General features: G+C 72.3%; 50 protein-coding genes (1 of these 50 only partly in view). 22 read left to right on the plus strand and 28 right to left on the minus strand.

Translation table 11 applies throughout. The features are described from left to right. Positions 1–779 precede the first annotated feature (779 nt). From NYZ98_RS31455 to NYZ98_RS31465, 3 genes are all read left to right on the plus strand, one after another. Positions 780–2213, plus strand: a complete 1434-nt coding sequence (locus NYZ98_RS31455; protein WP_262847220.1) for an ice-binding family protein — start codon at positions 780–782, stop codon at positions 2211–2213. 312 nt (positions 2214–2525) lie between these two features. Continuing rightward, positions 2526–3017, plus strand: coding sequence for a molybdopterin-binding protein (locus tag NYZ98_RS31460; RefSeq protein ID WP_262847221.1), 492 nt, complete (start codon positions 2526–2528; stop codon positions 3015–3017). Positions 3018–3238: 221 nt separating this feature from the next. Next, complete coding sequence (locus tag NYZ98_RS31465; protein WP_262847222.1) at positions 3239–3667, plus strand: hypothetical protein; 429 nt, start codon at positions 3239–3241, stop codon at positions 3665–3667. Between the two features lie 337 nt (positions 3668–4004). On the opposite strand, the gene NYZ98_RS31470 is transcribed toward NYZ98_RS31465, so the two are convergent. Further along, positions 4005–4724, minus strand: a complete 720-nt coding sequence (locus NYZ98_RS31470) for a dienelactone hydrolase family protein (protein WP_262847223.1) — start codon at positions 4722–4724, stop codon at positions 4005–4007. A gap of 479 nt (positions 4725–5203) precedes the next feature. On the opposite strand from NYZ98_RS31470, the gene NYZ98_RS31475 reads away from it, so the two are divergent. Further along, complete coding sequence (locus NYZ98_RS31475; protein WP_262847224.1) at positions 5204–6553, plus strand: MFS transporter; 1350 nt, start codon at positions 5204–5206, stop codon at positions 6551–6553. On the opposite strand, the gene NYZ98_RS31480 is transcribed toward NYZ98_RS31475, so the two are convergent. Then, on the minus strand, positions 6550–7158 hold the full coding sequence (locus NYZ98_RS31480; protein WP_262847225.1) for a cadmium resistance transporter: 609 nt from the start codon (positions 7156–7158) through the stop codon (positions 6550–6552). The genes NYZ98_RS31475 and NYZ98_RS31480 overlap by 4 nt on opposite strands. 58 nt (positions 7159–7216) lie before the next feature. Here NYZ98_RS31480 and NYZ98_RS31485 point away from each other — a divergent pair, with 58 nt between their 5' ends. Beyond that, complete coding sequence (locus NYZ98_RS31485) at positions 7217–7717, plus strand: DUF2809 domain-containing protein (protein ID WP_262847226.1); 501 nt, start codon at positions 7217–7219, stop codon at positions 7715–7717. A 73-nt stretch (positions 7718–7790) separates the two neighbouring features. Continuing rightward, complete coding sequence (locus tag NYZ98_RS31490; RefSeq protein WP_262847227.1) at positions 7791–8312, plus strand: DUF1990 family protein; 522 nt, start codon at positions 7791–7793, stop codon at positions 8310–8312. A gap of 77 nt (positions 8313–8389) precedes the next feature. On the opposite strand, the gene NYZ98_RS31495 is transcribed toward NYZ98_RS31490, so the two are convergent. Next, complete coding sequence (locus NYZ98_RS31495) at positions 8390–9325, minus strand: MarR family winged helix-turn-helix transcriptional regulator (RefSeq protein ID WP_262847228.1); 936 nt, start codon at positions 9323–9325, stop codon at positions 8390–8392. 148 nt (positions 9326–9473) lie between these two features. Here NYZ98_RS31495 and nhaA point away from each other — a divergent pair, with 148 nt between their 5' ends. Then, complete coding sequence (nhaA, locus tag NYZ98_RS31500; protein ID WP_262847229.1) at positions 9474–11363, plus strand: Na+/H+ antiporter NhaA; 1890 nt, start codon at positions 9474–9476, stop codon at positions 11361–11363. A gap of 166 nt (positions 11364–11529) precedes the next feature. Here the strand turns inward: nhaA and NYZ98_RS31505 are convergent, their stop codons facing one another. Continuing rightward, positions 11530–12123, minus strand: coding sequence for an XdhC family protein (locus NYZ98_RS31505; RefSeq protein ID WP_262847230.1), 594 nt, complete (start codon positions 12121–12123; stop codon positions 11530–11532). Between the two features lie 113 nt (positions 12124–12236). Further along, positions 12237–13199 (minus strand): GlxA family transcriptional regulator, encoded by a 963-nt coding sequence (locus NYZ98_RS31510; RefSeq protein WP_262847231.1) that lies wholly within the window; start codon positions 13197–13199, stop codon positions 12237–12239. Positions 13200–13296: 97 nt separating this feature from the next. On the opposite strand from NYZ98_RS31510, the gene NYZ98_RS31515 reads away from it, so the two are divergent. Next, complete coding sequence (locus NYZ98_RS31515; RefSeq protein WP_262847232.1) at positions 13297–13704, plus strand: hypothetical protein; 408 nt, start codon at positions 13297–13299, stop codon at positions 13702–13704. 18 nt (positions 13705–13722) lie between these two features. On the opposite strand, the gene NYZ98_RS31520 is transcribed toward NYZ98_RS31515, so the two are convergent. From NYZ98_RS31520 to NYZ98_RS31535, 4 genes are all read right to left on the minus strand, one after another. Beyond that, positions 13723–15618: a zinc metalloprotease gene (locus NYZ98_RS31520; protein WP_262847233.1), complete on the minus strand. Its 1896-nt coding sequence runs from the start codon at positions 15616–15618 to the stop codon at positions 13723–13725. Between the two features lie 144 nt (positions 15619–15762). Further along, a complete protein-coding gene (locus tag NYZ98_RS31525) occupies positions 15763–16233 on the minus strand; it encodes a peptidase inhibitor family I36 protein (protein ID WP_262847234.1) in 471 nt (156 codons plus the stop codon). 136 nt (positions 16234–16369) lie between these two features. Next, complete coding sequence (locus tag NYZ98_RS31530) at positions 16370–17275, minus strand: hypothetical protein (protein ID WP_262847235.1); 906 nt, start codon at positions 17273–17275, stop codon at positions 16370–16372. Between the two features lie 32 nt (positions 17276–17307). Then, entirely contained in the window at positions 17308–18099 is a 792-nt protein-coding gene (locus NYZ98_RS31535; RefSeq protein WP_262847236.1) for a M23 family metallopeptidase, read from the minus strand. A 275-nt stretch (positions 18100–18374) separates the two neighbouring features. Between NYZ98_RS31535 and NYZ98_RS31540 the strand changes: the two genes are divergently transcribed. Then, positions 18375–19229, plus strand: a complete 855-nt coding sequence (locus NYZ98_RS31540) for a helix-turn-helix domain-containing protein (protein WP_262847277.1) — start codon at positions 18375–18377, stop codon at positions 19227–19229. A 6-nt stretch (positions 19230–19235) separates the two neighbouring features. Here NYZ98_RS31540 and NYZ98_RS31545 read toward each other — a convergent pair whose 3' ends face one another. Beyond that, the gene (locus NYZ98_RS31545) at positions 19236–20741 is read right to left on the minus strand and encodes an MFS transporter (RefSeq protein WP_262847237.1); all 1506 of its coding nucleotides are present in this window, start codon (positions 20739–20741) and stop codon (positions 19236–19238) included. A gap of 125 nt (positions 20742–20866) precedes the next feature. On the opposite strand from NYZ98_RS31545, the gene NYZ98_RS31550 reads away from it, so the two are divergent. From NYZ98_RS31550 to NYZ98_RS31560, 3 genes are all read left to right on the plus strand, one after another. Next, on the plus strand, positions 20867–21466 hold the full coding sequence (locus NYZ98_RS31550; protein WP_262847238.1) for a TetR/AcrR family transcriptional regulator: 600 nt from the start codon (positions 20867–20869) through the stop codon (positions 21464–21466). Between the two features lie 398 nt (positions 21467–21864). Next, positions 21865–23214 carry a DUF1996 domain-containing protein gene (locus tag NYZ98_RS31555; protein WP_262847239.1) on the plus strand — a complete coding sequence of 450 codons (1350 nt, stop codon included), beginning with the start codon at positions 21865–21867 and terminating at the stop codon, positions 23212–23214. 92 nt (positions 23215–23306) lie between these two features. Continuing rightward, positions 23307–23690 (plus strand): winged helix-turn-helix transcriptional regulator, encoded by a 384-nt coding sequence (locus NYZ98_RS31560; protein ID WP_316249623.1) that lies wholly within the window; start codon positions 23307–23309, stop codon positions 23688–23690. 56 nt (positions 23691–23746) lie between these two features. On the opposite strand, the gene NYZ98_RS31565 is transcribed toward NYZ98_RS31560, so the two are convergent. The 4 genes from NYZ98_RS31565 to NYZ98_RS31580 form a co-directional block, all read right to left on the minus strand. Next, a complete protein-coding gene (locus NYZ98_RS31565) occupies positions 23747–24118 on the minus strand; it encodes a hypothetical protein (RefSeq protein WP_262847240.1) in 372 nt (123 codons plus the stop codon). A gap of 141 nt (positions 24119–24259) precedes the next feature. Beyond that, a complete protein-coding gene (locus NYZ98_RS31570) occupies positions 24260–25024 on the minus strand; it encodes a YqjF family protein (protein ID WP_262847241.1) in 765 nt (254 codons plus the stop codon). Positions 25025–25112: 88 nt separating this feature from the next. Then, positions 25113–26435, minus strand: coding sequence for a M1 family metallopeptidase (locus tag NYZ98_RS31575; protein ID WP_262847242.1), 1323 nt, complete (start codon positions 26433–26435; stop codon positions 25113–25115). 109 nt (positions 26436–26544) lie between these two features. Continuing rightward, positions 26545–27696 carry an FAD-dependent monooxygenase gene (locus NYZ98_RS31580; protein WP_262847243.1) on the minus strand — a complete coding sequence of 384 codons (1152 nt, stop codon included), beginning with the start codon at positions 27694–27696 and terminating at the stop codon, positions 26545–26547. Between the two features lie 144 nt (positions 27697–27840). Here NYZ98_RS31580 and NYZ98_RS31585 point away from each other — a divergent pair, with 144 nt between their 5' ends. Next, complete coding sequence (locus tag NYZ98_RS31585) at positions 27841–28437, plus strand: TetR/AcrR family transcriptional regulator (RefSeq protein WP_262847244.1); 597 nt, start codon at positions 27841–27843, stop codon at positions 28435–28437. 503 nt (positions 28438–28940) lie between these two features. Here NYZ98_RS31585 and NYZ98_RS31590 read toward each other — a convergent pair. Next, positions 28941–29273 carry a histone-like nucleoid-structuring protein Lsr2 gene (locus tag NYZ98_RS31590; protein ID WP_262847245.1) on the minus strand — a complete coding sequence of 111 codons (333 nt, stop codon included), beginning with the start codon at positions 29271–29273 and terminating at the stop codon, positions 28941–28943. A 351-nt stretch (positions 29274–29624) separates the two neighbouring features. Continuing rightward, complete coding sequence (locus tag NYZ98_RS31595; RefSeq protein WP_262847246.1) at positions 29625–31541, minus strand: DUF2264 domain-containing protein; 1917 nt, start codon at positions 31539–31541, stop codon at positions 29625–29627. 197 nt (positions 31542–31738) lie between these two features. Between NYZ98_RS31595 and NYZ98_RS31600 the strand changes: the two genes are divergently transcribed. Continuing rightward, the gene (locus tag NYZ98_RS31600; protein WP_262847247.1) at positions 31739–32740 is read left to right on the plus strand and encodes a hydroxyacid dehydrogenase; all 1002 of its coding nucleotides are present in this window, start codon (positions 31739–31741) and stop codon (positions 32738–32740) included. A gap of 42 nt (positions 32741–32782) precedes the next feature. Here the strand turns inward: NYZ98_RS31600 and NYZ98_RS31605 are convergent, their stop codons facing one another. The 3 genes from NYZ98_RS31605 to NYZ98_RS31615 are packed head-to-tail and all read right to left on the minus strand — an operon-like array spanning position 32783 to position 35819. Further along, positions 32783–33622, minus strand: a complete 840-nt coding sequence (locus NYZ98_RS31605) for a carbohydrate ABC transporter permease (protein WP_262847248.1) — start codon at positions 33620–33622, stop codon at positions 32783–32785. Then, positions 33619–34584: a carbohydrate ABC transporter permease gene (locus NYZ98_RS31610; protein WP_262847249.1), complete on the minus strand. Its 966-nt coding sequence runs from the start codon at positions 34582–34584 to the stop codon at positions 33619–33621. The genes NYZ98_RS31605 and NYZ98_RS31610 overlap by 4 nt, the downstream gene beginning before the upstream one ends. A gap of 17 nt (positions 34585–34601) precedes the next feature. Beyond that, positions 34602–35819, minus strand: coding sequence for an ABC transporter substrate-binding protein (locus NYZ98_RS31615; protein WP_262847250.1), 1218 nt, complete (start codon positions 35817–35819; stop codon positions 34602–34604). Positions 35820–36001: 182 nt separating this feature from the next. Between NYZ98_RS31615 and NYZ98_RS31620 the strand changes: the two genes are divergently transcribed. After that, positions 36002–37189, plus strand: a complete 1188-nt coding sequence (locus NYZ98_RS31620; protein ID WP_262847251.1) for an ROK family protein — start codon at positions 36002–36004, stop codon at positions 37187–37189. 9 nt (positions 37190–37198) lie between these two features. Here the strand turns inward: NYZ98_RS31620 and NYZ98_RS31625 are convergent, their stop codons facing one another. Genes NYZ98_RS31625 through NYZ98_RS31640 form a run of 4 tightly spaced genes read right to left on the minus strand, consistent with a single transcriptional unit; the run spans position 37199 to position 40785 of the window. Then, positions 37199–37831 (minus strand): response regulator, encoded by a 633-nt coding sequence (locus tag NYZ98_RS31625; RefSeq protein ID WP_262847252.1) that lies wholly within the window; start codon positions 37829–37831, stop codon positions 37199–37201. Next, positions 37824–39107 carry a sensor histidine kinase gene (locus NYZ98_RS31630; protein WP_262847253.1) on the minus strand — a complete coding sequence of 428 codons (1284 nt, stop codon included), beginning with the start codon at positions 39105–39107 and terminating at the stop codon, positions 37824–37826. The genes NYZ98_RS31625 and NYZ98_RS31630 overlap by 8 nt, the downstream gene beginning before the upstream one ends. A gap of 21 nt (positions 39108–39128) precedes the next feature. Beyond that, complete coding sequence (locus NYZ98_RS31635; protein ID WP_262847254.1) at positions 39129–39869, minus strand: ABC transporter permease; 741 nt, start codon at positions 39867–39869, stop codon at positions 39129–39131. A 1-nt stretch (position 39870) separates the two neighbouring features. Further along, positions 39871–40785 carry an ABC transporter ATP-binding protein gene (locus NYZ98_RS31640; protein ID WP_262847255.1) on the minus strand — a complete coding sequence of 305 codons (915 nt, stop codon included), beginning with the start codon at positions 40783–40785 and terminating at the stop codon, positions 39871–39873. A 175-nt stretch (positions 40786–40960) separates the two neighbouring features. Between NYZ98_RS31640 and NYZ98_RS31645 the strand changes: the two genes are divergently transcribed. The 5 genes from NYZ98_RS31645 (at position 40961) to NYZ98_RS31665 (ending at position 46896) form a co-directional block, all read left to right on the plus strand. Then, positions 40961–41152, plus strand: a complete 192-nt coding sequence (locus NYZ98_RS31645; RefSeq protein ID WP_262847256.1) for a hypothetical protein — start codon at positions 40961–40963, stop codon at positions 41150–41152. 499 nt (positions 41153–41651) lie between these two features. After that, the gene (locus NYZ98_RS31650) at positions 41652–43232 is read left to right on the plus strand and encodes an NCS1 family nucleobase:cation symporter-1 (protein WP_262847257.1); all 1581 of its coding nucleotides are present in this window, start codon (positions 41652–41654) and stop codon (positions 43230–43232) included. Then, on the plus strand, positions 43232–43966 hold the full coding sequence (locus tag NYZ98_RS31655) for an aspartate/glutamate racemase family protein (RefSeq protein ID WP_262847258.1): 735 nt from the start codon (positions 43232–43234) through the stop codon (positions 43964–43966). Before NYZ98_RS31650 ends, NYZ98_RS31655 begins: the two co-directional genes overlap by 1 nt. Positions 43967–44134: 168 nt before the next feature. Continuing rightward, on the plus strand, positions 44135–45076 hold the full coding sequence (locus NYZ98_RS31660; protein ID WP_262847259.1) for a hypothetical protein: 942 nt from the start codon (positions 44135–44137) through the stop codon (positions 45074–45076). Positions 45077–45078: 2 nt separating this feature from the next. Beyond that, positions 45079–46896 carry a CASTOR/POLLUX-related putative ion channel gene (locus tag NYZ98_RS31665; RefSeq protein WP_262847260.1) on the plus strand — a complete coding sequence of 606 codons (1818 nt, stop codon included), beginning with the start codon at positions 45079–45081 and terminating at the stop codon, positions 46894–46896. Between the two features lie 60 nt (positions 46897–46956). On the opposite strand, the gene NYZ98_RS31670 is transcribed toward NYZ98_RS31665, so the two are convergent. Next, a complete protein-coding gene (locus tag NYZ98_RS31670; RefSeq protein ID WP_262847261.1) occupies positions 46957–48987 on the minus strand; it encodes an AfsR/SARP family transcriptional regulator in 2031 nt (676 codons plus the stop codon). Positions 48988–49275: 288 nt separating this feature from the next. Between NYZ98_RS31670 and NYZ98_RS31675 the strand changes: the two genes are divergently transcribed. Together NYZ98_RS31675 and NYZ98_RS31680 are read left to right on the plus strand one after the other, a co-directional pair. Next, positions 49276–50013: a lytic polysaccharide monooxygenase gene (locus tag NYZ98_RS31675; RefSeq protein WP_262847262.1), complete on the plus strand. Its 738-nt coding sequence runs from the start codon at positions 49276–49278 to the stop codon at positions 50011–50013. Positions 50014–50089: 76 nt separating this feature from the next. Next, positions 50090–50722: a DUF305 domain-containing protein gene (locus NYZ98_RS31680; protein ID WP_262847263.1), complete on the plus strand. Its 633-nt coding sequence runs from the start codon at positions 50090–50092 to the stop codon at positions 50720–50722. Positions 50723–50752: 30 nt separating this feature from the next. Here NYZ98_RS31680 and NYZ98_RS31685 read toward each other — a convergent pair whose 3' ends face one another. The 4 genes in view from NYZ98_RS31685 to NYZ98_RS31700 are tightly spaced (at most 60 nt apart) and all read right to left on the minus strand, a layout consistent with a single transcriptional unit that may run on beyond the window. Further along, complete coding sequence (locus tag NYZ98_RS31685) at positions 50753–53524, minus strand: discoidin domain-containing protein (protein WP_262847264.1); 2772 nt, start codon at positions 53522–53524, stop codon at positions 50753–50755. Between the two features lie 60 nt (positions 53525–53584). Further along, positions 53585–54418: a carbohydrate ABC transporter permease gene (locus tag NYZ98_RS31690; protein ID WP_262847265.1), complete on the minus strand. Its 834-nt coding sequence runs from the start codon at positions 54416–54418 to the stop codon at positions 53585–53587. Further along, positions 54415–55389 carry a carbohydrate ABC transporter permease gene (locus NYZ98_RS31695; protein WP_262847266.1) on the minus strand — a complete coding sequence of 325 codons (975 nt, stop codon included), beginning with the start codon at positions 55387–55389 and terminating at the stop codon, positions 54415–54417. The genes NYZ98_RS31690 and NYZ98_RS31695 overlap by 4 nt, the downstream gene beginning before the upstream one ends. 16 nt (positions 55390–55405) lie before the next feature. After that, positions 55406–55851 carry the final stretch of an ABC transporter substrate-binding protein gene (locus NYZ98_RS31700; protein ID WP_262847267.1) on the minus strand. Its footprint extends 841 nt past the window's final position, so the window shows 446 of its 1287 coding nt (coding positions 842–1287); the start codon falls outside the window, past its right edge; the stop codon is at positions 55406–55408.

A 55851-nucleotide genomic window follows, 5' to 3' on the forward strand; every position in this document is an offset into this window, starting at 1 on the left:
GCTGGCTGCTGCTGATGCGGGGGTGGTCAGGGCGGACATCAGTTGCGACGATGACACCGCGGCCAGGGCGGATCCCGACATGACAGAGGTCATGAACCTCCGGCGCGAAACGGCCACGCGAACTCCTTCGACTAGAGCGGGTGTCGTGCTCACCGCGTCTGCTGAAGGTGGAGCCGGCGGAGCCTTCGCGTTCGCTCGGCGGATCGTCGCTCATCGCGATCGAGGCCGGGGGCGGCCGGGGGCGGCGATGAGCGTTCACCGCGTCGCGAGGGGAGCTCGGCGGCCCGTTCCCTTGGATCAGGCCTGATGCCGACAGAACACCACCAGGAGACACGAAGCGGCAAATGTCATCGCCGACGTAACATCGGACCGCTTCTCCCATCCTGACAGGATCTGACACACGAACGCAACACTTGGCGATCAGTCCGAAATTTCCAGGTAACCCCAGGCAGGACGGGCGGCGTATCGCCCCTGCACTGGAGCGGTCCAGGGCCGCGCACCCCGTTCGCCGTCCGGACGACGCCCGCCAGTCATCGGATCTCTCTTGGGTCGCCAGGGCTCGTGAGGCGGTTCTCTCCCGGATCGGCCGGTCCGGCGGACCGTCGGCGGAGGATGCCGTCCAAAAATGTTCTCTTATGTCATGAAATAAGCGCTACCTGATTTGAAGCCCCGGCATGTTGGACAATGAGTAACACGTGCGCTCGGTTAGGGTCATAAACAATGGCGCGTCACTGTATTTGCGCTTGGATGGAGTAATACTAAAAGCAGAGGACAGTTTTATGAAATATCCCGGCCTGGCCTTCATCGGGTCACGAAATATCGCCCGCCCATGGGCGGCGGCCCTCGCCGCCGTCGTCGCCGCGGCGGTCGTCGTCGCCACTCCCCACGCCGCGGGCGCCGCCCAGGCGCCGGTGGGGCTCGGCACCGCCACCTCCTACGCGGTGCTCGCCGGGTCGGCGGTCACCAACACCGGACCCAGCGTCGTCACCGGTGACCTCGGGGTCAGCCCCGGCTCGTCGGTGACCGGCTTCCCGCCCGGCACCGTGATCGGGACGGTCCACGCCGCTGACGCCGCCGCCGTGCAGGCCCAGGTCGACCTGACCACCGCGTACAACGACGCCGCCGGCCGGACCCCGGTCACCAGCGTGCCCACCGAACTGGGCGGCACGACGCTGACGCCCGGCGTCTACACCTCGGCGGCCGGCACCCTGGGGATCACCGGGAACCTGACCCTGGACGCCCAGGGCGACCCCCAGGCGGTCTTCATCTTCCAGGCCGCCTCCACGCTGATCACCGCGTCGGCGAGCACGGTGACGCTCATCGGGGGCGCCCAGGCGTGCAACGTGTTCTGGCAGGTCGGCAGCTCCGCCACACTGGGGACCGCCTCCGGCTTCGTCGGGACGATCCTCGCGCTGACCTCGATCACCGCGACCACGGGCGCGACCGTCAACGGCCGCCTGCTGGCCCGCAACGGCGCCGTCACCCTGGACTCCAACACCATCACCCGGTCCGACTGCGCGCCGCCGCCCGTCCGGACGACCACGACCACGCTGGCCACCTCGGACGCCTCGGTTCCTGTGGGGACCCCGGTCACCTTCACCGCCACGGTGACGTCCACCGCCGGGCCCGTTCCGACCGGAGGCGTCCGCTTCACCGCCGACACCACCACCGATCTGGGCACGGTGCAACTCGACTCGGCCGGTCACGCGGCCGCGACGATCGCCAACCTGGCGCCGGGCACGCACGCGATCGTCGCCACGTATCTGGGGTCGATCTCGCTGGACACCAGCGCCTCGGCACCGCTCACCCAGGTCATCACCGCCATCGTCCCGCCCATTCCGCCTACCCCGCCCGTCCCGCCGGTTCCGCCGGTGCCCGGCGGCCGAGGCGGCAGCGGCCAGGCCGGCAGTGGCCAAGGCAACGCCCAGGTGAACGCCGCCGACCATGTGCGCGTGCGCAGGGACTCCGTCCGCGACCACCGCGGGCGGCACCACCGCAAGGGCCGCCTGATCACGATCCGCACGCTCCACACCATCGAGGGCGTGATCGGCGAGAACCGGCGCGGAGGACACCACTCCACCACCCGATCCCGGGCCGCCAACCACCCGCCACACCACCGCGCCCACCACAAGCCACCCAAACCCCCCCACGCCCACACCCGCATCTGGCGCCACCGCCCACCCATCTGGCGCCACCGCCCACCCGGCAAGTAACCTCCAACCCGACCCGGAGCCGGCCCTCTCGATCAAAGCGGGCCGACTCCGCCCCCCAACCGAACCCCTCGCCCGCCTCCGGGAATCCGCCGTCCTCCTATCTGTGACCTCAAGGCGCTGGACGGGACCGGCATCGCGGTCCGGATCGTGGGAGGGGGCGTGGCTTTCGCGAGGGGAGATGTGTGTTGGGGGTTGCATGTACTGGCTTGTGGCGGTTCTGGGTTGGCAGATGAGTTGTCATTCGGTCAAGTAGCGGGAATGCTGGATTCGCGGTCACCCGCGTCAGGCCGGGTGAGGGCGAAGGAGGACCCGATGCGGCTCACGCCGATCGACGCTCCGGCCGATGTCTCCGTTCGCGGACGGTTCCGGCTGCTGGGCGACCCGCGACGACCCGGGGGGTGGAGCGTGCCGGACCTGCGGGCGATCCCGCAGCGGGAGGCCGAGGTGACCTTCGCGTGCCGCACCTCGGGAATGCGGCGGCATCACTTCGCCGGGCCCCTGCTGGTGGACGTGGCCCGCGCGGCCGAGCCGACCTTCGACCCGTCCGAGCGCAAGGACCGGCTGCGGTTCCTGGTGTCGGTGCTGGGCGCCGACGGCCACCACGCGGTGCTGTCCTGGGGGGAGATCGACCCGGAGTTCGGCAACGTCGAGGCGCTGGTCGGCGTCCGGATGGACGGGCGGGACCTGGACGAGCAGGGCCCCCACCTGGTGGTGCCCGGCGACCGCTGCGGCGGCCGGCAGATCAGCCGCATCGTGGAAATCCGCGTCTGCGCCGACGCCCGCCTGTGGGGCGCCGGGGGCTGAGGCGCCGGTGACCGTGGCGTTCGGTGAGGGTGGGCGGGGCCGGTTGTCGGGCCGTGGGTGCCGTTCGGCGTCGGCAAAGTGGAAACAACAGACGTATCCGTGCCGTCACCGTATGCTTTGGCTTCTTCGGGATGCCCGGGCGCGGGCGGCGCGGTCTCCTCAGGGGGCTCCCGCCGGGACGTCGCCCTCCGGCTCAGGACGAACGGAACGTGGGGGACGGCATGGCCATTGAGCGGTGCGACAGCTGCCGGGGAGTGCTCACGGCGTCCGATCCTGGCCGTTACACCCTGCTCAGGGCCCGGCTGATCGTCGCCCACGGCTACTGCCGATGCACCGTGCGGCTCACCGACCCCGACCCCGACCGGTTCTCCGAGACGACCGCCGACCTCGCCCGGCCCGTCGGTACGGCCGCCGACCCCGACCGGCTGTTCGACACGGCCGCCGGCCCCGGCCGATCCTTCGACACGGCCACCGACCGATCCTTTGAGACCGCCGCCGACCGAGCCTTCGAGACGGGCCCCGTGCCCATTCCTGGGCGGACGCGGCCGTACGACAGGCCTCGCGGGGCGGGGGACTCCGCACCGCACGGCCAGGACATGGCCGGCCTGCCCGGCGAGCGCGTGGCGGAACAGGCGCGCGCCGCCCGGTGACACCGCCATCGGCCCCGCCACCGGCGGCTCCTGGCTCCTAGGGGGACGGTTCGAGGGACGCGCGAGGTTCTGAAGGGTCCCCGGTTCCAGGGACGAGGGGTTTCCAAGGACAACGGGGTCTGAGGCGCCGGGGCTTGGGACGGCGGCTTCGGGGGCCGCAGGGTTCCTGGGACGGCGGGTTCGGGGGCCGCAGGGTTCCTGGGACGGCGGGTTCGGGGGCCGCAGGGTTCCTGGGACGGCGGGTTCGGGGGCCGCAGGGTTCCTGGGACGGCGGGTTCGGGGGCCGCAGGGGTCCAGGGGCGGCGGGTTCCACGTGTGGCGCGTTCGGGGGAGTGGGTCAGTGGAGGTGTTCGGCGAAGAAGGCGTCGATGCGGTGCCAGGCGTCGGCGGCGGAGACCGGTTCCGGGCCCATGCCGGCCACCCGCAGCAGCGGGCGCAGGACGCGCGGCCCGGTCTCGGCGTCGTTGAGGAAGGCGTGGCCGGCGTCGGGGTACTTCTTCACGTCGTGCGGGACCCCGGCCCTGGTCAGGGCCGCCTCCAGCTTCGGCGCCAGGTTCCGCATCGCACGGTCGCGGCCCCCGTACGTGCCGACCACCGGGCAGGCGCCGGCCAGGACCGCGTCCAGGTCGCGGGGCAGCTGCCCGTAGTTGGCCGACGCCACGTCGAACGTGCCGGCGGTCAGCAGGGCGAAGCCGCCGCCCATGCAGAAGCCGATCACACCGACCTTCCCCGTGCACTCCGGCGAGGACGCGAGCCACGTGCGCGCCGCCTCGATGTCGGCGAGCGCCCGGCCCCGGCCCTGGACCAGGGCGCGCATCGTGGAGACCAGGCAGCGCATGGTGCCGCCCGCGCTGAACAGGTCGACCGCGAGGGTCAGGTAACCGGCGGCGGCGAGGCGCTCGGCCTGGCGGCGCATGACGTCGTCGAGCCCGAACACCTCGTGGATCATGACGACGCCGGGCCACGGGCCGGGCGTGGCCGGTGTCATGAGCAGGCCGCGCAGGGGCTGCGACCCGCCAAGCTCCTTGGCGATACCGGTAAGGTCTACTTCGGTCATTTCTCCCCCGTGGGTGAGACCTCGCGCTCGTGGTGCCCGGGGTCGTCTATTCCTCCGGCGGCGAGCCGTGGCGGGGTGGCCACGTTGCCGGTGGTAGGACAGGGGGACCTTGGTGCGGCGCCGTCCGATGGTGTGACCCCTTGAACGTTAGCCGCCCGGGAGCCCGTGTGCGGGCACCGGGCCGCCGACCGCGCGCCCTGTCCCGACGGCACCCTGACCACCGCCCAGTCCCGTGGCGGCCCAAGACACCCTGACCGCTGCCCATCTCACCGGCCCGGCGACCACGGACGCCCTGACCACCGCCCGGCACCCCGAGGCACATTGACCCACTGCCCGTCTGTCCAGGCCGGGCGGCCCGAGGCACCCTGACCACCGCTCACCACCGGCAACCCAAGGAACGCTGACCTGCTGCCCGTCTGTCCAGGCCGGGCGGCCCGAGGCACCCTGACCACCATCACCCGGCGACCCAAGGAACGGACATGGCACGACGACGCCTGATCATGGACATCGGCCCGCTGAAGGAGTCGCCGCCCTTCCGGCGCCTGTGGGCGGGGTCGGTCCTGTCGGCCGTCGGCGCTCAGATGACCTCCTTCGCGGTCGCCCTGCAGGTCTACACCCTCACGCGCTCCTCGATCGCCGTCGGCATGGTGGGGCTGGCCTCGGCCGTCCCCTCGATCGTGTTCGGGCTGGCCGGCGGGTCCGTCATCGACGCGTTCGACCGGCGCAGGCTCGTGCTGGTGACCAGCGGCGGCCTGGCCCTGGTGTCGGTCGCGTTCGCGGTGCAGGCGTTCGCCGAGTACGACCGGCTGTGGCCGCTGTACCTGCTGGTCGCGCTCCAGTCCCTGCTCGGCGCCCTCGACGGCCCGGCCCGGCGGACGTTCCTGCCCCGGCTGCTCCCGGCCGAACGGATCCCGGCGGGCGCCGCGCTCACCATGTTCATCTTCCACGCCAGCGCCACCGCCGGCCCCGGGCTCGGCGGCGTGGTGGCGAGCGCCTGGGGACTGAAGATGTGCTACCTCGTCGACGCGCTCAGCTTCGCCGCCTCCCTGTACGGGATCGTCCGCCTGCCGGCGATGCCGCCCGAGGGGGGCGCCACGCGGCCCGGACTGAGTGCGGTCGCGGACGGCTTCCGGTTCATCCGCGGCAACCGGATCATCGGCGGCGCCTTCCTCGCCGACATGAGCGCCACCTTCTTCGGGATGCCGCTCGCGCTGTTCCCCGCGATCAACGCCGAGCACTTCGGCGGGAGCGCGCAGACGCTCGGGCTGCTCACCGCGGCGCCGGCCGTCGGCGGCATCATCGGTTCGTCGCTGTCGGGATGGGTCGGCCAGGTGTCCCGCCAGGGACGCGCCATGCTGATCGCCGGTGCCATCTGGGGCGCCGGGCTCACCGGGTTCGGGCTGGCGGGCAGCCTGTGGCTCGCCCTGTCGCTGCTGGCGCTCGCGGGCGCGGCCGACGTGATCAGCGTGGTGTTCCGCACGACGGTCGTGCAGGTCGCGACCCCCGACCGCTACCTCGGCAGGGTCAGCGCCGCCGAGTACGTCGTGGGCGTGGGCTGCCCGCAGCTCGGGAACTTCAGGGCGGGTGCGGTCGGCTCGCTCACCTCGCCGGCCGCTGGCATCGTCAGCGGCGGCCTCGCCACGATCGCCGGGGCCGCCCTGATCGGCCTGACCATCCCGGCCCTGTCCCGCTACCGTGCCCACCCCGCCCCCGACGCCGCCGACCGTCCCACCCCCGACACACCCGGCCACCCCGCCCCCGCCGCCCCTGACGCCCCTGACGCCGCCGACCGGCTCGCCGAGGACGGTTCCACGAGGGGGTCGTTCTAGAGGAGCAGGCCGACCACGCCGGATTCGGTGACGATGAACGTGCCGATGGCCACGAACACCACCGGCACGATCCATCGGCCGTGGCGTTCCACGACGGCGATGACCTTCGTGTGAGATCCGAGCAGGGAGCCGGCGACGCACCACACGGCCACGCCGGCGGCGAACACGGCGATGGTCGCCGCGGTCGCGCCGGCCCCGACGGCGCGGAACACCGGCGTGTACACCGAGATGTTGTCGGCCCCGTTGGCCACGGTCACGCCCATCACCGGGAGCAGGCCGCCCGCCACCACGGGGGAGGGGTCGTCGCCGCTCCCGCGTATGGCCCGCACCAGGCCGCGTACCCCGAGCGCGAACGGGACCAGGCCCAGCAGGCCCGCCCAGGCGTCGGGCACGACCGTCAGGCCGAGCGCGGCGACCACCGACACCACGACCAGCGCCCCGACCCCCAGGTACTGCCCGGCCCAGATCTGCCACACCCTCGGCGCGCCGGCGGCCCGCGCGGACAGGAACAGCACGGTCAGCACGATGAGGTCGTCAACGTTGGTCCCGGCGAACATCCCCGCCGCCGTGGCGACCGTCCCGCCGACCCCGCCGACCCCGTCCATGACCGGAGAACCTACCGCCTCCGCGCCGGGGGCGTCGCGGGGCCGTTATCGTTTCGGGATGGTGCGTTGGAGGGTCGCCGGTGCGGTGGCCGCCGTGGTGGTCGTGGGCGCGGGGCTGGGCGTCCGGGCGGCGGTCGGCGGGCCGGCCGGAAAGTACGCGGGCGACCTGCTCTACACCCTGCTGCTGTACGCGCTCGTCATCGTGGCGGCGCCGCGCGCGCGTCCGGTCCGGGTGGCGGCCGTCGCGCTGGGCGTGAGCTGGCTGGCCGAGTTCGCCCAGCTCACCGGCGTACCGGCCGAGCTGTCCGCGCGCAGTACGCTGGCCCGCCTGGTCCTCGGTTCCACCTTCAACCCGCCGGACCTGCTCTGGTACGCCGTGGGCGCCCTCCTCGGCTGGGCCCTCCACACCGCTCCCACCCGACTCTGGCCCGCCACCGGACTCCGCCCCGAGCCGCGGGCCGCCAACGAACTCCGCCCCGAGCCGCGGCCCGCCAACGAACTTCGCCCCGAGCCGCGGCCCGCCAACGAACTCCGGCCCGAGCCGCGGCCCCCCACCTGATCCCGTTCGTGTAGCCGGCCGGCCGCCGGTTCCGCCAAGGCGCCGGCCCCTGTGACCCACCTGAGGAGATGCGATGGATCCGCGGCGGTACGAGAACGCAGAGCTGACCTACCCCGAGGCGGGGGCCACCCGGACGGGTGACCTGCCCGCCGGCTACGGGCATCTGCGGCGGCGCTTCGAGCTGGGCGACGGGGCCTCCCTCGGCCGCGCGGCCGACGCCCTGCTGACCTGGCGCGTGCACGCCGGAGTCGGGCTCTCCCCGCGGGCGACGGCGCCCCGGGCCGCGCCGGGTGTCATCGTGGTGTCGCGGCTCGGGATCGGGCCGGTGTCGCTGGCCGCGCCGTGCCGGGTGATCTGGACGGTCGAGGAGGACCGCCGCGCCGGGTTCGCCTACGGGACCCTCCAGGGCCATCCGGAGTCCGGCGAGGAGGCGTTCCTGCTGGAGGTGGCCGACGACGGGTCCCTGTCGTTCACGATCAGCGCCTTCACCCGGCCCGGCCGCTGGTACACGCGGCTGGCCTGGCCGCCGGCCGTCCTGGCGCAGCGGTTCTTCGCCGGCGCGTACGCCGGCGTGCTGCGCCACCACGCCCGCTGACCCCGGCCCGGCCACGTGGCCGGGCCGGGACAGAGGCGGGCCTGGGCACGCGCCGAAGTCAGGACGCGCCGGGGCGGTCAGAGGGTGGCGCGCAGGTGGCCGGCGCGTTCGACGACCTGGGCCAGCACCCGGTGGGCGGTCGCCAGGTCGTCCGGGTCGATGCCGGCGTACAGGCTGCGCGTGGCCGGGGCGACGGTCCCGGCCAGCCTGGCGAACAGATCGGCGCCCTCGCCGGTCAGCTCCACCGGCCCGGCGCCGTCGGGGGAGCTCCCCCTGACGAGCCCCGCCGCCTCCAGCCCGCCCAGCAGCGCGGCGACCGCCGGAGGGTCGAGGCCGAGCTGGCGCTGCCCGGCGAGGAACTCATGGAGCGCGGCGGGCGAGGCCCACGGGCCGCGCACGGACAGGACGCGCAGGACGATGAACTGTTCGGAGGTGTGGCCGCCGGCGGCCAGGACGGCGTCGAGCAGGGCGCCCACCGCCCCCTGCGCCTCGCCGATGTCCTGGCCGGTCAGCAGTGCCGGTGCCTGGGTCATGGTGGTGTTCCCTTCGTCGTCGGTGCCGCCCGCGGGGGGCGTGCCGAGCAGCGTCCGCAGGGTGCGGACGAGTTCACGGGCGCGAGGGCTCGCCGTCCCCCCGATGGGCGCGGTGACCTCCTCCTGCAGGGCATGAACGATCACCACCGCGCGTTGCGCCACGGCCGTGCCGTGGTCGGTGAGGGTCAGCCGCACCGCTCGCGGGTCGGCGGGGTGCTCGGCCCTGACCAGCAGGCCGGTCTTCTCCAGCGCCCGGGCGAGCTTGGAGACGTAGATCGCCTCAAGCCCGGCGAAGTCGGCCAGCTCCCGCTGGCTGGGCCGGGTGCCCTGCCGCGACAGGCCGTAGAGGGAGGCGAGCACGACGTACTGCGCGTGGGTCAGGCCGAGCGGCGCGACCGCGCGGTCGACCGCGGCGCGCCACTTGGTGGTCACCAGCCACAACAGGGCGCCGGTGCCGGCCTCTCCGGAAGATCGCGACATGGCCGATACCGTACATGGCAACCATGTCCATGGCAACTATAGGGAGGCGCACCTCGGATACCCGGACGGGCACGGCGCTGCCGCCGTCCCCGCGCGCGGGCGGCTCCCGGCGGGGAATGCGGCGACGCCGTGAGGTGTCTGATGTGAGGTGACCGAACCCAGGGAGACACCCGCGCACTTCTCCGGGAGGACCGCCTGGGCGCTGCGCTTCGAGACGCCGCTACGCGAGTTCCTCCGCACCGAGACCGGCAGCGCCGTGATCCTGCTGGCCGCCACCCTGGCCGCGCTCGTCTGGGCGAACACCGACCTGTCCTCGTACGAGGCGCTGTGGGGGACGCGCCTGTCGGTCAGCCTCGGCGACGCCGGGGTCGCCCAGGACCTGCGCCACTGGGTCAACAGCGGCCTGATGACGTTCTTCTTCTTCGTGGTGGGCCTTGAGGCGCGGCGCGAGTTCGACATGGGGGAGCTGCGCGACCGGCGGCGGCTGGTGCTGCCGGTGGTCGCGGGCGTCGGCGGGATGATCGTCCCGATCGCGATCTACCTGCTGGTCAACGGCGGCCGGCCGTCGGCGCACGGCTGGGGCGCCGCGATGTCGACCGACACCGCGTTCGCCATGGGGATGCTCGCCCTGGTCGCCGCCCGGTTCCCGGCCCGCGCGCGCACCTACTTCCTGACCGTCACCGTCGTCGACGACCTGGTGGCGCTCTGCGTCATCACGATCTTCTACAGCGAGCACGTCACCCCGTCGGCCCTGCTGGCCGCCGTGGCGATCTTCGCGGTGATGCTGCTGGTCAAGTCGGCCGGCGTGCGGCACGGCCTGGTCTACGCGGGCTTCGCGGCGGCGGTCTGGGTCGCGCTGTTCCGCTCCGGCGTCGAACCGGTCGTCATCGGCCTGGCCATGGGCCTGCTGACCTACGCGTCCCCGGCGGCCCGTGGCGACCTGGAACGGGCGTCGGACCTGTTCCGGCTCTTCCGCGAGCAGCCGACCCCCGAGCTGGCACGCTCGGCCAGCGCCGGCCTGGCCAAGGCCGTCTCGCCCAACCACCGGCTGCAGCAGCTCTACCACCCGTGGACCAGCTACGTGATCGTCCCGCTGTTCGCCCTGGCGAACGCCGGGATCGTCATCAACGGCGCGTTCCTGGCGCGGGCCCTCACCTCGCCGATCACGCTGGGCATCCTCGTCGCCTACGTCGTGGGCAAGCCGGTCGGCATCATCGGCTCGACCTGGCTGGTCTCCCTGCTGAGCCGGGGGCGGGTGCGCCCGCCGATCGGCTGGGCCGGGGTCGCGGGCGGCGGCACGATCGCCGGCATCGGCTTCACCGTGTCGCTGCTGATCGCCACGCTCGCGTTCGACGGGCCCCGCCTGGAGGAGGCCAAGTTCGGCATCCTCGCGGCGGCGGTCTGCGCGTCCCTGCTGACGTGGATCATCTCCCACGTGACCGTCATGCTCCCGTCGCGGCTGCGGGCCCGCGCGCTGCACGGCACGGCCGAGAGCATCATCGACCTCGGCACCCCCGTGGACCCGGACCGGGACCACGTGCGCGGCCCGCTGGACGCCCCGGTGACCGTGGTGGAGTACGGCGACTTCGAATGCCCCTACTGCGGCCAGGCCGAGCCGGTCGTGCGCGAGCTGCTCGCCGACTTCGGCGACGTCAGGTACGTCTGGCGGCACCTCCCGCTGCACGACGTGCACCCCTCCGCGCAGCTCGCGGCGGAGGCGTCCGAGGCGGCGGCCGAACAGGGCGCCTTCTGGGAGATGCACGACCTGCTCCTCGGCCACCAGGGGGACCTGCTGCTCCGCGACCTGCTGGACTACGCCGAGCGTGCCGGGCTGGACGGCGACCGGTTCCGGCGCGACCTCGCCGCCCACGCGGGCGCGTCCCGGATCGCCGAGGACGTCGACTCCGCCGACGTGAGCGGCGTGTCAGGGACCCCGACGTTCTTCGTCAACGGCCGCCGCCACCACGGCGCCTACGACATCGCGACCCTGTCGTCCGCCGTCCGCACGGCCCGCGCCCGTGCGGTGCTGCTCCCGTAGGGGCCACACGGGCCGCGGCCATGGGCTCGACCCGGCCACGGCGGGACGGTTCGGACGGCGAACCGCCGGGGCGGTCGTTTCAGAAGATGAACCCGCAGGGCGGTCGTTTCAGAAGATGAACCCGCAGGGCGGTCGTTTCAGAAGATGAACCCGCAGGGCGGTCGTTTCAGAAGATGAAGCCGCCGGGGCGGTCGTTGCGGTCGGCGAGCAGGCCGGCCAGGGTCGCGATGGCGATCTCCGGCGGGGTGCGGGAGCCGATGTTGAGCCCGACCGGGCGGTGCACGCGGGCGATGTCCTCGGCCGGCACCCCGAGCCCGGTCAGCGCGGTCACGTGCGGGCCGGGGTGGCGCGGGTTGCCGAGCACCCCGATCCAGCGGCACGGGCAGGCGAGCACCTGCCGGAGCACCGCGCCGAGCTCCTCGCGGTGGTGGTCGGTGACGACGACGTCCACGGTCCGGTCCAGCCCGTCGGGCGGGCGGGTGACCACCTCGGTCCCGGCCGGCGCCCCGTCGAGGGTACGGCCGGGGTCGGGTTCCAGCAGGATCGGCCGGAAGCCGGTGTCGGCGGCGTACCGCAGCAGGTGAGCGGCCACCGGCGAGGCGAACACGGCCATCAGGGTGCGCCCGCCCGAGGGCGCGGGCGCGGTACCGTGCGCCACCGCGCAGGCCGCGTCCGGCTCACCCGTCTCGCCCGGCGCCGGGCCGGCCTCGGTCGCGGAGGGGCCGATGGTCCGCACGCCGGTTCGCGGTGATCGCGCCATGACCCCAGTCTCCCACCGGCGGGCGCCGGCGTCCCGGCGGCTCTCCCACCGGTACGCGCCGGCGGCGCGGGCGGTGCCCGCGAAACCGTGCCGCCGGGCGGGTCCGTCCTCGGCTACGTGCGGGACTGGGTGGACCGGTAGCGGGACGGGGGGACGCCGTACCTGGCGACGAAGGCCTGGCGCAGGGTCTCGGCCGAGCCGAACCCGCAGCGGGCCGCCACCGAGGCCAGCGGCAGCGAGGTGGCCGCAAGCAGGTGCGCGGCGGCCTCGACGCGGGCCCGGCGGACGTACCGGCCGGGCGTCTGCCCGAGGTGCCGCAGGAACAGCCGGGTCAGGTGCCGCTCGCTCACCCCGGCGCCCGCCGCGAGCGCGGCCGTGGCCAGGTCGTCGCCCAGGTGGCCGTTGACGCGGTCGACGACCCGTCTGACCAGGTCGTTGTCGGGGGGCGGCGGGGCGGTGAACATGCTCATCTGCGCCTGGTTGCCCGGTCGCTGCAGGTAGGTCACCAGGCCGCGCGCGACCCGCCGCGCCAGCTCGGCGCCGTGGTCCTCCTCGATGAAGGCGAGCGTGAGGTCCAGCGCGCTGGTGACCCCGGCCGCCGTGCAGACGTTGCCGTCCCTGATGAAGATCGGGCCGGGGTCGACGGTGACGGCCGGGTGCCGGGCGGCCAGGACGGGCGCCCACTCCCAGTGCGTGGTGGCGCGCCTGCCGTCGAGCAGGCCCGCGGCGGCCAGGACGCCGGCCCCGGTGCACACCGACGCGACGCGCCGGCTCTCGCGGGCCAGGCGGCGGACGTGCCCGACGATCAGCCGGTTCGCGGCGGCCGCGTCGTGGCCGATGCCGCCGGACACGATGAGCGTGTCGAGCGGCCCGGTGAGGCGTTCGAGCGGTTCCTGCGCGCCCAGCGTCAGGCCGGTGCCGCAGACGATGGGGTGCCCGCCGGGCGTCGCCAGGCGCACCTCGTAGGGGGGACTCGCGCCCCGCAGGTTGGCGTTCTGCAGGGCGGTGGTCACGCAGGCGATGTCGAGCAGCTCGGCCGAGTCGTACCCGATGACGGCGATCCGCCGATGGCTCATGGGGTCAACGTATGTCAGAAGGACCGGGAGCCCAAGTTTACGGACCTGACCCGCCGGAGTGCTTGGCTCGCTTTGCGTGACCGGTCACAGTGAGGTCATGACTCAGACAGCATCGAGCACCCGCCGCCGGTGGTCCAGGTTCGCCCTGCATTACGTGGAGATGGTGGTCGCCATGTACGCCGGGATGGTGCTCCTCGGCCTGCTCGTCTCCGCCGTCGGGCTGGGCGTCTCCCACGCGCGGCACCCCGAGGCGGCCTACCTGGTGATGGCGGCGGAGATGTCGGCTGGCATGGCCGCGTGGATGCGCTTCCGCGGGCACCGCTGGGCGCCCACCCTGGAGATGTGCGCGGTCATGTTCGTCCCGGTCGTGCCGCTGTTCCCGCTGATGTGGCTGGGCGTCGTCGGGGACGGCTCGGTGATGACGCTCGCGCATCTGGCGATGTTCCCGCTCATGCTGGCCGCGATGCTCTGGCGCCGTGAGGAGTACGCGGCCTGCGGGGGCTGAGCGGGAACGCCGCGTGCGTCAGCCGGCCTCCCGCCGGTAGGCGGCGGCGAGCCGGACGGTGCCCTCGGCGGTGTGCCGGTCGAAGGCGCCGAGCGCCTCCTGGCCGAGGCCGCCGAGCAGGTCGGCCGCCCGCTCGGGCGAGGCGGCCCGCTCGACGAACCGTCCGTCCTGGAGGCGGACGGCGGGACGGCCCGCGTCGATGCCCTCCGCCCGGGTGATCGCCGCGGCGATCGGGTCGCCGTCGCCGCCCTCGGCCACCCGCCGGTCGCGCACCTCGGCGAGGTCGTCCCCGGCCTTGGCGAGGGCGGCGGCCCCGCCGAGCGCGAACCACGCGCCGGAGTCGGGCCGCAGCAGCACCATCGCGTCGCGCTCGTGGCCGAGGCTGTGCGGGTGGGCGACGGTGATCCGCAGCGGCCGGCCCGTGGTCACCCGGTCGACGACCTGCCCGAGCTCCGCCGACTTCGACGGCACGCTGAGGATGGGGATGATGTCGTAGGTGCCCGGTTCGGCGAACGAGAACCCGCTGGACCCGAACGTGAGGTTGACGTTGCCGCGCAGGGTCCCGCCGGCGGCCAGGGTGACCGGGGCGGACGCGGTGGAGTCGTAGCAGCGGTGCATCATCGGGGTGAACGTCATCCCGTCCTCGGGCGAGACCGGCCCCGAGGTGCGGCGGATGATGCGGAACTCCAGCCACGGCCCCTTGGGGTCCAGCAGGTCGGCGGGCACCGTGACCGGGTCGGCGAGCCGGTTGGCGAAGACGACCTCAAGGAACACCGGCTGGCCGAACAGGAACAGCGACCCGGAGGCCGGCGCGTTGAGGCCGATCCTGAAGCGCGGGTCGGGCACCTCGGGCAGGTAGGGGGAGTAGCCGCCGGTGCCGCGCGACCAGTACGTCGCCGAGGGGAACGGGGACCTGCCCGGCATCACCGCCGAGCGCGGCGCGTGCCGGAGGAACTCCAGCTCGTCGGCGTCGAAGGTGAAAGAGAAGGCGTTCCAGTACTCCTCCTCGAACGAGCCGCCCCGGTAGCGCCAGTCGTAGTTCATGAACGAGCTGGAGTCGGCCTGGCCGACCTCGCGCTCGAACCGGTGGCGCAGGTTCAGCGCGTGGCCCAGTTCGTGCGCCACCGTCTTGATCGTCTTGCGGTCGGGGTCGTCGGGGAAGATCTTCCTGATCGACCCGGCGAAGATGGCGCAGCCCTGCCGGGGCAGCACGCCGGCGTCGTCGAACATCACGCCCAGCAGGGTGCCCGCCCCGGGTTCGGCCTTGGCCTTGCCGAGCATCAGCAGGTGCAGTTCCCAGCGGGGGTCGTCGACGGAGGACTGCGCGGTGGTGCGCATGAGGTCGTCCAGGACGGTGTAGGACATCGACAGGTCCCACCCGTCGTCCTGGCGGGGGATCAGGGTGGGTTCGCCGGCGTCGCCGACGGCGAACCCGGCCGCGCGCAGGCTCTCCCGCAGGGTCATCGGCCGGCCGTGGAAGTCCACCGGGCTCGGCGACCGGACGCCGTCCTCGGTCTCGATCTCCAGGCCCAGCTCGCGCAGTTCGGCGGCGACGCGGTCGAGGGTGAGGGTGAGGTCGCGGCCGGGCGGCAGGCCGTTGAGCCGCTCGTCCAGGTGGATCGTGAGGTCCACCGCGTCGGGACGGTCCTCCCTGCCGGCCACTGTGACGAGCCCGGTGGTGGTCTGCCCGGCGCCGTCCTGCCAGATGGCCGTCAGGACGCCGCCCTCGGCCGGCGTCCGGGTGCCGGGCGCCGACCTGAAGGAGGAGACATAGTCGCGCTCGCCGTCGTGGTCGCGGTGGACGTCCCCGCTGGCGGCCCCTGAGCCTTCCGCGTCCATGCGGAGCACCACGAAGATGTCGGCGTCACCGCCTTCGTACCGCCCGTCGCGGATCGGGATCTGTTTTGCGGACATGGGGGTCCTTCCAACGAGTACCGGACTCCCGAAGCTAGGAGAGTCCGGCCGCCGTTTCCTGAGTACCCCCCTGCTCAACCTGGCCCCGGCTGGGCGCGCGGAGCCGGAGGCCCCGCTGGGCGGGACCTCCGGCGGGTGTCACCGCTAGCAGGAGGTGACCCACTTGTGGGAGGCGACGTCGTCGTTGATCGACTTGCCGTAGCCCTGGCCGTTGGTGCCCCAGTGGTCGAAGGTCTCCCAGCCGAGGGTCAGGTTGTCCCAGTGGTTGCCCACCGCCAGGCAGCGGTAGGCGCCGTCGTAGTTCTTGTTGTAGTAGACGTTCACGTCGTCGTAGCCGCCGGGCACGCCGCTGTTGAACATCTGGGACGCCTGGTTCTGCATGCCGCCGGGGACCGCTCCGCTCGGGTCCGAGCAGTTCGACCAGTCGCCGTCGTTGCCGAGCCAGCGGCAGTACTTGCCCTGGCCGTTGGGGTTCTCGGCGGCGTAGAAGAAGCCGTCGGCCATGAGGGCGGCCGAGGCGGCGGGGGCGGCGGTGGCCTGCGCCGCGATGGGCTGGACGAGGCCGGCCAGCCCGACGAGGGCCAGACCGGAGAGGACGATCCTGATCTTGCGCATGGTGCACTCCCTTAATTGGGTGTTGGTGTCTCCACCGAGGAGGTGGGGGTCGAGGGGCCGGCCGCCGGGATGGCGGCCGGGTGCGCCTTCTTCGTGGCCGGAGAGGGCGGTGGTCGTCTGCGCCTGAAGAGGGATGTCAGGCGCCGGCGACGACGGCGCGCGCTCTCGGGACGGCGGCCAGCCGCAGCCGCCGCATGGTGCCGGTCTGGTCCGGGTACTCCTCGCGCAGCCGCCGTTCGTACGCGCGGTCCAGCTCGCGGGCCGTCGCGCCGAGGCCGCTGCGGTCCGCGCAGGTGGCCTCCGCCACCGCGAGCCGGCTCCAGTACGCCGAGGGCCGGTCCCCGGCCGGGTCGTCCAGCTCCCTGCGGATCGCGGCGGGGTCGCGGTGGTCGTGGCCCTCGCCGCGCATGCAGCGCGACCAGCGGGCCGAGGCGGCGGCGAAGCGGGCGTCGGAGACCACCCGGCCCCGCCGCACGCTGGTGAGGCTCCGGGTGAACTGCATGACGCGGTACCACTCCGGCAGGTCCTCGTAGAGGTCCCGTTCGGCCTCGGAGGTACAGCTCCGCGCGCTCCTGGCGACGACGCCGCCGGAGGGCAGCGCCGCCCTGAGCTGCTCGTCGGTGCCCTGCCCGTGCAGGGCGGCGAGCCAGGCCAGCCGCCGGGGCTCCGGCAGCGCGCGCACGTGCCGCTTGTTGGGGTGGGCCTCGCTCAGCTCCCGCATGCGGTGTTCCAGTCCGGTGCCGTAGCCGTACCGGCGGGCGTAGGCGAGGTCGTCGAGGACGTAGGGGAACTCGCGGTACTCGGGCACCGGGTTCCGCGCGACCGGCCAGTACGAGAAGCCGCGCCGGCCCATGCACCGCGCCGTCAGCAGTTGTTCCGCCGTGTGCAGCGTGGCGGCCTCCTGCTCGGTGACCTCGCGCGCCGGGGCCGTCTCCGGCCGCCGCTGGACGGCGCCGGCCGTCCACACCGTGGCGGCGGTCGCCAGGCAGGCGACCCCGGCGGTGAGGGGAAGGCGCCATTTCCGTTTCGCGAAATCCGGCATGTTCCACTCCCAGGAGTTCGTCGGGGCCGGGGTCAGCAGTCGGGAATGACGGTTCCGCTGTTGTCCCTGGCCTCGTCGTTCCCCCACCTGGACAGGTAGTAGGCCGATACGTAGGCGCCCCATCCGTTCTTGCCCGGATAAACCTCGTCGAGGTCGGTCTTCAGCCACCAGTGGTTGTGGCCTTCGGGGCCGGTGAACGGGTCTCCGAGGCGCTTGCAGAAGACATAGTTGGTGCCCTTGTAAAGCAGGCCCTGCGGATCTGAGGTGTTCGGCTGCGCGTATCCGGTGGCATCGGCGAAGGTGTCGACCCAGTATTTTCCGCCGTTCCCGCCGCCCGTGCATTTGTTGGTGCTGGTGACCACCGGAAACGGCCCGGCCGGGCTGAGGCGGTATTCGGTGCCCTGGATGATCGGGTACACCATCTCGTCGGTCTCGCCGTCGCCGTCGCCGCTGCTGTCGTACAGCTGCTCGTAGTGCAGGTGCGCGCTGCCCGTCCCGACCGAGCCCACCGTCCCGATCCAGTCGCCCTGCGCGACGTGGGTCCCGACGCCGGCGCGGGCGCTCATGTGCAGGTAGACGGTGAACCAGCCGTTGCCGTGGTCGATCTCCACGCCGCCGGGATCGAACCACTGGTGCACGGTCCCGGCGGCCGAGGCGAGGACGGCGCTCCCTGAGGTGGTGCCGCCGGTCCGGAACATGTCGAGTTTCTTGTCGTCGGGATCGTGGCCGGTGTAGGTGGACAGCCGCCAGCTCTGCCCGCACGAGAAGGGAAGCCGGAAGTCGGGGCGGGCCATCGCGGACGCCGGTGCCGCGGCCCATGACAATGGCAGAAGAATACTGACCGCCGCCATTATGGCGAGCCGTCTTCCCTGGCCGGCCGATTTCGCGATCCGTTGAATGAGCGCCATGTTCTCTCCTGTCCGAGCTGGTCAGACCGGAGACTATCGACGGGGAATGCGGCGAAACAGCAGGTCGGACGTCCCATGGGACGGCTGAGACGGCGTCCCATCACCGATATGTACAAACCCAGTCAGATTGGGATAACGTCCCGATGACGGAGGTCCGGGGGGACCGGCCTCCACGGAGGGACCTGATGGCCATGCCGCCTGAAAGGATCGAACTCGCCGCGTTACTTCGCGAGTTGAAAGGCCGGAGCCGGCTCAGTTACCAAGACCTCGCCGTCAAGACGCACATGAGCAGATCCGCGGTGCACCGGTACTGCCAGGGAACGGGAGCCCTGCCGGACGCCGAGGTGGTGGAGAGGTTCGGCAGGGCCTGCGGCGCCACCGCGCCGGAACTGCGCGAGCTGCACCACCGCCTGCTGGCCGCGGTGACCGCGTGCTCGCCGGAGCCGGGGGAGTGCGGCGAACTCAGGGAGCCGGGCGGGGAGGTGCCGGTGACGCCCTCGCCCGAGGACCATCCGGAACCAGGATGGTCCGTGGCGCGGCGGGCGGTGACGCGGCGGCTGTGGGCGCATCGGTTCACCGTCACCTGGACGATGGTCGCGTGCGTCACGAGCGGCACGGTCGGGGCGTTCGCGTTCAGCGCGCCCTCAGGGGGGCGGCCGGCGGGGCCCGCCGTCACCGGCGCGACGCCCTCGCCCACCCCGACGGTGCCGCGCTGCGCCCACCGGCCGGGCATCGCGGAGGACCGGCGGCTGAACAAGATCTGGAAGGACGGCGTCTACCTGTGCAAGAACACCATCGGGGTCCCTCTCTACGAGGAGCCGCGCGAGGGTGTCCCCATCGGGTACCTCGACACCAGCCCGAGCTGGTTCATCTGCTGGGTCAGGGGCGCGCGCCACGTGGGCGGGAACGACGTCTGGTACTACACCCAGGGTGACCGGGCCGCCGAGAAGTGGCACCTCCAGGCGTGGGGGTACATGCCGGCCTCCTCGATGCCCGGCGGCCCGCACCCCAACCCGGTCATCACGCTGCGTTGCCCGAAGACCTGACGGCCGTCAGGAGGAGCCCGATCCGAGCAGCCGCTCCACGTCGCGGTCGTGCGCCTCCACCTCGGCCCTGGCCGCCTTGGGGCTCCACCGTCCGGCCAGCGGCAGCATGAGCGGGACGAACAGGACCTGGGCGATCACGCAGATCCAGAACCAGGTCTGCCACTGGCCGGGCGCGGCCGCCGCCGCGCTCTTGATCTCGCCCAGCTTCTCCAGCAGGGCGGGCGGCGGCGACGCCCCGGCGGCCTTGGCCGCCTCCAGGTACGCGGGCGCCTCGACCAGCGCGTTCATGCTGCTCACCACGTAGGGGACGAAGAACAGCGACGCGGTGACGACCATGCGCAGCAGCCAGCCCCACACCGCGAGGCCGGTGGCCGTCAGGGCGGGGTTGCGGCGCTCGATGGTCTCGGTGAACGCCGCCATCCACGGCGCGTAGGCGATCGCCAGCCCGCCCGCGAGCAGGCTGATGATCAGTACCAGGGTGCCGTACCCGGTGTCGGGATGGGTGGCCCTGCTCAGGAAGACGATCGTCATCGTGACGGAGACGACGGTGCCGACGATCATGAACGGCTTGCGCACCCGCAGCCGGTCCGACGCGATCCCCGCGGCCACCAGCACGACGCCGTCGATCGCCCAGTACCAGGTGTTGATGCCGTTGGCCTCGGAGGTCGAGAAGCCGAAGATGGTCGTCAGGTAGATGGTGAAGAAGGCGACCGCGCTGTAGTAGATCAGCAGGAAGATCGAGATGCCCAGCGCCGGCGCGACGATGTCGCGGCCCATCATCTGGCGCCACGGGTGGGACACCTCCGCCGTGTGGTCCTTGGCCCGCGCCTCGATGACCGCCCGGTCGCGCACGCTGACCATGACCTGGTCGCGCAGCCCGGGGGACAGCTCGCGCAGGCCGAAGAAGGCGACGGCGAACATCACCAGGCCGACCACGCCGACGATGTGGAACTGGCTCTGCCAGGCCTGCAGGCGGGTGAGCGTGGCGCCGGCCACGGCGCTCACCACAAGGCTGCCGGCCACCGGCCCGAGCGTCCAGAACCCCATGGCGGTGGCCCGGCCGAGCTGCGGGGAGAAGTCCCTGACCAGGGCGGGCGTGGCGACCAGGATCACCCCCTCGACGACCCCGACCACGACGCTCAGCGCCGCGAAGACGAGCGTGTTGGGCGCGCTGGGCACCGCGAACATCAGCAGCCCGGTCAGCAGCAGCCCGTAGGTGACCAGGTTGGCCCGCCCCCAGCGGTCGGCGAGCCCGGCGGCCAGCGAGCCGAACGCGCCGACCAGGTTGGACACGACCAGGATGTTGACGTAGTACGTGAACGACATCTTGTAGTGGGCCAGGATCAGCGGCGCCACGCCGCCGCCCACGTAGAGCTCGTAGTACAGCACGACGGTGGCGAGCACGGCGACGAGGAGGTATCCCATGCGGGGCCCGGTGTCGGGATAACCGTCCAGCCTCCGGTTCCACAGCCGGGCGGAGAGGGACGGGTTCGGCTGGGACGTCGTGACCATGGTGCTCCCCACCAGCCTCGCCGACGTGCCGGCAGGGCCTTACTGCGTAGGTAAACAAGCGTTCATACAGTGGTACGCCCGCCCGGATGCAGCGTCAAGAGGGGCTGATGAGCCAGACTTGGCGTATGTCCGCGACCCCGCCCGCCCGGCTGCTGGCGGCCGCCGCCGTCGACCTGTTCTACCGTCAGGGCGCCACGGCGACGACGGTCAGGGAGATCACCCAGGCCTGCGGGCTCACCGCGGGAGCCCTGTACAACCACTTCTCCTCCAAGGAGGAACTGCTCTACACCGTCGTCCGCGACATGCACCTCGCCCTGGAACGGGAGGTCGGGCGGGCGCAGTCCGCCGCCTCGGGGCCGGTCGCCGAGCTCGTCGCGATCGTCCGGGTCTACGTGGACCAGCACGCGCGGCACCGCAAGTCCTCCCGGGTGGCCAACCAGGAGTACACCCTGCTCACCCCGGAGCGGCGGGCCGAGATCGTCGGGATCCGCAGGCGCCTGCGCGACCGGCTCACCGGCGTGCTCGTCGCGGGCCGTGAAGCGGGGGACTTCGACCTCGGCGGCGGGGACCAGGGCGCGGCGACCGTGGTGGCCACGGCCGTGCTGGACATGTGCGTGCACGTCAGCGCGTGGTTCCACGAGGGCGGGGCGCTGAGCACGGCGGAGCTGCAGGACCGGTACGTCCTGCTCGCGCTGCGCATGGCCGGGGCCGCGCGGGCCGGCTGAACGGCCGTGCGGGCAGGCGAACGGCCGTGCGGGCAGGCGAACGGCCGTGCGAGCAGGCCGGACAAGAGAGGGAGAGCGCTCTCCATGTCCGAGACTGCATCCGCGCGCCGTTGATGTCAAGGTTCCGCGGCCGGATGTTCGAAACGGGCTGCTCACGCGGGGGAAGGCGGCCCGTGGGAGACGTCTCCCCAGGCGGGGGCCGCTTCAGGAGGGTGTGACGGGAGCCGCCGCCGCGATCGGCGGGTCCGCCCCTCGTTTCAATGGCGTGAACAGGACGTTTCGGATTGAGGGCGTCAGGCGTCTTGACAAGCACTGACTCTGGCATCCAGTCTCATTGGAGAGCGCTCTCCCACCGTCGTACCCCCCACGGCGGACACCCCCCACCTGAAGGAGAGGCCGTGCACCCGTCTCCACATCCAGGCCGGTTCCGCATAGGACTGGTCACCGCCATCCTGGTCGCGCTGGTCGCGGCCGGTCTGGCGATCATCGCCCCCGCGATGGCGGCCGACGCCCTGCTGTCGCAGGGCAGGCCCGCCTCGGCCTCCTCCGTCGAGGGAGGCGGAACCGCTCCGGGGGCCGCGTTCGACGGCAGCCTCACCACGCGCTGGGCCAGCGCGTACAGCGACCCGCAGTGGATCCAGACCGATCTCGGCGGCGCGGCCACCATCTCCCAGGTCGTCCTGGCCTGGGAGGGCGCGTACGCGAAGTCCTTCAAGATCCAGACCTCGGCCAACGGCACCTCGTGGACCGACATCTACTCCACCACCACAGGGACCGGCGGCACCCAGACGCTCAACGTGACCGGCAGCGGCAGGTACGTCCGCATGTACGGCACCGCCCGCGCCACCGGATACGGCTACTCGCTGTGGGAGTTCAAGGTGTACGGCACGGGCGGGTCGGGATCGACCCCGAACCCGAGCCCGACGTTCACCGACGAGGTGACGCACCACGAGTTCCAGGCCAACTGCTCGTTCACGCAGAACCGGCCCGACGACCCGATCGTGTACCCGGGCCTGCCCGGCGCCTCGCACATGCACACCTTCGTCGGCAACACCACGACCAACGCGAGCAGCTCCCCGGCCTCGCTCCTGGCCGGCGGCACCTCCTGCACCAACCCGCACGACCGGTCGGCGTACTGGTTCCCGAGCTTCTACAACGGCAACACCCTGGTCCAGCCGACCGGCAACCAGGTCATCTACTACAAGTCCGGCATCCTGGAGTACTGGCGGGTGCAGAACTTCCCGCAGGGCCTGCGCTACGTCGTCGGCAGCCCCACCTCGACGCTGGAGCAGTTCCGCGACCACCCGGGCGCGGTCGAGGGCTTCGAGTGCGGGAACATCTCCAAGAGCTGGGACATCCCCACCGCGTGTCCCGCGGGCACGCAGGTGAACGTCCGCTTCCAGGCGCCGAGCTGCTGGGACGGCGTGCACCTCGACAGCGCCGACCACAAGAGCCACATGGCCTACCCGGCCGGCGGCTACTGCCCGGCCACCCACCCGGTCGCGGTGCCGATGCTCGAATTCAAGATCGCGTTCCCGGCCAGCGGTGACCTGTCGCAGGCGCGGCTCGCCAGCGGGCGCGGCTACACCTGGCACTACGACTTCTTCAACGCCTGGGACAACACCGCCATCCTCCAGGCCCTGGTGACGCACTGCATCAACGGCGGCCTGCAGTGCAACCCCCGAGGATACGACCTGTACAAGCCGTGGCGCGGCGCCGCCCTCACGGAGAACTTCGAGCTCCCCTAGCCGCGTGCGCCCGGCCCCGGCCTGAGGCGGGGCCGGGCACACGCCTCGCGTACGGCGCCCGCGGCGGTCCGCGGGTTCCGTACGCTGGGGGCGTGACTGAGCCTCTCGGCGCCGGCATGTTCGCCGGATGCGCCGCCCATGGTCCCTCGCCGATCCGCTTCGGCGGCAAGTGGACCGCGAAGATCATCAGATGCCTGGAGGGAGGGCGCCGGCGCTTCTCCGAGCTCCAGGTGCCCCTTCGCGGCATCACCCCGAAGGTGCTCACCGAGACCCTGCGCGTCATGGAACGCGACGGCCTGGTCTCCCGCCACTACCATCCCGAGATCCCGCCGAGGGTGGAGTACGAGCTGACCCCCCTCGGCCGCACCCTTCTCCAGCCCATGGACGCCTGCTGCGCGTGGGCCGAGGCCCACCTGCCGGCCGTGATCGACGCGCGCGACGCGCACGAGAACGGCGCCCGAGCCGCGGGCGTCTGACACGCGCCGGGGGCCCGCGCGCGAACACGCGGGCCCCCGGGTGGTGCGGAAAAGGGTCAGGGCCTGGTGATCTGCCCGGGCGGCGTGCCCTTGGGCTTGGGCACGCGGATGGTGCTGCTGGGCTTGGAGCCCTTCCTGCGGGCCTCGGCGGTGAGGTAGCAGTCGTAGTAGCAGTAGAAGGCGTCGCAGTAGCGCAGGAAGCAGATGATCCCCTTCGCGGTGTCACCGGTCGCCTGCGCGCAGGTGGCGGCCGGCGCCGTCGCCGGCGTCGCGGCGTGCGCCGAGGTCGCGGGAAGCGCCACCAGCAGGCCGGCCGCTCCCGCCAGGACGGCACTCGCCAGGGCGGTGCCGGCCCGGCGCGTGACCGCTCCCCGGCGCGGGCGCGGAACCGCGCCGGTGACCCCGGAGGCGCGCGTGTGGTGTGACATCGGATGTCCTTCCGCCCGTCTGGCGGAGATCCCGAACACTCCGCCCGTGACGCACACGTTAAAATCCATCACGCTCCGATGTCAATCACTTACGTACGGTGATGACGATCCTCTGACGTGCGCGGGCGTCGCCCGCGGGCCTCAGCGCGCGGGCGCGGCGCCCGGGCGGGCCGGAGGACCGAAGCGCACGGGCACGCCCGGCGAGTACAGCACGCTCGCCGGCTCGCCCGAGGGCGCGGGCAGGCCCGCCGCCGCCACCAGGTCCTCGTCGCACTCCACCAGGGTGGCCCGGCGCAGCGGCCAGCGCGGGTGGGTGTTCGGCAGGTACATCGGCCGCCCGAAGGTCGTGTTGTGCATGCCCCAGCGCGCGGTCAGGAAGTGCTCCAGCTCGGTGGGTGCCTCGATGGGCCCGCCGACCCGGACGGTGAGGCGGCTGTGCGCGCCGCGCGGCCCCGGCCAGCGGCGCCTACTGGTGTAGGTGAGGGTGTCGCCGTCGCGGCGCACGGCCATGCGGGACCACACGTACGACAGCCCGAAGCCGGCCCGCGCGACCAGCACCGGGACCAGCCGCGCGGCGTCCAGCGAGCGGAACACCACCCCGCGCCGTCCGTGCCCGTCCACCGAGTACAGGCGGACGTTGGTCTCGGGGAAGCTGCCGAGGTAGGGGATGCCGGGCAGGCGGAACCACCCGATGCGGTGCATCCGGAAGGCGACGAGGCCGACGTAGGTGACGCCGCCGAGGGTGTCCGGCACCACCCCGGCCGGCAGCAGCGGCGCCACGTCGGCCGGGTCGGCGGCCCAGTGCACGAACGTCGAGTCCAGCCACGACTGGGTGAGCAGCGGGCGCGGGGTGGCGCGCGGCGGCTCGGCCGTGACCGGTTCCGGCGCGATGGGCGTGGACGGCACCCCGCCAGCATCGCAGACCGGTGGACCGGCCTTCCAGCGTCCCCGCCCGCGCCGGTGACCGCGGCGTCACCGGCGCGGGCGGGGAAGATCAGCCGTCGATGCGGTGGGTGGTCCAGAACGACGCCAGGTTCACCGTGGTCGCGGCCTGGGCGGCGGCCTTGAAGTCCGCCGTGGTCGAGATGCCGAACCAGTGGGAGGCGGCGTAGTTCCTCAGCAGGTTCTGCATCGCGGTGGTGCCGATGGCGCGCCGCAGGTCGTGCAGCGCGCATTTGCCGTAGGTGTAGACGACGGTGCCGTACCTGCTCGAATGCGCGTCCCAGTAGGCCATCGAATTACTGATCTTCTCCGCCGACGACTGCCAGGAGACGTTGTTCCAGCAGTTGGTGCCGGAGATGTTGTTGTAAAGGTCGGTGGAGTAGTCGGCGAACGACTCGTCCAGCCACGGGCTGGTGTATTCGTCGTCGCCGACGATGCCGTACCACCACTGGTGGGCCAGTTCGTGCGCCAGCGCCGTGGAACTGATCACGTCGAGCACGAAGCCGGGATACTCCATGCCGCCGAACCAGAAGTTGTTGTCCAGCACCACGTCCGCCTCGCTGTAGGGGAAGGCCCCGAACCGGCCGGCGTGCGCGACGAGCGCGTTCTTCGCGGTGGTCATCATCGAGGACGCGCTGCTCGAGCTGATGGCGCTCACCCGGTACACGTTCACCACGACGCCGGTGGTGGTCGTGCTGGTGGTCTTCACGAACGGGCCGGCCGCCCAGGCGAACTCGCGCACGTTGGTCGCGGTGGCCTTGGTGACCGTGCGGCCCGAGGTCCCGGGGGTGTCGACCGAGGAGCCGGTGGCGGGCACGAGCACCGAGGTGGGGTGGTCGAGCGTGACCGAGTAGTTGCTGATCAGCCCGTAGAAGGACTCGCCGTTGTTGGTGTACGGGTCCAGGTGCCAGCCCGCAGCGTCGCGGACCGCGAGCACCGGCAGCGCGTTGCCGATGAAGTTGTAGGACCCGTCGTGGCCGAACCGGTCGGCGCCGCTGGGCACCACGATGCCCAGGTCGAACCCGATCGTGGCGCTCTGGTTCTGGTTGAGCGGCGCGGGCAGGGTGATCCGCAGCGCGGTGCAGGCGACCGACAGCGGGGAGGCGGTGCCCCCGGTCACGTTGGTGACGGTGACCGGTGTGGACGGGCAGCTCCCGTGGTAGTTGTCCCACAGGCGCAGGTAGACCTCGGGCAGCGGGTCCGCGGACGGGTTGGTGAAGGTGACGCTCTCGTGCCCGGTCCAGGTGCCGCCCGACGCGTTGCCGGTCAGCGTGACCGTGTACGAGGGGGAGGACGGGGTGCGGGTGCCGTCGGCCGCGAAGGCGGCCGGTGGGACGCCGTACACCAGGAGGACGACGGTTGCCGCGATGGACATGAGGACTCGTCGCACCATGAGACGGCCTTCCCTTCGATCACCGGGACCCGCTATGCCGACGTAATGTAACTTTTTGATATAAGCCGGTCAACGACCCCGGGACCGGGCGTCAGCGCGTCGCGAGCGCCGCGTAGTCCTTGAGCGGCAGGGACTCGGGCGCGTCCTCGGTCGGCGCGCCGGCCATCGCGTCGATCATCTCCTGGGTGAGCGGCTCGAACAGCGTGACCGCCGCGTCCCGGCCGAGCTTCTGGTTGGCCTCGACGTGGTCGCGCAGTCCGGCCTCGTAGGCGGCGAACGCCTTCTCGTGGTCGCCACCGGCCTCCGCGAGCTCGCCCGCAAGGACGTAGGCGCCGATCAGGGCCTGCGAGGTGCCCCGGCCGGAGGTGGGCGCCGCGCAGTAGCCCGCGTCGCCCACCAGCGTGACGCGGCCGGCCGACCACCGGTCGAGGTGGACCTGGCCGGAGGAGTCGAAGTAGAAGTCGGGCGCCCGGCGCATGGCCTCGAGCAGGCGGGGGATCTCCCAGCCGTCGCCGGCGAAGCGCTCCTCGACGATGCGCGCCTGCGCCGCCTCGTCGTGCCGGTCGTACTCCAGCGGGCCGGAGGCGAACGACAGGCCGACCCGGGTCTCGGTGTCGCCGCGCGCGGTGAAGACGTAGCCCATCTTGCCGGGCGCGTTGTACAGCCGGGAGCTGTGCTCAAGCCCGAGGAAGTTGGGCGTGGTGAACAGCGCGCCGTAGATGCCGAGGTGGTGGAGGCGGACGGCGGCGGGGTCGAACGCCAGGCGCCGGGTCGCCGAGTGCATGCCGTCGGCGCCGACCACGAGGTCGAACGTGCGCCGGCCGCCTTGGGCGAAGGTGACACGCACGCCGTCCGCGTCCTGGTCAAGGGCGATGATCGAGTCCCCGAAGAGGTACTCCACGTCGCGTTCCGTCGCCGTATACAGCACGCGCGTCAGGTCCTCCTTGAGGATCTCCAGCTCGCCGCCGAAGGCGGCCGCGGGCAGCTTGGCGAACTCGTGTCCGGTGGCGTCCACCAGCACCCCCTCGCCCATGCGGGTGCGGTGCCGGCGCACCTCGTCGAGGATCCCCATCGACTCCAGCACGCCGATCGCCGATCCGCGCACGTCGATGGCCGCGCCGCCGGCCCGGGGGGCGGCGGCCAGTTCCACGACGGTGGGGGTGAAGCCGTACCGCCACAGCCAGTGCGCCAGGGCGGGACCGGCCACGCCGGCACCGGAGATCAAAACGCTGTTGTTCTTCATTGGGGCCTCCAGGCCGCCGGGAACGGTCGTGCGCCGTTCTCTGGGCGGAACCATATCCACGGTTTGCCCATATGGTCAATACAAGTGTATTGACCATATGGGCAAACCAGCCTGCAGACGTCGCCGATCGTTAGGATCACCAGGATGGGAAACCGTGAAGACCTGCTCGCCGGAGCGCGCCGCTGCCTGGTCGAGAAGGGGTGGGGGCAGACGACCGTCCGCGACATCGCCCAGGCCTCGGGCGGCGTCAGCCACGCGGCCATCGGCTACCACTTCGGGTCCAGGGAGGCGCTGCTCACCGAAGCGCTGGTCCAGGCCACCGCGGAGTGGGGTTCGGAGTTCGAGCGCGTGGTCGCCGCGGCCATGGACTCGCCGCCGGCCGAGCAGTTCGCGGCGATGTGGACGCACATCATCACCTCGTTCGACCGGCACCGCCCGCTGTGGGTCGCCACCTTCGAGGCCTTCGCCCAGGCCGAGCGGTCCCCGGAGGTGCGCGAGCATCTGGTCGCCGGCCAGCGCGAGGGACGCAGGGGGCTGGCCGCCCTGCTGACCGGTGTCGAGGAGGACACCATTCCCGACGGCCTGGTGCGCGGCGTCGGCTCGGTGCAGGTCGCCCTGCTGTGCGGGGTGATGATGCAGTGGCTCAACGATCCGGGCCACGCGCCGTCCAGTGAGGACCTGGTGGCGGGAATCCGCGCCATCGCCGCGCGGCTCGGCCCCGCAGGGCCGGAAACCGCCTGAGCGGGCGGGACGGCGGCGCCGCCGGTGAACCTCGGCGGGCATGGCGGTAAGCGGAGAACCCCCGCAGGCGCGGCCGGCGAATGTGATCACGGGAAAGCGGAATTCCACGCGGCCGGGCGTGGAGTATGACCGGTCACGCCGGATGAGGCCGATTCCGGCGCCCACGCGTGCGGGACGGTGACGACCGTGCTTTTCAATCGGGCCGGGGATAGAACTCCCACCGGCGGGATTGAACTCCCGGAACACCCTATAGAAGCGCGAGGGTGCGCGGGGCGGGTTCTGCGGAACTTACGGAAGGTGACGGGCAAGGACGCGAGGATCCGTGCGCGTGGCGTAACGAAACGGTGATCTGAGAAGTCACCGCCGGCCGGGCTCACCGGCCCGGGCCGTGGCGGACGCGGTCAACGCCGGTCGGGGTCCGGGCGGCGGACATCCGAAACCGGAGAGGGATTTCCGCCCCCTCCGGCCCCGGCTTTCTGCCCTCTCATGGCCGGCCGCAGCACTCAGCGAGCCGCTTCGTACTGCTGCACAATGTGAGCGGCGATCCGGCCGCGCTCGCTCACGTTCAATCCCTGGGTCTTGGCCCAGGCCCTGATCTCCGCGCTTTTGTCACGGGCGGTCGGCTGGCTGCCGCCGCGCTTGCGTCCCCTGGTGGGAGCGCCTTCGGCGCGCCGCGCGCCGGAAACGAATGGGGTCAGCGCCTCGCGCAGCCTCGTCGCGTTTTCGTCGCTCAGGTCGATTTCGTAGCCGGTGCCGTCAATGGCGAAGGTGACGGTCTGCTCCGCCGCTCCGCCGTCGAGGTCGTCGATGAGCAGCTTCTGGATCTGGGTGGCCATCTCAAAGTCCTTTGTTCGGCCATGTTTTGACGCTCAAAATATATTGGTTTTCCGAATTTGGCAATTCAGCCATGCCGCCCGGCCTGCCGGTACCTGAATGGCGCCGTGCAATCGAGGGCGCTCTCCGTGGCCGATCCATTGCGAAGAGCGGGCATCGGCGGCGCGGCCTTGGCGACCATAGACTATGACCGGCCCGGCCGCATGGGATACCGGCCGGGAGGCGGCGGGGGCCGGGCCGACAACGCGGCCGGGAGGCATAGGCGCCGGTTAGGGCGGGCCGCCGGTAAGAAGGCTTTCCTGTTTCCCGCCGCCACGCGGGACATTCTCCCGCCCTATGCGCGCCCGGGGCGGCTACTCGCCCGGGGCTATACGACTCGACGGTACTCGCTGATTGTGCCGTCGCGCATGGTCTTCCGCCTCGGCGAGCGTGACAAGAAGGCGGGCGGCCTCGGGCGTGCGGTGGCGGGCGAACATCTCGGCGACGGCGCGCCAGCCGGGGGGCGCGGGCGTGGCGGCGCCCGGCCGCGCGTGGGCCAGGCCGAGCACGGCGCAGGCCAGCCGGTGCTCGCCGGGCGCGTGCCCGTCGACCAGGGTGGGGATCACGGTGCGGGGGACCACGACGTTGGTGCCGGGCAGGGCCTGGACGAGCCTGCCGGTCCGGTGCCCGGCGAGGTCCTCGACGTGGCTGGTCCCCGAGGGCGCGTCCACCCGCGCGTGCCCCGGGCCGGCGGCGTGCCGGAACGGGGCGTCCCGGTCGACCGCGAACCCGCCCTCGGCCGACTTCAGCGCCCGTCCGGTGCTGAGGCGGTGCACCCGGACGTGCCAGGGGGCGCAGGGGATCAGCCAGGTCTCGACCTCCACGTCCGGCCAGGGCGACCACCGCAGGTGGAGCAGTCCCTCCGACGCCGTGGCGGACCGGGGCACCTCGCACGGCAGCCAGTGCACCCCGTCCTCGCTGAACCCCAGCGTGCTGTCGAGCGCGGCCTGCTCCAGCCCCCACGAACCGCCGGGCACGCTGAAGCCGAAGGAGGTGGAGTAGGCGAACTTGGCGTACTTCGCGGCGCCGTTGCGCACCCAGGTGTGGTGCTGGCGGGCGCTCAGCATGACGACCTGCCGCCCCTCCTCGCAGCGCATCAGCGCGACGCCCGCCTCGGGCTGGACGCTGACCTCGGGCAGCGGCGGCGCGTCCTGTTCCGGCGAGGTCCAGAAGGGGTGGCCGGCGGGCACGGCCAGGGGCAGGAACGCCTTGAACGCCCAGTAGGGGGAGCCGGGCCCGTTGTACTGCTCGGCGAGGGCCGGCTGCGCGTAGCCGTACCCGAGGGTGAGCAGGCCGCCGGGGTCGCGGATCGGCCGCGCCATCCACCAGCGCAGGTGGCGCATCAGGTGGCCCTTCACCTCCCCCCACGGCAGGGCCTCGACGTCGGCGAACGCCAGCGCGCCCCAGAAGGCGCCCTGCGCGAAGCGGTAGGTGAGGCTCCGCCCGAACGGCACGGCCGCGCCGTCGCGGGTGAACCAGTGCTGGAAGTCCAGGGCGAAGGCGGCGGCGCGCTCACGGAAGCGGCCGGCGCGGCCGGGGTCGCGCCCGCCGGCGAGTGCGGCGTAGATGAGGCCGTAGTAGTGCATCGCGAACGGGACGTAGTAGTCGCGCTGGGCGGTGGGGCCGTCGCTGTACCAGCCGCGTCCCAGGTCGAAGGACTCCAGCCGGTCCAGGCGGGCGGCGTTCGGCGCGCGGTCGTACGCCACGCCGACGCGGTCGAGGCCGAGCCCCACCATCACCGGGAAGAACTGCCAGTTGTTGTCGACGGGCTCGGCGGTCATGGATGCGAGCAGCCACGCGCTGAGCCCGTCGCGTTCCCGCCCGCTCAGCGGGTCCCAGACCGCCTCGGGCGCCAGGGCGAGCGCGAGCCCGATGGCGGCGGTCTCCACCAGCCGCTGGTCGACGCCGGTGACCGGCCCCCAGTACTCCGCGTGGCCGGGGTCGGTGCCGGCCGCCAGGCCCCGGCGCCACGGCTCCCAGTGCGCGAAGTCGCCCCCGCCCGCCGCCAGCGGCGCAAGGCCCCACAGCGGGCGGGCGAACGCCTCCAGCTCGGCGGCCTCGTCGCCGTAGTGGGCGGCGTTGGCGCCGAGCCGCAGCCGCGCGCCGCCGGGGCTGAAGTGGGGGAGCAGCGGCCCGGTCAGCGTGCGCACCAGCCGGCGCAGGTCCTCGCGGTCACGCGGCACGGGGGGCGGGTCGCCCTCCGTCCCGTGGTTCTCCATCTGAGTGAACACCGGCATCCCTGTCCGAATGAGCGTGCTCCGCTCCCGATCGTTGTCGATACTTAGTTTAAGAGCACGATGAAAGGGGGGACAAATCAGGTGAATCATGATGTCTCGTACTTAATTTCGGCATAAATCCAAGCAGAGGATTGCTTTGTGCATGCTCACCCGGACGCCAGAGGCCCGCGGGGAACGGCGGAGGAGGGCCGGTGACGGCCGTCGAGATCGCCATGTACCCCGAGCTGCCCCCCCGGCTGTTCCCCCCCGAGGTCGCCGCCCGCCTCCGCGCGGCCGCGCGGGTCGACCTGGCCGCGCCGCTGACCGAGTTCCGCTCCCGCCGGGCCCGTGACCGCCTGCGCGGGGCCAGGGTCCTGCTGACCGGGTGGGGCAGCCCGCCCCTGGACGAGGAGGCCCTGGCCGACGCCCCGCTGCTGGAGGCCGTCGTGCACGCCGCCGGCACCGTCAAGGGGCACCTCGGCCCCGCCGTGTTCGCCCGCGGCGTCCAGGTCAGCTCGGCCGCCTCGGCCAACGCCGTCCCGGTGGCCGAGTACACCGTCGCGATGATCCTGCTGGCCGGCAAGGCCGTCCCCGCCCTGGCCCGCGAGTACCGGGCCACACGCGCCGACCTCGGCCTGATCCGGCGCCACCCCCGCGCGGGCAACCACGGCGGGGTGGTCGGGGTCGTCGGCGCCTCGCGGGTCGGCAGGCGGGTGCTGGAACTGCTGCGCCCGTTCGACCTGCGCCCGCTGCTCGCCGACCCGTACGTGGACGCCGCGGCGGCGGAGGCGATGGGCGCCGGGCTCGCCGGGCTCGACGAGATCTTCGAGCGCAGCGGCATCGTCTCCCTGCACGCCCCCGCCACCCCGGCCACCCGGGGCATGGTGACCGCGCGGCGCCTGGCGGCGATGCCCGACGGCGCGACCCTGATCAACACCGCGCGGGGCTCCCTGGTCGACCAGGAGGCGCTGGTCGCCGAACTGGTCACCGGCCGGCTGTCGGCCGTCCTCGACGTGACCGAGCCGGAGGTGCCGCCCGCCGGGTCGCCCCTGTGGGAGCTGCCCAACGTCGTCCTCACCCCGCACGTCGCGGGGTCGCTGGGCAACGAGCTGTCCCGGCTCGGCGGGGCCGCGGTGGACGAGGTGCTCAGGCACCTCGCCGGCCGGCCAATGCTGCACCGGGTCGACCCCGCGACGCTCGCCGTGACCGCCTGAGACGCGGGGCGGCGCCGGGGGCACGGCCCGGAGCCGCCCGCGTCAGCTCTTCAGCCCGCTGAAGGCGATCCCCTCCATGATCCGCCGCTGGAACACCATCAGGACGATGATCACCGGGACGACGGCCAGCGCCGCGCCGGCCATGATGTAGTAGGCGCGCCCGGACTCGCTGCTGGCGAGCTGCTGCAGGGCCAGCGGCAGCGTGTACAGGTCGGGGTCGTTCAGCACGACCAGCGGCCAGACCAGGTCGTTCCAGTGGAAGATGAAGCTGGTGATCGTGACGACCGCCAGCACCGGCTTGGACAGCGGCACGATGATCCGCCAGAAGATCTGCATCCGCCCCGCGCCGTCGATCAGCGCGGCCTCCTCCAGCTCGCGGGGCAGCGACAGGAAGAACTGCCGCAGCAGGAAGATGTCCAGCACCGAGGCCACGTTCGGCAGGATCAGGCCCCACCCGGAGTCGAACATGCCGAGCTCCTGGGTGACGTGGATGCGCGGCACCAGCAGGGTGATCGTCGGCACCATCATGCCGGCGAGCAGCAGGGCGAACAGCCGGTCCCTGCCGGGGAAGGGGATGCGGGCGAAGGCGTAGGCCGCCAGGGCGTCCACCAGGAGCTTGGCCGGCACCAGGACCAGGCAGACCCACACGCTGTTGAGGAACGCGCGGCCCAGGCCGCCGATCCCGACGACGTGCTCGTAGTTCTCCAGGGTGGGCGACCACTCGCCGGTCCTGCGGTCCAGCGGGAGCAGGCTCGGCACCTTGGTGTAGACGTCGGGCCCGTGCTTGAAGGAGGTGGCCAGCATCCACAGGAACGGGACGACCGACACCAGCGTCAGCACCACCAGGATGGCGTAGACGGGCGCGAGCCTGATCCTGCTCACGAGGCCTCCTGCCTGACCAGCCGGAACTCCAGCGCGGTGATGATCATGATGAAGACGAGCAGGATGAACGACATCGCGCAGGCGGCGCCCATCGCGTCGTACCGGAACGCGAACAGGTACAGATGCAGCACGTAGGTCAGGCCCGCCTGCTCGGGGCCGCCGGTGACGCTCCTGCCCCCGCCGCCCGAGAAGATCACATAGACCAGCCCGAAGACCTGGAGCGCCGCGATCACGCCGGTGACCAGCAGGTAGAACGTCGTGGGCCGCAGCATCGGCACCACGATCCTGCGGAACCGCTGCACCGGGCCCGCGCCGTCGATGATCGCGGCCTCGCGGATCGACGCCGGGATGCCCTTCAGCCCGGCCAGATAGATGATCATGGAGATGCCGCACTGCCACGCGGCGATGAACGCCAGGGCCGGGATGACCAGCCCCGGGGTGTTGAGCCAGTTCTGCCGGGGGATGCCCGCCAGCCCGAGCACCACGTTGACCAGCCCGTACTGCGGGTCGTAGAGCCAGCGCCAGATCGCGCCGACGGCCGCCTCGGCGGTGACCACCGGCAGGAAGAGCAGCAGCCGGAAGACCCCCGAGCCCCTGCGGATCGCGTTAAGGAGCAGGGCCTGGCACAGCGCGGTGCCCATGGTCAGTGGCACCGCGATCAGCGTGTACAGCAGGGTGACCCGCACCGACTGCCAGAAGTGCGGGTACTTGGCGCCGTCGAACAGCAGGTCGGTGTAGTTGGCCAGGCCCACCCAGTTCGGCGCGGTGCGCAGGTCCCAGTCGGTGAAGCTGTAGTAGAGGGCGGCGAGCGCCGGATAGAGCAGGAACACGATGAAGTACGCCATCGCCGGCGCGATCAGGAGCCACCCCACGAGATGGTCGCGCCGCCACCGGCCCGGGCGGCCGAGGAGCCGCCCGGGCCGGGGCGTGTCGGTGGGCCTCTCGGCCACCGGAACCGCCACGGTCGGTCTCCCTCCGGTCAGCCGGTCCAGCCGAGCAGGGTCCTGGTCTTGTCCGCGGCGCCGGTCAGGGCCTGCTGCGCGGTGGCCTTGCCGCTGAGCGCCGACTCGATCGCCGGGGCGATGATCTCGTCGTTGATCTGGATCCACTGCGGCACGGCCGGGCGCGCCCGCGCCACCTTGAGCTGCTCCAGGAAGGCCGCCTGGTCGGGCCCGAAGGTGGCCGCGTCCCGCTCGGCGGCGGCGATGGTGGAGGGGAACCCGCCCAGGGCCTGGGCGAGCTGGGTGTTGTTGGCCGGGTCGGTGAGGTACTTCAGCCACTTCCAGGCCAGGTCGGGGTTCTTGCCCTTGCTGAACACCACCGCGTTCTCGCCGCCGATGTTCCCGGCGGGCTCGGTCTTGTACGGCAGCGGCGCGACGCTGAATTGCAGGTCGGGGAACTGGTCCTTGATGTTGGCGACGTCCCAGGGGCCGGAGATCATCATGCCGGCCAGGCCGTTCTCGAACGGCTTGTCGGAGTCGGTGATCTCCCTCGGGGACGACTTGAGCAGGTCCACCCACAACTGGAGGGCCTCGACGGCGGGCGGCTGGTCGAACAGGACCTTCTTGTCCTTCACGCTGGCCATCTCGCCGCCCGCGCCCGCCACGAAGCCGGGCCACATCCACCCGCCGTAGCCGTCGCCCTTGGGCACCACGATGCCGGCGATCTTCGGGTCCTTCTGGTGGATCTCGGCGGTGACCCGCTTGAGCTCGTCCCACGTCTTCGGCGGCACCGGGACCAGCGTCTTGTTGTAGAACAGCCCGACCGTGGTGTGGTCCTGCGGCAGGCCGTACAGCTTGCCGTCGACGCGGTTGGTGGTGAGCGCCCCCTCGTAGAACGCCTTCTCGTCGACCGTGCCCGCCGGCACCTCCTTTATCGTGCCGTCCAGCGCGAAGCGCGCCACGAGCGGCTGGTCCAGCGTGCCCGCGTCCGGGACCGAGCCGGTGGCCAGGGCGGTGCCGAGCTTGGTGTTGTAGTCGTCCTTGGGGATCTTGACGATCTTGACCGCGACGCCCTTGTTGGCCGCCTCGAAGCCGGCGCGGAGCTTCTCGACAACCTGTCCGGCCTGGGGCGTGCGGTCGGCGAACATCCAGTAGGTCAGGGTCGTGGCCGCCGCGGCGTCCTTGGAGCCGCCGCACGCGGCCAGCCCGGCGAGCAGGGCCAGGGCCGCGGCCGTACTTGTCACTCTCCTGATCATTTCGATCTCCTTATCGGGGGGTTTCACAGAAGATAATGTAAGCTGCGAAAAAAGGTCAGCCCCCGCGAGAAACGCTTTGGTAACACGAAGGTGCGCCCCGCCCCGGGGTGTCGCCCGCCGCCGGTGACCCGATGATTTCGGTGCCTGAACTAACATTGCCGTGAACCCCGGGGAGGCAGGTCATGGCAAGGCCCGAGCGCAGGACCATGCGGGACGTCCGCAGGAACAACCAGGCGATGCTGCTGCGCACGCTCTACTTCGCCGGGCCCGCGAGCCGCCTCGAACTCACCGGGCTCACCGGGCTCAGCGCCGCCACGGTCAGCAGCATGACCGGCGACCTGCTGGGCGAGAACATCATCATCGGGGCCGGCCAGGTCGACTCCGACGGCGGGCGCCCGCGCGCCCTGCTGCGCGTCAACCCCCTGTACGGCTACGCCATCGGCGTCGACGTCTCCGAGACCCACGTCCGGGTGGAGCTGTTCGACCTGGCGATGCACGAGCGCGCCAAGGTCGAGTACGTCCTGCGGCCCGCCCGCCACGACCCCGAGCTCGTCGCCCGGCACATCCTGGCCGGCGTCGACGTGGTGCTCTCCGACGCCGGCGTCCCGCCCGAGCAGGTGCTCGGCGTCGGGGTCGGCGTCCCCGGCATCGTCGAGCGCGGCGACGGCGGGCTCATCCACGCCAGGTCGTTCGGCTGGGACGGTGTGCCCCTGGCGGCCCTGCTGCGCGCGGGCACCTCCCTGCCGCTGCACGTCGAGAACGGCGCCAAGGCGATGGCGCAGGCCGAGCTGTGGTTCGGGTCCGGCCGGGGCACGGGCAACGCCGTCATCGTGCTCATCGGTGCGGGCGTCGGGGCCACCGTCGTCGCCGAGGGCGCCACCCTGCACGGCGTGACCCGCAGCGCGGGCGAGTGGGGCCACACCAAGATCGTCGTCGGCGGGCGGCCGTGCCGGTGCGGAGGACGCGGGTGCCTGGAGGCCTACATCGGGGCCGAGGCCATCCTCGAACGCGCCGGCGCCCCCACCCACACCGCGGGGTGGCAGGAGGAGCTGGCCGGCGTGCTGGCGTCGGACTCGCCGGTGGTCGCCGAGACCCTCACCTACCTCGGCGTCGGCCTGGCCAACCTGATCAACCTGCTCAACCCCGAGCAGATCGTCGTCGGCGGCTGGGTCGGCCACCTCCTCGGCGAGCGGCTGCTGCCCGCCGTCCGCGCGGCGGTCGCCGAGAACTCCCTGGCCCAGCCGTACGCCGCGACCTCCATCGTGCTCGGCAACCTCGGGCCCGACGCCGTGGCGCTCGGCGCCGCCACGCTGGTGCTGGAGGAGTTCCTCAGCGCCGCCCCGGCCGCCCGGATGACCGCCGCCGTCTGACCCGCGCGGTCAGCCGAGGATGCCCCGCTCATAGGCGACCGCGACCGCCGCGGCCCGGTCCTTGACCCCGAGCTTGCCGTAGATGTGGGTGAGGTGGGTCTTGACCGTCGCCTCGCTGATGAACAGCAGGGCGGCGATGTCGCGGTTGGAGGTGCCCTTGGCGACCAGTGCGAGCACCTCGCGCTCCCGGGCGCTGAGCGGCTCGTTGCCCGGCGCCCGCACGCGCGAGACCAGCCGGGAGGCGACGGCCGGCGACAGCACCGTACGGCCCTCGGCCGCCGCGCGCACGGCGGTGAACAGCTCGTCGCGCGGCGCGTCCTTCAGCAGGTAGCCCGTGGCGCCGGCCTCGATCGCCTGGAGGGTGTCGGAGTCGGTGTCGTAGGTGGTCAGCACCAGCACCTGGCAGCGCGACCCGCGCCGGGCCAGCTCGGAGATCGCGGCCACCCCGCCGCCGCCCGGCATGCGCAGGTCCATCAGCACCACGTCGGGGTCCAGGCGGGCGGCGAGCGCCACCGCCTCCACCCCGTCGGCGGCCTCGCCGAGCACCTCGAAGCCGGGGGAGGCGGCGAACATGCCGCGCAGCCCGTCGCGGACGACGGGGTGGTCGTCCACGATCAGCACGGTGATGGCCCGCTCAGCCATGGCGCACCAGCGGCACGCGGGCCGACACCGCCGTGCCGCGCCCCGGTTCCGACTCCACCTCAAGGCGGCCGGCGATGCGCTCGGCGCGGGCCCGCATGCCGCCGAGCCCGAACCCCCGCGTGCTCTCGCGCGGGGGCAGCGCGCGCGGGTCGAACCCCCGGCCGTCGTCGCGCACGTCCAGGCTCACCTCGTCCTCCATGTACGAAAGCGTGACGCCGAGCCGGGTGGCGCCGGCGTGCCGCCCGGAGTTGGCGAGCGCCTCCTGGGCGATGCGCAGCACGGTCGCCTCGACCTCGGCGTGCAGCGGCTCGGCGGTGCCGGTGACGGTGAACTCCGCCCGCACGCCCGTCGACGCCGACCACGCCGTCACGACCTTCGCGAGGGCCTCGGGCAGGGCGTCGTGCTCCAGCGCGCCGGGGCCGAGGTCCTGGACCGAACGGCGGGCCTCGCCGAGACTGTGCCGGGCCAGCGCCGCCGCGCGCTCCACGTGGTCGCCCGCGACCTCGGGGTCGCCGCTGTCGGCTGCGGCCTGGAGCTGGGTGATGATGCCGGCCAGGCCCTGCGCGATCGTGTCGTGGATCTCGGCGGCCAGCCGCCGCCGCTCGTCGCCGATCCCGGCCTCGCGGGCCTGCACCAGGAGCTGGGCGTGCAGCCCCGCGTTCTCCCGCAGGGCCTGCTCCAGCCGGGCGTTGGCCCGCTCCAGCTCGCCGATGACGGCGTTCTGCGCCACGGCGTCGTCGGCCTCCTGGGTGCCGAGGTGGCTGAACAGCAGGGCCAGCGAGGAGTTGAGCGCCATGAGCGCGCCGAAGGCGATCCACTGCGGGCCGTCCACCGGCGGCAGGCCGCCGGACTGCGAGCCGGCCATGGTCAGGGCGGTGAACAGCAGCCCGGTCCGCAGCCAGCGGCGCGGCAGCAGGTGGGCCGCGTCGAAGTAGCCGATCGTCGTGAAGATGGCGAAGAACGGGTTCAGCCAGGTGAGCGCGAAGGCCAGCGCCGACCGCGCCCAGTAGTAGACCTGACTCATGCCGGAGGAGGCGGAGGTGAGGTCATCGGGGGCGTAGGGGCCCTTCCCCGGCGGGCGCTGACCGGTCCGCCTCCACCACACCAGCAGGGCCAGGGAGATCGGGACGAGCGCCGCGACCACGTACCACTCGCGGGGGGTGGTCAGCAGGGTCCCGCTCGCGGCGGAGATCGCGGTGGCCGCGGCGAGCAGGACGAACGGGCCGTCGCGGAAGAACCGCTCCCATCGCCGCGAGATCGGGATCCGGGCTGACATGGATACGGCGTTCCCTTCTCACTACTCCCAGCGGAACCAGCGCGCCGCGGCGCCGATCAGGGCCACCGCCCACAATGCCATGATGCCGAGGTGGGACCAGCCGGGCCAGTCGCCGGCCGCCGCCTGGTTCAGCGCCTGCGAGGCCGCCCCGAACGGGGTGAGCTGCACGATGCGCCGCAGCAGGTCGGGCATGACCTGCACGGGCACCCACACGCCCGCCGCGAACATCATCGGGAAGAAGACGGCCGAGCCGATCGCGTTGGAGATCTTGGTCGTGCGGGAGGCGGCCGCGACGGTCGCCCCGAGCGCGAGCGCGCTCAGCGTGGCCAGGAGCAGCGCCAGCACGTACCCGAAGGGCTGCCCGGGGAGCCGCACCCCGAAGGCGAGCCGGCCCACGGCCAGCGCCAGGACCGCCGAGCCCAGCGCCGCCGCCCCGTGCAGCACGATCTGCGCCCCCAGCAGCGACGCGGGCCGCACCGGCGTGGTCGACATGCGGCGCAGGATGCCGCGTTCGCGGTAGCCGGTGAGCACGGGCGGCATCGCCTGGATCCCCGCCGCGATCATGGCGAGGAGCACCGCCACCGGCACGTACAGGTCGACGACCCGCAGGCCGCCGAGCGCGGGGTCGGGCTCGCGGAACGACGGGATCAGGCCGAGGATCGTCAGCAGGATCGAGGGGAAGGCGACGATCCAGAACATCGGTCCCGGCTCCCGGGCGAACAGCCGGGTCTCCGATCGCAGCACGGCGGCGGACGCGGCCATCTCAGGCCTCCTTCTCTTCGAGCACGGCGGTCAGGTCGAGGAACGCGTCGTCCAAGGTGGCGTCGGCGACGCGGAGCCGGTGGGCGGTGACGCGGTGCCGGGCCAGCAGCGAGATCACCGCGTCGACGGTCTCGTCGGTCCCGTTGATGACCAGCCGGCCGTCCTTGCGCTCGAGCGACGCGACGGCGGGCAGGGCCGCCAGGTCGGCGTCGTCCAGCGGGCGCGAGGGCGTAAGCGAGATGACGGTCGAGCTCGCCGCCCGGCCGATGAGCCCCTGCGGGGTGTCCAGGGCGGCGACCCTGCCCGCGTGGATCACGGCCACGCGGTCGCACAGGTGCTGGGCCTCCTCCATGAAGTGGGTGACCAGCAGCACCGTCACCCCCGAGTCCCGCACGTCCTCGATCAGCTTCCAGGTGTCGCGGCGCCCGCGCGGGTCCAGGCCCGTGGTCAGCTCGTCCAGCACCACGACCCGGGGGTCGCCGATGAGGGCCAGGGCGATGAACAGCCGCTGCCGCTGCCCGCCCGACAGCTTGCCGAACCGGGTGGTGAGCACGCCGTCCAGGCCGAGCCGCTCGGCGAGCGGCCGCCAGTCGGCCGGCCTCGGGTAGAAGGCGCTGTAGAGCTCCAGCGCCTCCCGCACGGTGAGCTTGGCCTGGAGCTCGCTCTCCTGGAGCTGCGCGCCGAGCAGCGGCGTCACCCGCTCGTGGTCGGCGACCGGGTCCAGGCCCGCCACCCGGACGGTGCCGCCGTCGGGGACGCGCAGCCCCTCCACGCACTCCACGGTCGTCGTCTTTCCGGCGCCGTTCGGGCCGAGGATCCCGAAGATCTCGCCCTCCTCCACGGCGAACGACACCCCGTCCACGACGGGCCGGCCCCCGTAGGCCTTGCGCAGCCCGTTGACTTCGATAATCGCCATGTGCCGAGGATCCCGGCCGGGGCGGCCCGCCGCATCGCCCATCCCGCTGCCAAGCGGATCATCCGATCGGATGATGGCCCGGTACGACCCCGTTGTGCTGCGGCTTTTCAATTGGTCAGCGAGCGGCTGAATGGACCCCTCATGAGCGGGTAGACGCGCCCCCTGAGGAGGAACCATGGCGAGCACTCGCAAGTCAGCGCAGCGGCCGGATTCTTCGTCCGGCGTCGTCCTTCCCGCGCGGAAGGAAGGGCCGGCCGAGCCGGACGGTGGGCCGGGGGCGAGCCAGCGGCGGAACACTCCGCCGCGCGTCTCCGAGGGTCCCGGCGACAACCGCCTCCCGGTGGTCCTGGCCGCGGGCTGGTACTGACCGCTCGGCGGCCCGCCCGCGCGCGCCCGGGCCACCTGCCGGACGCGCCCGGGCGGGCCGTCAGTGGCGGAACGAATACGACACCGGTAGCGGACGAATGCGACGCCGGTGGCGGATGAGGGCGACGCCGGGGGTGGGTGACGGCGACGCCAGTGGTGGACGAATGCGACGCCGGTGGTGGGTGAAGGCGACGCCGGTGACGGACGAGGGCGACGCCCCGCGACGAACGCGACGAGCCGTCACAAGGCCGTTACGCGCGCGAAATTAGCACCCGGTGGCCGGCGCGTACATTGACGGCATCCGTTGAGCGACCACGTAACGACCGCCGCCGCCAAGTGATCTCCTGAGCGCCACACAGCGGCCCCGCACGGCCCGTGGCCCCGTCGACAACGCCATCCCCGCCGGCCCTCTCGCCGGCCCTTCGACAACCCCGCGCCCCCCACCTCGGCATGCCCGCACGCGGGACATCCAGTTCCCGCGCGTCACCCCCGGAGCTGAAATGACCGAACACAGCGCACCCTCCCAGCCGAAACCCCACGATCTCGTCGAGGCGGCGGGCATGCCCGTCGGCGCCGGCCTCATCAAGCCCGGCTACGACCCCCGGCTGGCGAACGAGGACCTGGCCCCGCTCCGCAAGCAGAGCTGGACCTCCTACAACATCTTCGCGTTCTGGATGTCCGACGTGCACAGCGTCGGCGGCTACGTCACGGCCGGCAGCCTGTTCGCCCTCGGGCTCGCGAGCTGGCAGGTCCTGTTCGCCCTGCTCGCGGGCATCGTCATCGTGAACGTGTTCTGCAACCTGGTCGCCAAGCCCAGCCAGGTGACCGGCGTGCCGTACCCGGTCATCAACCGGGCGATCTTCGGGGTGCGCGGCGCCAACATCCCCGCCATCATCCGCGGCCTCATCGCGATCGCCTGGTACGGCGTGCAGACCTACCTGGCCTCCCAGTCGCTGATCATCATCTTCCTCAAGTTCTGGCCCGCGACGGCCGCGCTGAACGAGGGCGGCCTCCTCGGCCTGCCCCCGCTCGGCTACATCTGCTACGCCATCCTGTGGGTCGCCCAGGCCGCGGTGTTCTGGAAGGGCATGGAGGCGATCCGCCGGTTCATCGACTGGGCCGGGCCCGCCGTGTACGTCGTCATGGTCGTGCTCGCCGTCTACCTGGTGAGCAAGGCCGGCTGGTCCAACATCAGCCTGGACCTCTCCTCGGGTCCCCAGCTCGACTTCGGCGCGTCGATCCCGGTCATGCTCGGCGCGATCGCGCTGGTCGTGTCCTACTTCTCCGGCCCGATGCTGAACTTCGGTGACTTCTCCCGCTACGGGAAGTCGTTCGGCTCGGTGAAGAGGGGGAACCTGCTCGGCCTGCCGGTCAACTTCCTGTTCTTCTCGCTGCTCACCGTGATCACGGCCTCGGCGACCGTGCCGGTGTTCGGCGAGCTGATCACCGACCCCATCCACACGGTCCAGCGCATCGACACCCCGTTCGCGGTGCTGCTCGGCGGGCTCACCTTCGTCATCGCGACCGTCGGCATCAACATCGTCGCCAACTTCATCTCCCCGGCGTTCGACTTCTCCAACGTGAACCCGCAGAAGATCAGCTGGCGCACCGGCGGCATGATCGCCGCGGTCGGGTCGGTGCTGCTCACCCCGTGGAACTGGTACGGCAACCCGGACGCCATCCAGTACACCCTCGGCATCCTCGGCGCGCTGATCGGGCCGCTGTTCGGGATCCTGATCTCCGGCTACTACATCGTGAGCCGCCAGCGGGTGTGGGTGGACGACCTGTTCACCATGGACCCGGCCGGCCGCTACTGGTTCAGGAACGGCTACAACCCCAACGCGGTCTACGCGGTGCTGTTCAGCGGCGTGCCCACGGTCGCGTCGGTGCTGGTGCCCACGCTGCTGGCCGACCTGGAGCTCACGACCGTCGACCTGGCCTGGATCGGCCACTACAGCTGGTTCGTCGGCTGCGCACTCGGGTTCGCGGCGTTCACCCTGCTGGAACGCGCCTCGCCGCGCATCGGCGGCCTCGACCGGGACGCGGAACTGGTGACGGACGGCACGGCCCAGGCCGGCTGATGGCCCGCATCCGGGTGATCAACCCCAACACCTCCCGGGCGATGACCGAGAGCATCGGCCGGTGCGCCCGGGCGGTGGCGGAACCCGCCACCGTCGTCACGGCGGTCAACCCGGCCATGGGCCCGGAGTCGATCGAGAGCCACTACGACGAGGCGCTGGCCGTGCCCGGACTGCTCGCGGAGATCGCGGCGGGCGAGGCGGCCGGCGCCGACGCGTATGTCATCGCGTGCTTCGGCGACCCCGGGCTCGACGCCGCGCGCGAGCTGGCGACGGGCCCGGTGGTCGGGATCGCCGAGGCCGCCATGCACGCGGCCACCCTGCTCGGGCGCGGCTTCAGCGTCGTGACGACGCTGGCCAGGACCACCGGGCGCGCCTGGGACCTCGCCGCGCGGTACGGCTTCTCGGGCGCGTGCCGGGGGGTGCACGCCTGCGACATCCCGGTGCTGGAGCTGGACGACCCCGCCTCCGGCGCCCGCGCGGTGGTGGCGGACCTGTGCGCGGAGGCCCTGGCCAGGGACGGGTGCGACTCGATCGTGCTCGGCTGCGCGGGCATGGCCCCGTTCTGCGCGGACATCTCCCGCCGCCTCGGCGTCCCAGTGATCGACGGCGTGGCCGTGGCGACCAAGCTCGCCGAGTCGCTGGTGTCCCTCGGCCTGCGGACCGGCGCCCGGGGCGAGTACGCCCCGCCGGGGCCCAAGAAGTACACGGGCCTGCTCGGCGGCTTCTCCATCTGACCCCGGACGCCACCCCGGCCACCCGTCCCGCCGGGCTTGTGCCAGACTGCTCTGACCCCGGCGGGCGGTGCCGGACGGGCCGGTGACGCGAGGGGCGGACGGGGCCCCCGGGGCGCGTTTATATCTCGTTTATCTATCATCAACATGCATGTCTTACGATCACGCCTCATGACTAGTCAGCAGATGTCCGCTGAGCGCGAATATGTACCCCCGAGCCACGCACCCCAACCCCCGGTGGAGGAAGAGGAGAGGGGCGGGGTCCTCGGGCTGCTGGAGCGCATCGGCTCGGTCGTGGTCCCGATCGGCGTCGGACTGTACGCGCTGCTCTACCTCGGCGTCGAGCAGATGTACGGGATCTTCGGCATCAACCCGCAGCAGGCCGGCATCGACCAGTCGGTCCTGCTCGGCCGGCTCATGGGCACGCTGATCCTGCTCCTGCTGATCCTGATCCCGGCTCTCGGCCTCATCGTCGCCCTCGGCTGGGTGATCGACAAGGTGACCGGCGGCGCGGCCGGCCGGCTCGTGCAGGGCATCCGGCGGCGGCCGTGGATCGTCGCCCTGATCGCGGCCCTGTGGAGCGGGGCCACCTACGTCGCCCTCATGCAGCTCCTGACCGATTGGACCGTCGCGTTCCAGGTCATCGTCGCGGTGGGGCTCGGCGTGCTGGCCTTCCTGGTGCCGTACCGGCTGCTGCGCCGCCGCTCGGTCGGGCGCGCGGGCATGAAGGTGGTCGTCGGCGCCCTCACGGGCATCGGCCTCGGCTTCATCCTGATCTTCGGCCTGGTCAAGGGCGCCGTCGACGTGCAGGAGACCGGCAAGGCCAACGACCTGCTGAGCTACGTCGGCTTCCAGGACCAGTGGGCCATCATCCGCAGCGCCGACAACGACAAACCGCTGTACGACGGCCGCTGGATGATGCTCCTCGGCGAGAGCGACGGCACCTACATCTTCTACGACTGCGACAAACTGGAGACCTTCCGCCGCCCGATGGAGACGACCAACCTCGGGAGCCTCCAGCTCGACCCCGAGCGCGAGAAGGGCTTCACCTGCGGCGACCTGGTCAAGGACGAGGCCGCCAAGGATCCGGCGGCCAAGGATGGGGGTGAGTAGCCATGTCCCGTGAGCGACTGCGCTACTGGTTCGACAACACGATGTCCAAGGGGACCCCGGCCCTGATCGGCTGGCTGGCGGTCGCCTCCGCACTGCTCATCGCCTTCGTCACCGTGCTCGCTTACCCCTTCAGCGGGGAGCACGGCAGCGCGCTCAAGATCGCCTGGATGAGCCTGCTGCGCACGCTCGACCCCGGCACCATGGGCGGCGACGACGGCAACGAGTTCTTCGTCTTCATGATGCTCTTCGTCACGATCGGCGGCCTGTTCATCGTCAGCGCCCTGGTCGGCGTCCTCACCACCGGCCTCGAGGCCAAGCTCGACGGCCTGCGCAAGGGCAGGTCCCGGGTCGTCGAGGAGGGGCACACCGTCCTGCTCGGCTGGTCCGACGACATCTTCGCCATCATCTCCGAGCTGGTGACCGCCAAGGAGAGCGAGAAGCGCTCAGTGATCGCCGTCCTCGCCGACCGCGACAAGGTGGAGATGGAGGAGGACCTGCGCGCCCGCCTCGGCGACACCGGCCGCACGCGCATCGTCTGCCGCACCGGCGACCCCTCCGAGCGCTCCGCCCTGGACAGCGTCAGCCCCGGCGCCGCGAGCTCGATCCTGGTGCTGCCCGCCGACGACTCCCAGCTCATCAAGACGCTGCTCGCGCTCGGCAACCGCCAGTGGCCCGCCACCCGCCCGCCCGTCGTGGCCGCGGTGACCGACAGCGGCAACCTCGGCGCGGCGCGCATCGCCGGCGGGGAGCACGTCGAGGTGGTCGACTCCGAGGAGATCGCCGCCCGCCTGGTCGTGCAGTCGTGCCGGCAGTCCGGGCTGTCGGCGGTCTACAGCGACCTGCTCGACTTCGACGGCGACGAGATCTACATCAGGTCCGAGCCGTCCCTGGCCGGCCGCACCTACGGCGACGCGCTCCTGGCCTACGCCACCGCGGCGCCGCTCGGCCTGCGGCGCCAGGACGGCACCGTCGAGATCAACCCGCCCTCCTCCACCCTGATCCGGCCGGGCGACCAGGTGATCCTGATCGCCGCCGACGACTCCGAGATCCGGCTGGCCACCTCGGCGCCCGCGATCCGGCACGACGCGATCAGGGAGCCGGGCGTCGCCAAGGTCAGCCCGTCACGGACGCTCATCCTCGGCTCCAACATCCGCAGGGCGCGGATCCTGCGCGAGCTCGGGCACTACCTGCCGGCCGGCTCCGAGATCCACCTGGCCGGCCCCGAGTCCGACGAGGCCGCCCCCGCCCCGGGCGTGCTGGTGACCTCCAAGGAGTGCGACACCACCAGCCGCACCGCGCTGGAGTCGCTCGGCGTGCGCACCTACGACCACGTCATCGTGCTGTCCGACGACGCCTACGAGGCCCAGAAGGCCGACGCGCGCACGCTGGTCACCCTGCTGCACCTGCGGGACATGAAGGCCGGCAGCGCGATCGTCAGCGAGATGAACGACGAGCGCAACCGGCTGCTCGCCCAGGTGGCCGAGGCCGACGACTTCGTGGTCGGCGGCAAGCTCGTCAGCCTGCTGCTCACCCAGCTCGCCGAGAACCGGCACCTGGCCCAGGTGTTCGACCAGCTCTTCAGCCACCTCGGCTCGGAGATCTACCTCAAGCCCGCCGGGGACTACGTGGCCACCGGCGTGCCGGTCAACTTCGTGACCGTGATCGAGGCGGCGCGGTCGCGGGGCGAGACCGCGATCGGGTACCGGCGGGCCGGCGACTCCGGCACACCGCCCCGGTACGGCGTGCGGCTCAACCCCGGCAAGGAGGCGCCGCTCACGCTGGAGCCCGGCGACCGGGTGATCGTGCTCTCCGAGAGCTGACCCCGCGGGCACCGGGCGGGGCCGTCGCCCCCGGCGGCGGCCCGGCCGCCGGGGCCCGGGTCAGCGGATCGAGGGCTGGGCCAGGCTTCCGATCGCGTGGGACAGCAGCAGCAGGTCGGCCACCGGCTCGGGCCGCCGGGCGGAAGGGCCGGCCGCAGCCCCGGACCGGGCGGCGGGGGAGAGGTTCCCGGTCCGCACGTGGAAGTCGATCAGCCTGCTGATCGCGGCCTGGCACGCCGCCACCCCGTCCTCGGTCACGGCGCGGCGGCGGGCGTAGGCCCGGACCGGGGCGAGGTAGGAGTACCTGCCGGGGGAGCCGGTCTCCATCAGGTGCACGTCCACCAGGGACTCCAGCAGCGGCCGCGCCATCTCGCCGGGCAGCCGCAGGACCGACGCGGCCGCGAGGTCGGTGACCTCCGGCTCCTCCGACATCGCGACCAGCCGGAACGCGCGCGCCTGCTCGGCGTCCAGCCTCCGGTAGCCGCGGTCGAGCGGGGCGTCGGCGGCCAGGCAGTCCGAGCGCCGGTCGGTCAGGCGGCGCATCTCCTCGCGCACGAGGCGCTCGACGGCCGCCACCGACCAGCCCGGCCGCGTGGCCAGCCGCGCCCCGGCGAGCCGCACCGACAGCGGGATCCCCGCGCACGCTTCGGCGAGCCCCCGGGCGGCCCTCGGCTCGGCCCCGACGCGCGCGGCGCCGGCGACGTGCCCGAGCAGCGCCACCGCCTCGTCGGGCGCGAAGGGGTCCAGCTTGAGCCAGCGCGCCCCGGGCAGGTCGAGCATCCGCTGCCGGCCGGTGACGATGACGGCGCTGCCGGGGGCGGCGGGCAGCAGCTCGCGGATCTGGGCGCTGTCGCGGGCGTCGTCCAGGACGATCAGCACCCGCCGGCCCGACAGGGTGGTGCGCCACAGGGCGGCGCGCTCGCGGGTGGTGACCGGTATGGCGTGGCCGGGGACGCCGAAGGAGCGCAGGAACGCGGCGAGGACCTCGCCCGGCTCGGACGGCTCGCCCGTGGCCGCGAGGTCGACGTACAGCTGCCCGCCCGGGAACGCCTCCCGTGCGGCGTGCGCGGCGTGCACGGCCAGGGCCGTCTTGCCGATGCCGCCGAGCCCGACGATGCCGACCAGCGGCACGCCGGGCTGGGCCAGCGCCTCGGCCACCTCGCGCAGCCCGGTGGACCTGCCGGTGAAGTCGGCGAGGTCGGCGGGGAGCTGCGCGGGCGCGGGCGGCGGCGGGGCGGCCGGCCATCCCCGCGCGGAGGGCCCGAGCAGGCGCGGGTCGGCGGCCAGGATGCGCCGGTGCATCTCCCGCAGGCCGGGCCCGGGGTCAAGGCCGAGCTCCGCGGCCAGCAGGCGGCGGCACTCACGGAAGCTCTCCAGCGCCTCCGACTGGCGCCCGGCGCGGTACAGGGCCAGCATCAGCAGCTCGCGGGAGCGCTCCCGCAGCGGGTGCGCGCCGACCATGGCCGCCAGCTCGGTGACCACCCCGATGTCGAGGCCAAGCTCCAGGTCGATGGCGAACCTGTCCTCGGCGGCGGCCAGGCGGAGCCGGTCCAGCCGGGTGCGCTGGGCCTCGGCGTAGGTGCCGGGGACGCCGGTCAGCGGGGAGCCCTTCCACAGGCCGAGCGCGTCCCCGAGCGCGGCGGCCGCCGCGGGGGCGTCCCCTTCGCGCCGGGCGGTCCGCGCCCGGGTCACCAGGTCCTGGAACAGGGTCAGGTCCAGCCGGCCGGGCCCGGCGCGCAGGGCGTACCCGCCTCTGGCCGAGGCGATGAGGCCGGGGCCGAGCGCGCGGCGCAGCCGGGAGACGTAGGTGCGGACGGTGCTGACGGCGGACTGCGGGGGCGCGTCCTCCCACATGATGTCGACGAGGTCCGTGAGGCTCACCGGGGCGCCCTCGTGCAGGAGCAGGATCGCCAGGGCGGTGCGCTGCTGCGGGGTGCCGAGGTCCACCTCGGCGCCGTCGCGCCAGGCGCGGACCGGGCCCAGCACCGCGAAACGGGCGCCTGACCCGGGCCCGGGCGCCCGCCGGTCGCCTTCGGCGGCGTGGCCGGCACCGCCGCCGGTCGTGCCGAGGAGCGGAGGGGGCTGGCGCATACGTATCGGCGTTCCTTCGCGATGATCATGATGTCCGCCCGGGGGGACGGCATCCGGGACCACCGGTCGTCGTTTCGGCCGGTCGCCGCCGGAAACCTGTAGCCTAACCGCCCGCGCCGGGCGCCGGTAACGGTTCGGCGCCGGGCCCTGGCACACCGGGGGCGAAAAGGGGCGGCGGGCCGGGGGAGCGTGACCCTTGACAAGGTCCGCGACAGGGGCTGCCAGGCTATTTACTCTTAGTAAAGTTTCCTTTATATTCCTGGCATCCCCCCAGCCATGGAGCACCGCATGCGCAAAACGATCATGATAGTCAGCACCGCGCTGATGACCGCCGCGATCACCGTCCTGTCCGCGTCCCCCGCCCTGGCCCACGGGTACATCTCCTCGCCCCCGAGCCGCCAGGCCATGTGCGCCCAGGGCCGCGTGGCCAACTGCGGCGACATCATCTACGAGCCGCAGAGCGTCGAGGGCCCCAAGGGACAGCGCAGCTGCAACGGCGGCGTCGCCCGGTTCGCCCAGCTCGCCGACGAGAGCAAGCCGTGGCCGGCCACCTCGGTCGGCACCACGGTCACCTTCAACTGGGTGCTCACCGCGCGGCACTCCACCAGCCTGTGGGAGTACTACATCGGCGGCACCCGGGTCGCGGTGTTCGACGACCAGGGCCGCCAGCCCGGCGCCACGGTCTCCCACACCGTGAACCTGTCGGGCTTCAGCGGCCGGCAGCGGGTCCTGGCCATCTGGAACATCGCCGACACCGTCAACGCCTTCTACTCGTGCGTCGACCTGCAGATCGGCGGCGGTGGCGGCAACCCGACCCCCACCCCGACGCCCACGCCCACCCCCCGGCCGACCCCGACCCCGACGCCGACCGTGACCGTCCCCGGCGGGACGTGGGCCGCGGGCACCTCCTACGCGGTGGGCGCCCAGGTCACCTACGCCGGCCTGCGCTACCGGTGCCTCCAGGCGCACACGGCCATCGCCGGCTGGGAGCCGCCGAACGTCCCCGCCCTGTGGCAGCGGATCTGACCTCCTGACGGGCGCCGCGTCCACGCGGGCGCGGCGCCCGGATGCCCGCGCGAACCGGCCGAGAGAGGCGGAACACATGAGACGCGCCACACTGGCCCTGGTCCTCGCCGTGAGCCTGCCGGCGCTGCCCGCCTGCGCCGCGACGTCCGCCCAAGGGACGACCGCTCAAGGGACGTCGGCCCAAGGGACGTCCGCCTCGAGGGCCGCCGCCCCGGAAACGGCCGCCGCCGCCCCGGCGCCCGCCGCGACCGGGCCCGTCAACGCGGCGGACGTGATGTTCCTGCAGATGATGATCCCGCACAACCGCCAGGGGATGGAGATGGCCGCCCTGGCCAGGACCCGCGCCGTGCGCGCCGAGGTGAAGGCGCTCGCGGCGGCGATCGAGTCCACCCAGCGCGACGAGGCGCGCACCATGACCGGGTGGCTGCTCGGCTGGGGGCGCTCCCTGACCGCCGACCCCGCCGCGCACGGCGCCCACGGCGGGCTGCACGTCACCGACCCCGCCGACATCGCCGCCCTGCGGACGCTGACCGGCGCCGGCTTCGAGACCCGGTTCCTCAATGTGCTACTGGCCCACCAGCACAACGCCATCGACATGGCGCGCACCGAGGCCGGCACCGGGTCCAGCCCCGAGGTCAAGGACCTCGCGGGCCGGATCGACCGGTCCCGCACGGCCGAGGTCGGGCAGCTCCTGCGGGAGCTGAGCTGACCGCGCCGGCCGTGCGGGACGGTTCCCGTCCTAGACGGGGGTGACGGTGTAGGTCGACCCCGCCTGGGTGGCGAAGGTCACGACGTCCCCGCTGACGCTCGGGGCGACGGTCCCGCCGCCCACGCGGGCGATCGTCACCGACCGGCCCGGCCACGGGTTGACGAACCGGACGGTCTTGCCGGCCTCGCTGGTGATGTCCACGTACCCCACCTGCGAGCCGCTCCGCGAACTGGAGACGACCAGGCCGTCCTTCGCGCGCAGCTTCACGAACGAGCCGCTCTTACCCGACGGCCACACCGGGAAGAACCGCAGGATCCCGCCGTCGCTCTGCAGGAGCATGTCGTTCACCGCCTCGACGGCGCCCGCCTTCTCCAGCCCGTGGTTCGGGTCGGTCATCCGCAGGTTGGGCGCCATCCGCCCGTTGATCTGTCCCTTCAGCCGGTCGACGAGGCTCTGCGCTGGGTAGCCCACGCGGGCCGCCTGGGTGAACACCTTCGGGAAGCTGTTGTCCTGCCCCCAGGAGTTCATGGCGTCCAGCGTGGTGATGGCCACCTGCCGGTCGGCGGCCGGCGAGTTGATGCCGAGCACCTCGCCCGGGTGGATGAACTCCAGGTTGACGGTGTTGTCGCCCGGGTGGATGTCCCGGGTGTCGCCGCCGCTGATGGTGCCGGGGTCGGCCAGGGCGTACACGGTCTGGCCGTTGTAGGTGGACCGGGGGATGGGCGCCAGGCGCGTCAGGATGTTCTGCCAGGTCGTGCGGAGCGAGGCGTCCACGTTCAGCTCGGTGCTCGCGCTGATCAGCGAGGTCAGCAGGTGCTTGAGCATGCCGAGGTCAGGGCTGGAGTTCCGGCCCCACAGGCCCTCGTGCGGCCCGGACCACAGCGTGTAGCGCTGGGCCCCGGAGTCGAACTCCAGGTAGTTCTGGAAGAACGCGGCCACCTCCTTCATGAAGGGGTAGGCCTTGCCCGACAGGAAGTTCCGGTCCTGGGTGTACTCGTAGTAGGAGATGTACTGCGTGACGGTGAACAGCGAGTTGCCCACCTGCTGGTGGTAGTTGTCGTCGGCGGTCGCGCCGAACGGGGCGATGCCGACGGGGAACAGCACCCCGCTCGGCACCCCGCCGCTGGGGAACCGCCTGCTGATGTAGTCGGGCTTGACCCGGTTGAGGTCCTGCTGTGCGCGCCGCCTGGCCTCGGGCAGGTAGGCCGCCACCAGGTCGTAGTACGGCAGGGCCAGCTCGGGCCGGTTGCTGGAGTAGGCGCTGTAGAAGTTGGCCATCCAGTTGTAGTTGAGGTGCATGTCGCCGTTGAACTGCGGGAAGTCGGTCGTCGCCCACAGGCCGTACAGCCCCGGTGCGGTCTTGCCGGCGCGGCTGGCCGAGCCGAGCAGGTAGAGCGCTCCGTAGTAGTACTTCTCGAGCACGTCGTCGTCGAGGTCGACGTAGGACTTCAGCCAGTACTGCTTCCACCACTCGACATGGCTGGTGTACAGCGTGTCGAGCGACCCGGCGTTCTGCGCCTCGGCCACGGTCCTGGCCGAGGGGGCCGGGTCGGCCGGGTTCTGGCCGCCGCCGGCGACGCCGGTGACGACGCTCACCGTCTGCCCGGCCGGCAGGTCGAAGACGATCTTCCCGGCGGCGCCGCTCGCGGTCGGCGTGCCCACCTGGGCGCCGCCGACGATGCGGGTGGCCAGCGAGGCGCGGGACACCCACCGCGAACCGGCCGCCGTCTGGCGGGTCGCCCATACGGTGTTGCCCGAGACGCCGGAGGTGCTGGTGAAGCCCGAGCGCGGGTCGGGCGAGCCGGTTGAGGTCTGCGCCTGCAGCCGCACGGTGGCCGAGCCGAGCGACCGGATCCGCGTCACGATCACGTTGGAGGTGGGCGCGGTCCAGGTGCTCATCGACACCGGGGTGCCGCCGATCGTCATCGAGGTGTCGACGTCACCCTTGAGGATGTTCTGCTCCTCGGTGAAGGACCCGGACGGCGGGGTGGTGGTGCCGCCCGCGTACAGCTCGAACTGGCCGATGCGCGCGCGGGGGTTGCTGACGGAGTCGGAGGTGGTGCCCTGGGTGGGCTCGGTGAGGGTCAGCCGGACGTACCGGACGTTCTGCGAGCCGATGGTGCGGTCGGTGACGTTCGCGGTGTTGTTGCTCACCGTGTCCACCGTGGTCCAGGTGGAGTTGTTGGAACTGACCGCCAGGGAGAAGTTCTTGCTGTTGTTGGCGGTCTCGGCCGGCCGGGCGGCGGCGTCGTGCCGCAGGACGTACCGGGTGAAGGTCTTGGCGGTGCCGAGGTCCAGGGTGAGGGTCTGCGGCTTGCCGATGGCGGAGACCCACCCCTCGTAACCGCTTCCCCACTGGCCGTTGACGGCCCGGGACGGCGGGAAGTTGCCGTCGGAGCTGGAGGCGGTCGCGGTCGCGCCGAGCGCCAGGTTGGACGACGAGCCGGTGCCCCCGGCCGGGGTGATGGACACCGCGCCGAGCGACACAAGCGAGGGACCGGGGTTGCCGGTCCAGAAGTCGCCCTTGGAGACGTAGAAGGTCTTGTACCCGTCTCCGCCGCCCGAGGTGACGCCGATGTCGCCGTTGCCGAGCAGCGCGGTGTCGGGCATCGTGCGGCTGACCGAGTTGGTGTACGCCTGGTTGGTCCACCGGCCCTTGATCGCGCCGACGAGCTGCTGCACCTGCGTCCACTGCTGGTCCGGTGTCGGGGTGGCGGCGGAGGCGGGTGGCGCGGTCAGCAGGCCGCCGGCGAGCGCGGCGGCCAGCGCCGCCGCGAGGATGGTGCGTCGGGGGGGTTTCATGGATGCCTTTCCGTGGGCTGAGGGGGATGGCCCGAGGTGGCAGATAGGGGAGCGTGCCGGCTATCCCTTGACGGCTCCTCCGGTCAGGCCCTTCACGAAGTTCTTCTGAAGGACCAGGTAGAACAGCAGGATCGGCAGCGTGGCCAGGAACATGAACGCGAACACGGAGCCGAAGTCGGATTGGTACTGGCCGATCGCCCGGTAGACGCCGACCGTCACGGTGGTGCCGCTGTCAGGGCCGAGGATGATCAGCGGCGTCAGGAAGTCGTTCCAGATCCACACTCCCAGGAAGATCAGGACGCTGGCCGACGCGGGGCGCAGCAGGGGGAAGACCACCTGCCAGAACACCCGCATCTTGCCCGCGCCGTCCAGTTCGGCGGCCTCCTCCAGCTCCAGCGGGACGCTCCGGACGAACCCCATGAACAGCAGGACGCCGAAGGGCACGTAGTAGCCGACGTTGACCAGGACCAGGCCTTGCAGGGTCGTCATCAGGCCGAGCGACTTGAGGACGATCGTGATCGGCGCCAGGATCACCGGCGCCGGGATCATGAGCCCGCACAGCAGCGTCACCAGGGTGATCTTGGCGAGCACGTGCCGCGACCGGGCCAGGTAGTGGCCGAGCATCGCAGAAAGGACGGTCAGGACGGTGATGGACAGGGCCGTCACCGCGACGCTGTTGATCAGGCCGTAGGTGAACAGGTGGTCGGGCCGCGACAGCACCGCCGAGATGTTGTCCAGCGTCGGGGGCAGGGGCAGCGCCGCCGGGTGCGGGACGATGTCGGCGCCCGGCTTGAAGACGTTGACCAGCACCAGGTAGAGCGGCAGGAAGAACACCGCCCCGACGAACACCGCGACCAGCGGCCGCAGCCAGGCGTGCGTCCTGGCGTCGATCATCGCGTCACCTCGCGTCGCTGCAGCGTCCTGAGCACGGCCACCGAGACGCTCGCGACCAGCAGGAGCATCACCATCGCCATCGCCGAGGAGTAGCCGACGTGGTTGCCGTTGAAGGCGGTCTGGACGACGTGGAAGGCCATGGTCGCGGTGGTGCCGGTCCCCGGGCCGCCGTTGGTGATGACCTGGATCTGGTCGTAGGCCTTGAAGCCGGTGATCAGCAGCATCACCGTGTTGATCGTCAGCGCCGGGGCGATCATGGGCCAGGTGACGTTGCGGAACCGTGCCATCGGGCCGCACCCGTCGATGGCCGCCGCCTCCTGCAGCTCGCGCGGCACGCCCTGCAGCGCGGCGAGGTACACCACGACGCAGAACCCCAGCATCTGCCAGGTGATGATCCAGGCGATCGAGTACAGCGCGATGCCGGGATCCGACAGCCACCCGGGCGGACGCTCGACGCCGAGTCCGCGCAGCGCGGAGTTCAGCAGGCCGTCGTCGCGGAGCACGGCCTGCCAGATCACGCTGATCACCACCGAGCTGAGCACCACCGGGGTGAAGAACATCCCGCGCAGGGTGAGGTACAGCGCCGTCGCCCGGTCGAGCAGCATGGCGATCAGCAGGCCGCCGGCGTTGGCCAGCAGCGTCACGATCACGGTGATCACCAGCGTGTTGCCGAGCGACTGCAGGAACTCCGGGTCGGTGGCCAGCTCGGTGTAGTTGCGCAGGCCCACCCACCGCGTCGGCGGGTTGAACGGGTTGCGGTTGGTGAAGCCGTAGTACGCCGTCATGACGATCGGGATCAGGACGAACAGCACGTAGGCCAGCAGGCCGGGGAGGACGAACAGGGCCAGCCGCCCCAGCTTCGGGCCGAGGCGCGCCCTGCGGGAGGGGCGCCCCCGCCCAGCGGCACGGGCGCCGCCGCGCGGGGGAGGGGTCGCGGCGCGGGCGCGTACCCGGTGTTCGATGTCGGTCATGGATGCGTGCCCGGCCCTACTGGGTGGCCTTGGTCCACTGGTCGTCGAGGTAGGCCGAGAACTCGGCGGCCGACTTCTTGCCGGTGATCAGGTCCTGGACGGCGAGCGCGGCCTTGTCGGCCAGGCCGGGCGGCAGCGAGCCGTCGCCGGTCTCCTGCGAGAAGGCGTTCACGATGGAGCCGTCCTTCATGCCCTGCTGGTAGATGGCGACGGTCGCGTTGTAGACCGGGCCCATGTCCGAGGGCGGGACGTAGCCCTTGATCGCCGGGATGGAGCCGTCGGCCTTGACGAAGGCGTCGTTGTTCTCCTTGTCCTCGTCGAAGGCCAGCGCCCACTTCTTGGCCAGGTCCACGTCGGCCGCCTTGGCGCTGACCGAGGTGCCGCCGCCGGTGAAGGTCGGGGTGACGGGCGCGCCGTCGTCGGACGGCCAGGGGAAGGCGCCGATCTCGAACGGGGGCTTGG

It is taken from the genome of Sphaerisporangium corydalis, assembly GCF_025506355.1.
Taxonomy (GTDB): domain Bacteria; phylum Actinomycetota; class Actinomycetes; order Streptosporangiales; family Streptosporangiaceae; genus Sphaerisporangium; species Sphaerisporangium corydalis.

What these genes read in the sequence shown, in the direction of transcription:
- NYZ98_RS31455 (WP_262847220.1), top strand. Translation starts at nt 780, where the DNA reads ATGAAATATCCCGGCCTGGCCTTCATCGGGTCACGAAATATCGCCCGC.
- NYZ98_RS31460 (WP_262847221.1), top strand. Translation starts at nt 2,526, where the DNA reads ATGCGGCTCACGCCGATCGACGCTCCGGCCGATGTCTCCGTTCGCGGA.
- NYZ98_RS31465 (WP_262847222.1), top strand. Translation starts at nt 3,239, where the DNA reads ATGGCCATTGAGCGGTGCGACAGCTGCCGGGGAGTGCTCACGGCGTCC.
- NYZ98_RS31470 (WP_262847223.1), bottom strand. Translation starts at nt 4,724, where the DNA reads ATGACCGAAGTAGACCTTACCGGTATCGCCAAGGAGCTTGGCGGGTCG.
- NYZ98_RS31475 (WP_262847224.1), top strand. Translation starts at nt 5,204, where the DNA reads ATGGCACGACGACGCCTGATCATGGACATCGGCCCGCTGAAGGAGTCG.
- NYZ98_RS31480 (WP_262847225.1), bottom strand. Translation starts at nt 7,158, where the DNA reads ATGGACGGGGTCGGCGGGGTCGGCGGGACGGTCGCCACGGCGGCGGGG.
- NYZ98_RS31485 (WP_262847226.1), top strand. Translation starts at nt 7,217, where the DNA reads ATGGTGCGTTGGAGGGTCGCCGGTGCGGTGGCCGCCGTGGTGGTCGTG.
- NYZ98_RS31490 (WP_262847227.1), top strand. Translation starts at nt 7,791, where the DNA reads ATGGATCCGCGGCGGTACGAGAACGCAGAGCTGACCTACCCCGAGGCG.
- NYZ98_RS31495 (WP_262847228.1), bottom strand. Translation starts at nt 9,325, where the DNA reads ATGTCGCGATCTTCCGGAGAGGCCGGCACCGGCGCCCTGTTGTGGCTG.
- NYZ98_RS31505 (WP_262847230.1), bottom strand. Translation starts at nt 12,123, where the DNA reads ATGGCGCGATCACCGCGAACCGGCGTGCGGACCATCGGCCCCTCCGCG.
- NYZ98_RS31510 (WP_262847231.1), bottom strand. Translation starts at nt 13,199, where the DNA reads ATGAGCCATCGGCGGATCGCCGTCATCGGGTACGACTCGGCCGAGCTG.
- NYZ98_RS31515 (WP_262847232.1), top strand. Translation starts at nt 13,297, where the DNA reads ATGACTCAGACAGCATCGAGCACCCGCCGCCGGTGGTCCAGGTTCGCC.
- NYZ98_RS31520 (WP_262847233.1), bottom strand. Translation starts at nt 15,618, where the DNA reads ATGTCCGCAAAACAGATCCCGATCCGCGACGGGCGGTACGAAGGCGGT.
- NYZ98_RS31525 (WP_262847234.1), bottom strand. Translation starts at nt 16,233, where the DNA reads ATGCGCAAGATCAGGATCGTCCTCTCCGGTCTGGCCCTCGTCGGGCTG.
- NYZ98_RS31530 (WP_262847235.1), bottom strand. Translation starts at nt 17,275, where the DNA reads ATGCCGGATTTCGCGAAACGGAAATGGCGCCTTCCCCTCACCGCCGGG.
- NYZ98_RS31540 (WP_262847277.1), top strand. Translation starts at nt 18,375, where the DNA reads ATGCCGCCTGAAAGGATCGAACTCGCCGCGTTACTTCGCGAGTTGAAA.
- NYZ98_RS31545 (WP_262847237.1), bottom strand. Translation starts at nt 20,741, where the DNA reads ATGGTCACGACGTCCCAGCCGAACCCGTCCCTCTCCGCCCGGCTGTGG.
- NYZ98_RS31550 (WP_262847238.1), top strand. Translation starts at nt 20,867, where the DNA reads ATGTCCGCGACCCCGCCCGCCCGGCTGCTGGCGGCCGCCGCCGTCGAC.
- NYZ98_RS31565 (WP_262847240.1), bottom strand. Translation starts at nt 24,118, where the DNA reads ATGTCACACCACACGCGCGCCTCCGGGGTCACCGGCGCGGTTCCGCGC.
- NYZ98_RS31575 (WP_262847242.1), bottom strand. Translation starts at nt 26,435, where the DNA reads ATGTCCATCGCGGCAACCGTCGTCCTCCTGGTGTACGGCGTCCCACCG.
- NYZ98_RS31580 (WP_262847243.1), bottom strand. Translation starts at nt 27,696, where the DNA reads ATGAAGAACAACAGCGTTTTGATCTCCGGTGCCGGCGTGGCCGGTCCC.
- NYZ98_RS31585 (WP_262847244.1), top strand. Translation starts at nt 27,841, where the DNA reads ATGGGAAACCGTGAAGACCTGCTCGCCGGAGCGCGCCGCTGCCTGGTC.
- NYZ98_RS31590 (WP_262847245.1), bottom strand. Translation starts at nt 29,273, where the DNA reads ATGGCCACCCAGATCCAGAAGCTGCTCATCGACGACCTCGACGGCGGA.
- NYZ98_RS31615 (WP_262847250.1), bottom strand. Translation starts at nt 35,819, where the DNA reads ATGATCAGGAGAGTGACAAGTACGGCCGCGGCCCTGGCCCTGCTCGCC.
- NYZ98_RS31620 (WP_262847251.1), top strand. Translation starts at nt 36,002, where the DNA reads ATGGCAAGGCCCGAGCGCAGGACCATGCGGGACGTCCGCAGGAACAAC.
- NYZ98_RS31625 (WP_262847252.1), bottom strand. Translation starts at nt 37,831, where the DNA reads ATGGCTGAGCGGGCCATCACCGTGCTGATCGTGGACGACCACCCCGTC.
- NYZ98_RS31630 (WP_262847253.1), bottom strand. Translation starts at nt 39,107, where the DNA reads ATGTCAGCCCGGATCCCGATCTCGCGGCGATGGGAGCGGTTCTTCCGC.
- NYZ98_RS31635 (WP_262847254.1), bottom strand. Translation starts at nt 39,869, where the DNA reads ATGGCCGCGTCCGCCGCCGTGCTGCGATCGGAGACCCGGCTGTTCGCC.
- NYZ98_RS31640 (WP_262847255.1), bottom strand. Translation starts at nt 40,785, where the DNA reads ATGGCGATTATCGAAGTCAACGGGCTGCGCAAGGCCTACGGGGGCCGG.
- NYZ98_RS31645 (WP_262847256.1), top strand. Translation starts at nt 40,961, where the DNA reads ATGGCGAGCACTCGCAAGTCAGCGCAGCGGCCGGATTCTTCGTCCGGC.
- NYZ98_RS31650 (WP_262847257.1), top strand. Translation starts at nt 41,652, where the DNA reads ATGACCGAACACAGCGCACCCTCCCAGCCGAAACCCCACGATCTCGTC.
- NYZ98_RS31655 (WP_262847258.1), top strand. Translation starts at nt 43,232, where the DNA reads ATGGCCCGCATCCGGGTGATCAACCCCAACACCTCCCGGGCGATGACC.
- NYZ98_RS31660 (WP_262847259.1), top strand. Translation starts at nt 44,135, where the DNA reads ATGACTAGTCAGCAGATGTCCGCTGAGCGCGAATATGTACCCCCGAGC.
- NYZ98_RS31665 (WP_262847260.1), top strand. Translation starts at nt 45,079, where the DNA reads ATGTCCCGTGAGCGACTGCGCTACTGGTTCGACAACACGATGTCCAAG.
- NYZ98_RS31670 (WP_262847261.1), bottom strand. Translation starts at nt 48,987, where the DNA reads ATGCGCCAGCCCCCTCCGCTCCTCGGCACGACCGGCGGCGGTGCCGGC.
- NYZ98_RS31675 (WP_262847262.1), top strand. Translation starts at nt 49,276, where the DNA reads ATGCGCAAAACGATCATGATAGTCAGCACCGCGCTGATGACCGCCGCG.
- NYZ98_RS31680 (WP_262847263.1), top strand. Translation starts at nt 50,090, where the DNA reads ATGAGACGCGCCACACTGGCCCTGGTCCTCGCCGTGAGCCTGCCGGCG.
- NYZ98_RS31685 (WP_262847264.1), bottom strand. Translation starts at nt 53,524, where the DNA reads ATGAAACCCCCCCGACGCACCATCCTCGCGGCGGCGCTGGCCGCCGCG.
- NYZ98_RS31690 (WP_262847265.1), bottom strand. Translation starts at nt 54,418, where the DNA reads ATGATCGACGCCAGGACGCACGCCTGGCTGCGGCCGCTGGTCGCGGTG.
- NYZ98_RS31695 (WP_262847266.1), bottom strand. Translation starts at nt 55,389, where the DNA reads ATGACCGACATCGAACACCGGGTACGCGCCCGCGCCGCGACCCCTCCC.